Consider the following 57,127-nt stretch of genomic DNA (forward strand, 5'->3'; position numbering starts at 1 on the left):
ACGAGGTCGACTACAAGATCCCGGGCAACGACGACGCGATCCGCTCCGTCACCCTGCTCACCCGTGTGATCGCCGACGCCGTCGCCGAGGGCCTCATCGCCCGCTCCGGCGTCGCCACCGGCGAGAAGGGCGAGAAGGCCGCCGGCGAGCCGCTCGCCGAGTGGGAGCGCGACCTGCTCGAGGGTGAGAAGAAGGACGAGGCTCCGGCCGCCGAGGCTCCGACTGCCGAGGCCGCGCCCGCCGAGGCCGCGCCCGCCGAGGCCGCTCCGGCCGAGGAGAAGGCCGCCGAGGGCGAGCAGGCCTGACGCCGGTCCGTCAGCGTTCGACAGCGGGGGCGGTACTGCACCGGACAGCGCCTTCGGCGCGGTGAAGTCCACCCCCGCTGTTCACCCGTAGGTCGGCACGACGTACGCGCTCCACGGCTACATGTGGAGAGCAACCGTGCGGATCTCAAGATCTCCAGACTTCGAGAAAGACTCACAGACTCATGGCGAACTACACCGCCGCCGACGTCAAGAAGCTCCGTGAGCTCACCGGCGCCGGCATGATGGACTGCAAGAAGGCGCTGGACGAGGCCGAGGGCAACGTCGACAAGGCCGTCGAGGCGCTGCGCATCAAGGGCCAGAAGGGCGTCGCCAAGCGCGAGGGCCGCTCCGCCGAGAACGGCGCCGTGGTCTCCATCATCGCCGACGACAACTCCTCCGGCGTCCTGGTCGAGCTGAAGTGCGAGACCGACTTCGTCGCCAAGGGCGAGAAGTTCCAGGCCGTCGCCAAGAAGATCGCCGAGCACGTCGCCGCGACCTCCCCGGCCGACCTCGAGGCGCTGCTCGCCTCCGAGATCGAGCCCGGCAAGACCGTCCAGGCGTTCGTGGACGAGGCCAACGCCAACCTCGGCGAGAAGATCGTCCTGGACCGCTTCGCGCAGTTCTCCGACGGCTTCGTGCTCGCCTACATGCACCGCACCATGCCCGACCTGCCCCCTCAGATCGGTGTCCTGGTCGAGCTCGACAAGCCGAACGCCGAGGTCGCCAAGGGCGTCGCCCAGCACATCGCCGCCTTCGCGCCGAAGTACCTCTCCAAGGAGGAGGTGCCGGCCGACGTCGTCGAGTCCGAGCGCCGCATCGCCGAGGAGACCACCCGCGCCGAGGGCAAGCCCGAGGCCGCGATCGCCAAGATCGTCGAGGGTCGCCTCAACGGCTTCTTCAAGGACGCCACGCTGCTCGGCCAGCCGTACGCCCTCGACAACAAGAAGTCGGTCCAGAAGGTGCTGGACGAGGCCGGTGTCACCCTGAAGCGCTTCTCGCGCATCAAGGTCGGCATCTGAGCCCGTTCCGCGATCGACGCGCGACCCGCGGGAAATTCTCGATAGGGTCGACAGCAGTCGTCCGCGCACACCGCCACACCCCGGCGTGGGGCGGACGGCAGCAGATCTGACGAGGAGGCCATTGCCGCGCATGGGAGCGAAAAGCGACCCCACCGGCAATGGCCTTCTTCGTATGTGCAACACGTGAAAGAGGCGGGATCCCGATGACCACCAAGGCCCAGAAGAGCGACGACGGCAAAGTACGCGGCCGGTTTCTGCTGAAGCTGTCCGGAGAGGCGTTCTCCGGTGGCGGGGGCCTGGGCGTGGACCCGGACGTGGTGCACAAGATCGCCCGGGAGATCGCGGCCGTCGTCCGTGACGGCGCGCAGATCGCGGTCGTCATCGGCGGCGGCAACTTCTTCCGCGGCGCCGAACTTCAGCAGCGCGGCATGGACCGTGCCCGCTCCGACTACATGGGCATGCTCGGCACCGTGATGAACTGCCTCGCCCTCCAGGACTTCCTGGAGAAGGAGGGCATCGACAGCCGGGTGCAGACCGCCATCACCATGGGCCAGGTCGCCGAGCCGTACATCCCGCTGCGCGCCGTGCGCCACCTGGAGAAGGGCCGCGTGGTCATCTTCGGCGCCGGTATGGGCATGCCGTACTTCTCCACCGACACCACCGCCGCCCAGCGCGCCCTGGAGATCGACGCCGAGGCGCTGCTCATGGGCAAGAACGGTGTGGACGGGGTCTACGACTCCGACCCCAAGACCAACCCGGACGCCGTCAAGTTCGACGCCCTCGGCTACGGCGAGGTCATCACCCGCGACCTCAAGGTCGCCGACGCCACCGCCATCACGCTGTGCCGCGACAACAAGCTCCCGATCCTCGTCTTCGAACTCCTCGCGGAAGGCAATATCGCCCGTGCCGTCAAGGGTGAGAAGATCGGCACGCTGGTGGGTGACCAGGGCAGCCGGGACTGACCCGGCATCAACCCGGCCGGTGGCGCGCGGTCCGTAAGGGGGCCTGACCCTGGCCGGGGGATGGACAATGTCCTGCCGGTCGGGAACCGTGCAGGAAGAAGACGCGACGCAGCCGGCCGCCGCCCGCCAGAGGAACCGCAGCCGGGCCTTACTCAAGACACGCAGGAGCAAGTGGTGATCGAAGAGACCCTCCTCGAGGCCGAGGAGAAGATGGAGAAGGCCGTCGTGGTCGCCAAGGAGGACTTCGCCGCGATCCGCACCGGCCGTGCGCACCCGGCGATGTTCAACAAGATCGTGGCCGACTACTACGGTGCCCCGACGCCGATCAACCAGCTGGCCTCGTTCTCCGTGCCGGAGCCGCGCATGGCGGTCGTGACCCCGTTCGACAAGAGCGCGCTGCGCAACATCGAGCAGGCGATCCGCGACTCCGACCTGGGCGTCAACCCCAGCAACGACGGCAACATCATCCGGGTGGTGTTCCCCGAGCTGACCGAGGAGCGCCGCCGCGAGTACATCAAGGTCGCCAAGGGCAAGGGCGAGGACGCGAAGATCTCGATCCGCTCCGTGCGCCGCAAGGCCAAGGACGCCATCGACAAGCTGATCAAGGACGGCGAGATCGGCGAGGACGAGGGCCGCCGTGCGGAGAAGGACCTCGACGACACCACGGCGAAGTACGTTGCCCAGGTGGACGAGCTCCTGAAGCACAAGGAAGCGGAGCTGCTCGAAGTCTGATGAGCGACTCTTCCTGGGGGGCGCCGCCATCGGTGGGCCAGGCCGGGTACTGGGGGCCCGCCGAGGGCGGGCCTGCCCAGCCCGTCCCGGGGGCCGTACCGGCGGGTCCCGCGTACGATGCGCCTGAGGCGCACCAGACTCGCCCCATGCCCATCGTGCCCGACGAACCCGCGTACGGCTCGGGCCGGGACGGTGTCCGGGGGACCGGCCGGCGGGGCGGCCCCTTGTTCCAGGAATTCCAGGACGAGTTCCGCCCCGAGCACCCGCAGGTCCGCACCCTGCCGGCCGAGAACCAGAATCCGGAGCCCATGCCCGACGCCCACCAGCCGGCGCCAGCGCCGCAGAAGAAGAGCGCGGGCCGTGACCTGAGCGCGGCCATAGGCGTCGGGGTCGGGCTCGGTGTGGTGATCGTCGCCTCCCTGTTCATCAAGAAGGCCGTCTTCGTCGGCGTGATCGCGGTCGCCGTCGTCGTCGGCCTGTGGGAGCTGACCAGCAGGCTGCGGGAGCGCAAGGAGATCAAGGCGCCGCTGGTGCCGCTGGCGGTCGGCGGTGCGGCGATGGTGGTCGCGGGGTACGTGCGCGGCGCCGAGGGCGCGTGGGTCGCGATGGCGTTGACCGCGCTGGCGGTGCTGGTCTGGCGCATGACGGAGTCGCCGGAGGGCTATCTCAAGGACGTCACGGCGGGCGTCTTCGCGGCGTTCTACGTGCCGTTCCTGGCCACGTTCGTAGCGATGATGCTCACCGCGTCCGACGGCCCGTGGCGGGTCCTCACCTTCCTGCTCCTGACGGTCGTCAGCGACACCGGCGCCTACGCGGTCGGCTGGCGGTTCGGCAGGCACAAGCTGGCCCCGCGCATCAGCCCCGGCAAGACCCGCGAGGGCCTGGCGGGCGCGGTGCTGTTCGCGATGGTCGCCGGCGCGCTGTGCATGCAGTTCCTGATCGACGACGGCACCTGGTGGCAGGGCCTGCTGCTGGGCCTCGCGGTGGCGGCCAGCGCCACGCTGGGCGACCTCGGCGAATCCATGATCAAGCGCGACCTGGGCATCAAGGACATGGGCACCTTGCTCCCCGGCCACGGGGGCATCATGGACCGCCTCGACTCCTTGCTCCCTACGGCGCCGGTGGTGTGGTTGCTGCTGGTGGTGTTCGTCGGCTCCGCGTGAGGTCTGTGTCGCAGGGCTTGCTTCCCGCGGCGCCGGTGGTGTGCGCGTACGGCTTCCGGGCCCCCGTCCTGTCCGAGGACGGGGGCCTTCGGCATTGGTCGTACGGCCCTCGAGGTGGGACGATGCTGGATATAAGCCCCCTATCCGGAAAAGGAGGGCTTCATGTCCGCCTTCCATGAAGAGATCGACGTCGACCGGTCTTCCGGCGAGGTCTGGGCGTATCTCAGCGACCCGTCCCACCTGCCGGAGTGGCAGAAGAGCGCGGTGTCGGTCGAGCAGCTCGACGACAGCCCCTTCGGACTCGGGTCCCGGATCCGGATCACCCGCCACGTCGGCCGCCGCGACGTCCCGCTGACCATGCGGGTCACCGAGTTCGAGCCGCCGCGCTCATGGAGCATGCAGGGCACCGACGGTCCGGTCCGGGGAAGGGTCCACGGCGAGGTCACCCCGCTCCCCGACGGCCGTACCCGTGTGACCATGGACCTGGACTTCGAGGGCCATGGCCTCGGCAGGGTGCTGATCCCCCTCGTCGTACGCCCCCAGGTCCGCAGGGAGCTGCCGGAGAACGAGCGGCTGCTCAAGGAGCGGCTGGAGCACACCGCCGCCTAGCCGGACGGTCCTCAGGTGGCCCGGATGGCGGCGATGTCGAACTGGAGGCGGACCTTCTCGCTCACCATGGCCCCGCCCTGGGCCAGCCGGGCGTCGTAGGCCAGCCCCCAGTCGGAGCGGTTGATGGTGGTGGTGCCGTCGAAACCGACTCGCTCGTCACCGAACGCGTCGACGACATGACCGATGTAGGTGAGTTCCAGGTCGACGGGGCGGGTGGTGTCCTTGATCGTGAGATCGCCGGTCATCCGGTAGACGTCCTCGCCCACGAGCCGCACGGCCGTGCTGGTGAAGGTCATCCGCGGATGCGCCCCGGCGTCCAGGAACTGCCGGCCGATCAGGTGCGCGTCGCGCTGCTCGACACCCGTGTCGACGCTGGCCGTGTACAGCACGATGTCGGCCCGGGAGCGGGCCGGGTCGCGGCCGTCGAAGTGGAGGCGGCTCTCGTACTCGGTGAAGGCGCCCCGCACCGTCGTCACCATCGCATGCCGCACGGAGAACCCGATCCTGCTGTGCGCGGGATCGATCAGCCACTCGCCGGTGAGGCCCGCGAGCTCGGGGGCGGGCAGAACGGCGGTGGCACGGGCCACCGGCGCGGCGGTCGCCACGGGAGCGGCGGCGGAGGGCTGCGCGCGCCGGTGGGAGGAGTTGCGGCCGAAAAGGTTCATGGTTCATGTGGGTAACGCCAGGCCGAGGGGCGCGACAAGGTCCGACCAGGAAACCCGACCGTTCGTCAGCAGAACTTCACAGCCCGCCGGAGCTCTCACAGGAGTGACGACCCCCCTCACCGAAATGCCCCGATTCAGGGTGTTGACGATATGTCTGCGGCATATGACGATAGCCGGAACAGTGAGCGCCGAACTGTCGCCCTGTGAACCGCGCGGCGCTCCCGTCTCGGCCCGAAGGAGGGCGGCAATGAAGACATCCCGGAGGCGCATGCCGGGCAAGAAATCGGCGGTGGCGGTAATGATCCTTGGGGCGGCCCTCTTCGTCGCTCCGACCGCGACCGCCGCCACCGAGAACCCGAAGCCCCAGAGTCCCGGCTTCGACCTCTGCATCCACAGCGCTGGTCCGGCCGGGCGCTTCTATTACCCGGGTTTCGCCAACGTCCCCTGCATCTGATCGGCACATCGGACGAGGAGCGGCTCAGCCACGCCCGGCTGAGCCGTCCTCGGCGCTTTCGGCGCGGACAGGGGGCCTGGTGTGGATCACCGGGCCGTCTCTGGGCCGTCAGGCTCACATGGCCTTGGCGGAAGCACGCGATCCACGGCCTTCCTGGACCTGGGTAGCCCGGTGCGCGTGCGAGTCGTCATCTGGAGGGTCACTGGCGGCTGATCGCCCGAGAGATTCCGGCAGCGACGGTGGTGGCGAGGATCCAGCCGGCGGCGGTCAGACCGTAGGCCAGCCATTGACCGGTGCCGCGGGCCGCGAAGGCGGCTCCCTGACCGAAGCTGGCGATCGGGAGCAGCACGTCCACCGTGTAGAAGAGGGCGTTGAACGGTGGGGTCTTGCCCGCTTCGAGCGGTACCGGCGGGCGCTGCGTGAAGAAGAGGGTGCCGATGGCAAGCAGCGCCAGGAGCCACAGGGCCGCGCGGAGGGGCCGGTAGCCGTAGCCGACAGTCGCGTCCTGGATGTGGCCCCACAGGCGGCGGTGGAGCGGAAGGGCGGCGCGGCGGTGGCGTTGTTTGGCAAGGAGGACCGTGCGTGCTTCGTCCTCGTGGCCCAGGCGGCGGTATGAAGTTGCGAGTTGCTCATACGGCTGCGGGACATACCCGTCAGTGCCGCGTCGGAGCCAGTCGAGGCGCTCGGGGGCTGTGAGCGGGGTGGCGAGGCTGTCGTAGACGGTCTCGGCGAGTCGGAGATCAGCAGGCCAGGAGTCCGGGGCGTCGTACAAGGTGCCCAGGTGGGCGCTGCTCGCGTCAACAGTGCCGTCGATCGGCTGCCGAGTGCGCAGGTCGGATTCCCGGGCCTGGGCCAGGCGCAGGGACACGGCGGTGCCCCCGGATTTGCAACGATGGCGTCGCGGAAGCTGAGCCGGGTACCGATGCGGCTGCCGTCGAGTTTGATGCCGCCTTCCACGCTGAGCCCCTCACCGAGGTCGAAGTTGCGGTTCACGCTGACGTCGACGGCCTCCAGGGCGATATCGCCCGAGTTGCACAGCCGGGCCCCGCAAAAGCCGATCGCCGCGCCGACTGTGGCGCCGGAGAGGATGATCCGTCCCTCGGCGGTGAAGCCTGGATGGAAGGTGAAGTCCTCGGTGACCTGGACGTGGTAGGCATCCAGGGCGTGACCCCCCGGGTTGCTGAGGGTGGCGCCCTCGAGGTCGAGCTCACCGGAGACGGAGGCGCCGGACATGCGGAGCCCGCCCTCGACGTCCAGGTTCCTGCACAGCATGTCGCCACCGGCGCGCAGATGGACGGCGGATATCGCCTCGGTGTCCGGCGCCTTGATCACTGTCTGTCTCAGGTCGACATCACCGTGGATCTGGGCCCGGGTGAGCAGCAGCGGGCCGTTCAGGCGGCACCGTGACAGCACCAGCCTGCCGTCGATCTGGGCCATACCGGCATCGAGCCCCGGCAGCGCACATCCGGTGAGGACCACCTCGTGGATCCTGGCTCCGTGCAACAGTGGCACCGCGTCGAAGCTGCAGTCTGCCAGGACGACCGGCATCAGGACCTCCGCAAAGCGCACATCCAAGAGGCCTGTGATGCGGGCCCCGGTCAGACGCAGCGCCGGCCGGTCCCCTGGGGCGGACTCGTCGCCGGCGCCGAGCAGGAGCGCTGCGATGACCTCGGCCCTTACGGTCGGCTCCTCCGATGACGCCCCGCGGCGGACGTCGACGGCGCCCCCCTGCGCGAAGCGGTTCCACAACTGGCGCTCGCCAGGGTTCAGTTCGTCAAGACGCATGACCACAATGCTCGCTCAGCCAGTGGTCCGACGGCGTGCCGAACGCCGTAGCGCCGGCCGAGATCACGGCCATGCCGCACGGGATGAGCTCCCGGCCCTCGGGGCCTTCGTCAGGGGCGTCCGATGCCGATCAGTCACGACCAGCTACAACCAGCTACGACTACTACCGACACTCGTAGCGGCCCACGGCCCCCAGGTCACCCATGTGGATCTGCGACACTGGTACAGCCATGCCTAAGCCCGGAGAACTCACTTTCGTCGCCCCGCGCGGTGCTCAGAAGCCGCCGCGGCATCTTGCCGACCTCACACCCGCCGAGCGCAAGGACGCGGTGGCCGAGATCGGTGAGAAGCCGTTCCGTGCCAAGCAGCTCTCGCAGCACTACTTCGCGCGGTACGCGCACGACCCGGAGGAGTGGACCGACATCCCCGCCGGATCGCGGGCCAAGCTCCAGGACGCACTGTTCCCCGAGCTGATGACCGTCGTGCGGCATCTGTCGACCGACCAGGGAACCACCCGTAAGACGCTGTGGCGGCTGTTCGACGGGACGCTCGTGGAGTCGGTGCTGATGCGGTACCCGGACCGGGTCACCATGTGCATCAGCTCGCAGGCGGGGTGCGGGATGAACTGCCCGTTCTGTGCGACCGGGCAGGCGGGGCTCGACCGGAATCTGTCCACCGCCGAGATCGTCCACCAGATCGTGGACGGGATGCGGGCGCTGCGGGACGGTGAGGTGCCCGGCGGGCCTGCCCGGCTCTCCAACATCGTCTTCATGGGCATGGGCGAGCCGCTCGCCAACTACAAGCGGGTCGTGGGTGCCATTCGGGCGCTGACCGATCCGGCTCCGGACGGGCTGGGGCTGTCCCAGCGGGGCATCACCGTGTCCACCGTCGGGCTCGTGCCGGCCATCCACCGGTTCGCCGACGAGGGCTTCAAGTGCCGGCTCGCGATCTCCCTGCACGCCCCCGACGACGAGCTGCGTGACACCCTCGTCCCCGTCAACACCCGCTGGAAGGTGCGCGAGGTGCTCGACGCCGGGTTCGAGTACGTCGAGAAGAGCGGGCGCCGGCTGTCCATCGAGTACGCGCTCATCCGCGACATCAATGACCAGGCGTGGCGGGGGGACCGGCTCGGCCGGCTGCTCAAGGGCAAGCCCGTGCACGTCAATCTCATCCCGCTCAACCCGACGCCGGGCTCCAAGTGGACCGCCTCGCGGCCCGAGGACGAGAAGGCCTTCGTCGAGGCCATCGCCGCGCACGGTGTGCCCGTCACCATCCGGGACACCCGTGGCCAGGAGATCGACGGAGCCTGTGGTCAGCTCGCGGCCACCGAGCGGTAATCTGGGCCGGTCCACATATCTTCCTATCCAGACACCTTCATATTCCGACAGGGGAGCGCCACAGCGCTGAGAGTGCGGCGGACAGGGCCGCAGACCCTCTGAACCTCGCCCAGGTCATTCTGGGTAGGGAGTTCGGTCATCACTCAAGCTGTTGCGCCCTGCCCGGGTCCTTTCCCCGAAAGGCCCGGGCGGGGCCGCGTCTCTTCCTGGCCAACCCCAGGAGGACATCCAGTGCAGAACAAGACCTTCGTGGCCGTGGCGGTCGGGCTCGGCCTGATCGCGCTGTCCGCGTGCGGTTCCGGCGGCGACGCCAAGTCGTCGGCGGACTCCAGGAACGTGACGCTCGTCAGCCACGACTCGTGGGCCGTGTCCAAGAACGTGCTCCAGGACTTCGAGAAGAAGACCGGGTACAAGGTCCACGTCCTCAAGGACGGCGACGCCGGGCAGGCCGTCAACAAGGCGATCCTCACCAAGGACAACCCGCAGGGCGACGTCTTCTTCGGCGTCGACAACACCCTGCTGTCCCGCGCCCTCGACAACGGCCTCTTCCAGCCGTACACCGCCAAGGGCCTCGACAAGACCGGTGCCGCCTACCAGCTCGACAAGGACAAGCACCGGGTCACACCGGTCGACTACGGCGACATCTGCGTCAACTACGACAAGAAGTACTTCGCCGACCACCGTCTGACTCCGCCGCAGACCTTCGCCGACCTCGCCAAGCCCGCGTACAGGAACCTCCTCGTCACCGAGAACGCCGCCACCTCCTCGCCCGGCCTCGGCTTCCTGCTGGGCAGCGCCGCCCAGTTCGGGGACAACGGCTGGCAGGACTACTGGAAGAAGCTCAAGGCCAACGGCGTCAAGGTCGTCGACGGCTGGGAGCAGGCCTACTACCAGGAGTTCTCCGGTTCGTCGGAGGGCAGGAAGGCCGGCGGGGACCGGCCGCTCGTCGTGTCGTACGCCTCCTCCCCGCCCGCCGAGGTCATCTACGCCAAGAAGCGGCCCAGCACCGCCCCGACCGGAGTGTCGTACGGCACCTGCTTCCGGCAGATCGAGTTCGCCGGGCTGCTCGGCAACGCCCGGAACCCCAAGGGTGCCAAGGCGTTCATCGACTTCCTGGTCTCCAAGGAGTTCCAGGAGGACATGCCGCTGAACATGTACGTCTACCCAGTGGTCGACGGGGCGAAGGTGCCCGCCGAGTTCACCGAGTACGGCAAGGCCGCCGAGCACCCCGAGACCATGGCCCCCGGCAAGATCGCCGCCAACCGTGACCAGTGGGTCAAGTCGTGGACCTCGCTCGTACTGAAGTAGCGGACCGGAAGGCCCGTACGGGGAGCGCGGCGCGGCTCGGGCTGATGGCCCTGCCCGTCGCGTTCTTCGCGCTGTTCTTCGCCTGGCCCGTGGCCGCGATCGTCGCGCGCGGGCTGAAGGTCGACGGCGCCTGGCAGCTGGGGCGGATCGCGGACGTGGTCACGCAGCCGGACATCCGGCACGTGCTGTGGTTCACCACCTGGCAGGCACTCGCCTCCACCGCGCTCACCCTGCTGCTCGCGCTGCCCGCCGCGTACGTCTTCGCCCGTCTCGACTTCCCCGGCAAGCAGGTCCTGCGGGCCGTCGTCACCGTCCCGTTCGTGCTGCCGACCGTCGTCGCCGGCAGCGCGTTCCTCGCCCTGGTCGGGCACGGCGGGCTGCTGGACGAGCTGTGGGGCGTACGGCTGGACACCACGGTGTGGGCGATCCTGCTGGCCCACGTCTTCTTCAACTACGCGGTCGTCGTACGGACGGTGGGCGGGCTGTGGTCCCAGCTCGACCCCCGGCAGGAGGAGGCCGCCCGCATGCTGGGCGCGTCTCCGTTCGGTGCCTGGCGGAAGGTCACCCTCCCGGCCCTCGGGCCCGCCGTGGCCGCCGCCGCGCTGATGGTGTTCCTGTTCACCTTCACCTCCTTCGGTGTCGTCCAGATCCTCGGCGGCCCCACCTTCTCCACCCTCGAAGTGGAGATCTACCGGCAGACCTCCGAGGTCTTCGACCTCTCCACGGCCGCCGTCCTCACCCTCGTCCAGTTCGCCGCCGTCGGCGCGATCCTCGCCGTGCACGCCTGGACGGTACGGCGCCGGGAGACCGCGCTGCGGCTGGTCGACCCCGGGGCGACCGCCCGCCGCCCGCGGGGCACCGGGCAGTGGGCCCTGCTCGCCGGCGTCCTCGTCACCGTCGCCCTGCTGCTCGTCCTGCCCCTCGCCGTCCTCGTCCGCCGCTCCCTGGACGCCCCGGGCTTCGGCTACTACCGGGCCCTGACCAACGCCGACGGCGGTACGTTCCTGGTGGCGCCCGTGCACGCGGTGTGGACCTCGTTGCAGTACGCCGTCGCCGCCACCGCCATCGCCGTCGTGATCGGAGGTCTCGCCGCCGCCGCACTGGCCCGCCGGGACGCCGGACGGCTGGTCCGGGGTTTCGACGCGCTGCTGATGCTGCCGCTGGGCGTCTCCGCCGTGACCGTCGGCTTCGGGTTCCTGATCGCCCTCGACAAGCCGCCGCTGGACCTCAGACAGTCCTGGATCCTCGTCCCGCTCGCCCAGGCGCTGGTCGGCGCACCCTTCGTCGTACGGACCATGCTGCCCGTGCTGCGCGCGGTGGACGCACGCCTCCGGGAGGCCGCCGCCGTGCTCGGGGCCTCGCCCTGGCGGGTGTGGCGGGAGGTCGATCTGCCGATGGTGCGGCGGGCGCTGCTGGTCGCGGCCGGGTTCGCGTTCGCCGTCTCGCTCGGCGAGTTCGGGGCGACCGTGTTCATCGCCCGTCCCGACAACCCGACGCTTCCGGTCGCCGTGGCCCGGCTGCTCAGCCGCCCCGGAGACCTCAACTACGGCCAGGCGATGGCCCTTTCGACCATTCTGATGGTGGTGTGCGCCGCCGCGCTGCTCATCCTGGAGCGGCTGCGCACCGACCGGACGGGGGAGTTCTGATGCTGCTGACCGGACCGGGGAGTTCTCGATGCTGCTGAGCCTCGATGCCGCGACCGTGCGCTTCGGCGGGCGGGCCGTGCTCGACGCGGTCGGTCTCGACGTCGCCGAGCACGAGGTGGTGTGTGTGCTGGGCCCCAGCGGCAGCGGGAAGTCGACCCTGCTGCGGGCGGTCGCCGGACTCCAGCCCCTGTCCGACGGCCGGGTCCTGCTCGACGGCCGGGACCAGTCGGGCGTGCCCGCTCACAAGCGGGGCGTCGGCCTGATGTTCCAGGACCACCAGCTCTTCCCGCAGCGGGACGTCGGCGCGAACGTGGCGTTCGGGCTGCGCATGCACGGCGTCGCCAAGGGCCGACGGGACACCGAGGTCGGGCGGTTGCTGGACCTGGTCGGGCTGCCCGGGGCCGCCCGGCGGGCCGTGGCCTCCCTGTCCGGCGGCGAGCAGCAGCGCGTGGCCCTCGCCAGGGCGCTCGCCCCCCGGCCCCGGCTGCTCATGCTGGACGAGCCGCTCGGTCAGCTCGACCGCTCGCTGCGCGAACGCCTGGTGGCCGAACTCCGGGAGCTGTTCGGCCGGTTGGGCACCACCGTGCTCGCCGTGACCCACGACCAGGGCGAGGCGTTCGCGCTGGCCGACCGGGTGGTGGTGATGCGGGACGGGCGGATCGCGCAGTCCGGCACGCCGCTCCAGGTGTGGCAGCGGCCCGCCGACGCCTTCGTGGCCCGCTTCCTCGGCTTCGACAACGTGGTACCGGCGACCGTCGCCGGTACGGCCGCCGACAGCCCCTGGGGCAAGCTGCCGGTCCCCGACGGCTCCCCGCAGGGCAGCCGCACGCTGCTGGTCCGGCCGGCCGGGGTACGGCTCGTGCCGGCCGACGCCGGTCTGCCCTGCACGGTGACGGCGCGCACCTTCAAGGGCACCCATGTGGCCGTCCGCCTCCAGCCCGCGGACGGGCCGCTCCTTGAGGCGGCGTGCGCGCTGCGGGAGGCACCCGAGGCCGGGGACGCGGTGGGCGTGGAGTTCGACGCGGCCGAAATCGTCGTGCTCGATTGATCGCCGTGCCTCTAGGCTGAGCGGCATGACCTTGCTCGCGCATGACCGCTACTGTGATGAAATCGCCCGGCAGGTCGAGCAGTTGAGGGCCGTGGTGGCCTCCGGCGCCGATCTGTCCGCGACCGTGCCGACCTGCCCCGACTGGTCCTTGGAGGACCTCGTACGCCATATGGGCGGCGCCCTGCGGTGGGTCGAGACGATCGTGCGCACCAGGGCGCAGGAACGTGTCCCCCGCGACCAGGTGCCGCTCGGTTCCGGGCCCGAGGAGCGGGGCGACGCGGCGGCGCTCGACAAGTGGCTGGCGGAGGCCGGTGAGCTGGTCGTCGCGGCGTTGCGCGAGGCCGGCCCGGACACCGCGGTGTGGAGCTTCATCCCGGGGAGGGCCGTCTCCGGGTTCTGGGCGCGCCGGATGACCCACGAGATCACTGTCCACCGCGCCGACGCGACCCTCGCCGCCGGGCTCGACTACGAACTCGCGCCGGAGATCGCCGTCGACACGATGGACGAGTGGCTGGACTTCGGTGTCTTCCTCCAGCAGGTCCGCGGCCATGAGGAGGCTCTGCGCCTGGACGGCCCGGCCCGCTCCATCCATCTGCACGCCACCGACGCCGACCCGGCACTGAACGCCGAGTGGCTGCTGGAGTTCGGCCCGGACGGCGTCAGCTGGCGGCGCGGCCACGAGAAGGCCACGGTCGCGCTGCGCGGCCCGCTCACCTCGGTGCTGCTCGCCTTCTACCGCCGACTGCCGCTGGACAGCCCCGGCCTTGAGGTCCTGGGCGATCGGGGCACGCTCGACTTCTGGCTGGCGCGGGCCACCTTCGGCTGAGCGCGGGCGCCTGCGTACGACCGCGGCCCGTCCCCTGGGGATAGGGGGACGGGCCGCGGAGGTGTATCGGTACCGACGGGGGAGGCGTCAGCTGTCGCCGCGCGCCCCGCGACGGCGCATGCCGAGCCAGACCGCGCCACCGCCGACGACGACCAGCGCGCCGGCGATACCGGCGATCAGCGGGGTGTTGGAGTTCGCACCGGTCTCGGCGAGGTTCGAGCTGCCGGCCGCCGGGGACGGCGCGTTGCTCGCCGTGCCCGCCGGGGCGGAGCCGGACGAGGAGGCCGACGGGGTCGGGGTCGCCGACCCGGCCGGGGTGGACGGCGACGGCGACGGCTTCGGCGTCGGGGAGCCCGTCGGCGTCGGGCTGCCGGTCTTGCAGGCGGTGGACGGGGTGCTGAGGTCGGGCGTGATGTCCTCGTCGAGGATGTTGGCCGCCTTGATGTGGACGCGGTAGGTCGCGCTCGGCTTCCAGTCCTCCGCGAAGGTGACCGCGGTGCCGGCGGCCGAGCCCTTGACCTCCTTGTCGCCCACCTTCGTCTCGACGCCACTGCTGTCCTTGAGGAACACGCTGACGTGGGCCGGGGTGCCGAAGGAGTCGTTGTCGGTGACGACGATGACCCCCTTGTCGCCGTCGCACTTGGCTTCGGCCTTGAAGTCACCGATGACGCATGCGGACGCGGAGCTGGACAGGCCCAGCACCACGGCGGCAGAGGCGGCGGAAACACCCAGGATGCGCACGGAACGGCGTGCGCTGCGGCGAGTTATGGACACGTTTGTCCTTTACAGAGTGCACAACTGCGGGGGGCTGAGGGGGTGTTGGGGTGACGGACGAACTGACGCCCCAACACCCCCAAGAGGCTCACAGGTCTATAAGCGCTCCGTAAGCAGTGTCAATGCATATGCCGCCAGGGGGCGTTGGCTTTACCTGCTTATTAACTGCCGCGATGTTTGGTCGGAGTGTCAGCCCTGAACCGCCGCCGGGTCCATCCAGATGACCTCCCAGGTGTGGCCGTCGAGGTCGTCGAAGGCGCGGCCGTACATGAAGCCGAGGTCCTGGGTCCGGCCGCTCGGGGTGGCGCCCGACGCGAGGGCCCTGTCCACGAGTTCGTCCACCTTCTCGCGGCTCTCGGCGCTCAGCGCGACCAGCACCTCGCTGGTCTTCGTGGCGTCGGCGATCTCCTTCTCGGTGAACGTGGCGTAGAACGGCTTGGTGAGCAGCATCGCGACGATGGTGTCGCTGATCACCACGGACGCGGCCTTCTCGTCGCTGAACTGCGGGTTGATCGTGTAGCCGAGCTCCGTGAAGAACTTCTTCGAGGCGTCGAGGTCGTTCACGGGCAGGTTCACGAAGATCATCTGCTGGTACATGAGGTTCTCCCTGGTGGTCCGTACTGGGGTCGGCGTGTTCGGTGGGACAGACCAGGGGCCCCGGGAGAACTCATCGGTCGCCGGAGATCTTTTTTCGGCGGTGCGCTTTCAGCGGTTCACGGGGAGGGCCGCCAGGGTGGCGACGAGCAGGGTCAGCGGGCCGAACAGCGCCATCAGGACCGCCGCGCGCAGGACGGCGGCCGTGCGCAGCATCGAGGCCGGGGCGCCGAGGCGCAGCAGCGCGGCGGTCGTGTCGGCCCGGCACTGGCGGGTCTCCACGGCCGCGGTGAGGAGGGTGGCAACCGTGCAGCCGGTGACGAGCAGCGCGCCGAGGGTGGTCAGGGGCCCGAACGCCGGTGCCGAGCCGGCGTACAGCGTGGTCATGGCGTAGCCGGCGGACGCGACCGCGCAGACGACGCCCAGGGGGCGGCCGATGCGGATGGCCTCCGCCATGAGGACCCGGCCGGCCAGGAGACGCAGGGCGCCCGGGCGGGTGGACTGCAGAAGACGGCCGCACAGGTGGGTGAGGCCGGGGGCGGCCAGCACCAGGCCGGTCGCGGTGAGCAGCCAGCCGAGGAGTACGGCGGCGTTCGCGCGGTCGGCGTAGGACTGGACCGCCAGGCCGGTGGCCAGGAGGGCGATGCCCCAGGGCAGGCCGATGGGGGCGGCGTTCCGGGGGCCGGGGACGACGTCGGCCAGGTCGCCCTCCGGCATCGGGGGCTCGGGATCGGTCTCGCCGTCCGGCCTCGTGAGGGTGCCGCCTTGACCGGGGGCGGGAGCCGCCCCGTCGGTACGACCGCCCGCGGGACGCGGATGGGGCTGCGCGCCGTCGTCGCGTGCCCCCGCGGGCCGGCGACCGGGCTGCGCGCCGTCGTCCCCCTGTCCGTTCTCGCCTTGGTCGTGCTTGTCCTGCCCGTACTCGTCCTGTACGTGCTCGACCCGACCCTGCTCGTCCTGCCCGTGCTCATCCCCTGCGTGACTGTCCCGTGCGTGCCTGCCGCGAGGATCGCCGGCCCCCGGCCGCAACCGCGCCCCGAACCTCCCGTACGCCCCGAACGTCTCCCGCGCCGCCGAGGAGCCGTACGCCCCGAAGCGGCCGTACCTGCGCAGGAGCGGGGTGGCGGGGCGGGGGTCCGTCGGGCGCAGGGCCAGGGCCACCGTGGCCGAGGCGAGGGCCGGGACCACGCCCAGCAGGGTGAGGGTCGCCGGGACGGGCAGGTGCTGACCCGCCGCCAGGAAGTCCGCCGCCGCGCCGTGGAAGGGCACGCCCGTGAGGTCGCCGCGCAGGTGGAGGAAGACCAGCAGGGCCAGCAGCGAGCCCAGCGTGCAGGACAGGGCCGTGGTCAGCGCGGAGATCGCCATCAGACGCGCCGGACCGAGGCCCACGGCGGACAGGCCCGTGCGCGGCCGGGCGCCGGGGTCGGTGCGGGCGACGGCGCTCGCGAAGTACACCGTCGCCGCGAGCGGCACCGCGCACCAGGCCAGCCGCAGCACGGCGGCGTCCGCGGCCTCGGGGTGGTTCAGGGCGTAACCGAAGCAGGACAGCAGGAGGAAGCCGGTGCCCGCCGAGGCCGCGGCCACCAGCAGGCGGCGCAGCTGGACGGCGGGCCGGGCCGCCCGGGTCAGACGGAGAGCGACCACGCGGCGCGGCCTTCCGTCTCGGGGGCGTCGGGCAGGTGCACGGTGCTGACGCGCCGGCCGTCCAGCAGGGCGACGGTGCGGTCGGCGAGGGCGGCGGTGTCGGCGTCGTGCGTGGCGAGGACCACGGTGATGCCGTGCGAGCGGGCGGCCGTGGTCAGGGTGCGCAGCACGTGGGTGCGGTCGGCGCGGTGCAGCGGAGCCGTGGGCTCGTCGGCGAAGAGGACCGTGGGGGCCGGGGCCAGCGCCCGGGCGATGGCCACGCGCTGGCGCTCGGCCTGCTGGAGTTCGTGCGGGCGGGTGCGGGCCCGGTCGCCGACGTCGAGCCGTTCCAGCCACTCCAGCGCCGCGACCTTGGCCCTGCGGCGGCTGGCGCCGCGCAGCATCAGGGGCAGCGCGGCGTTCTCCCAGGCGTTCAGCTCGGGAACCAGGACCGGGGCCGTGTCGATCCAGCCGAAGCGGTCCCGGCGCACCCGCTCCCGGCGCATCGGGCCCAGGGTGTGCAGGGGCGCGCTGTTGAACCACACCTCGCCGCTGCGCACCGGTACCAGGCCGGACAGACAGCGCAGCAGGGTCGTCTTGCCGCTGCCGCGCGGTCCGGTGACGGCGAGGATCTCGCCCTCGCGCACGCCGAGCGAGACCCCGGCGAGCCCGGGGGAGCCGTCGGGGTGCCTGAAGTGCAGGGAGCGTGCCCAGAGCACGTCGTTGTCCGGCGGGGCCTCGGCCTCCATGGGTGCACACCTCGTTCTGATCCGTTTTCCCGTGCCTGTTCCCTCGTCCGGGGGAACGAAGGCTGGGCCGATCGGTCACTGGAACGCTAGGCAGCGGTCACCGGGAGGCCGGACAGCACACGGCCCCGGGCCGCCGTTCTCACTCGAACGGGCGGCACCGGGGCCGGTACACATCAGCTGATCGGACGAATCAGGCTCAGAGCCTGGTCCATGCCTCCGTCAGCGTCGCGCGCAGGATCTGCTCGATCTCGTCGAAGGTCTCCTGGTTGGAGATCAGCGGCGGGGCGAGCTGGACGACCGGGTCGCCGCGGTCGTCGGCACGGCAGTACAGGCCGTTGTCGAACAGCGCCTTGGAGAGGAAGCCGTACAGGACGCGCTCGGTCTCCTCCTCGTTGAAGGACTCCTTGGTGTTCTTGTCCTTCACCAGCTCGATGCCGTAGAAGAAGCCGTTGCCGCGGACGTCGCCGACGATCGGCAGGTCGTGCAGCTTCTGCAGGGTCTGCAGGAAGGCGCCCTCGTTGTCCAGCACGTGCTGGTTCAGGCCCTCGCGCTCGAACAGGTCGAGGTTGGCCAGACCCACCGCGGCGGACACCGGGTGGCCGCCGAAGGTGTAGCCGTGCAGGAAGGTGTTGTCGCCCTTGTAGAACGGCTCGGCGAGCTTGTCGGAGATGATGCAGGCGCCGATCGGGGAGTATCCCGAGGTCATGCCCTTGGCGCAGGTGATCATGTCCGGGACGTAGCCGAACTTGTCACAGGCGAACATCGTGCCGAGGCGGCCGAAGGCGCAGATGACCTCGTCCGACACGAGCAGCACGTCGTACTTGTCGCAGATCTCGCGCACGCGCTGGAAGTACCCGGGCGGCGGCGGGAAGCAGCCGCCGGCGTTCTGCACCGGCTCCAGGAAGACCGCGGCGACGGTGTCCGGGCCCTCGAAGAGGATCTGCTGCTCGATCTGGTCGGCGGCCCAGCGGCCGAAGGCCTCCGGGTCGTCGCCGAAGATCGGGGCGCGGTAGATGTTGGTGTTCGGCACCTTGTGCGCGCCCGGGACGAGCGGCTCGAACGGCGCCTTCAGACCGGGCAGACCCGTGATGGACAGGGCGCCCTGCGGGGTGCCGTGATAGGCGACCGCACGCGAGATGACCTTGTACTTGGTGGGCTTGCCGGTCAGCTTGAAGTACTGCTTGGCGAGCTTCCAGGCGGTTTCCACGGCCTCGCCGCCGCCGGTGGTGAAGAAGACCTTGTTCAGATCGCCCGGGGCGTAGTCGGCGAGGCGCTCGGCCAGCTCGACGGCCTTCGGGTGGGCGTAGGACCACACCGGGAAGAAGGCCAGCTCCTGCGCCTGCTTGAACGCGGTCTCGGCGAGTTCCGTACGGCCGTGACCGGCCTGGACCACGAACAGACCCGCGAGACCGTCGAGGTAGCGCTTGCCCTTGTCGTCGTAGATGTAGGTGCCCTCACCCCGGACGATGGTCGGGACGGGGGACTTCTCGTACGAGGACATGCGGGTGAAGTGCATCCACAGGTGGTCGTACGCGGTGCGGCTGAGGTCCTTGGTGCTCACGGTTATCGGGTCCTCACGGTTATCGGGTTCCCCACATGTAGGTCTGCTTCTTCAGCTTCAGGTAGACGAAGCTTTCGGTGGAGCGCACGCCGGGCAGGGACCGGATGCGTTTGTTGATGACGTCCAGCAGGTGGTCGTCGTCCTCGCAGACGATCTCGGCGAGGATGTCGAACGAGCCCGCGGTCATCACCACGTACTCGACTTCCGACATGCCGGTCAGCGCGTCCGCGATCGACTCGACATCGCCCTCGACGTTGATCCCGACCATCGCCTGCCGGCGGAAGCCCACGGTGAGCGGGTCCGTGACGGCGACGATCTGCATCACGCCCTGGTCCAGGAGCTTCTGCACGCGCTGGCGCACGGCCGCCTCCGACAGGCCGACGGCCTTGCCGATCGCGGCGTACGGCCTGCGGCCGTCCTCCTGGAGCTGCTGGATGATGGCGAGGGAGACGGCATCCAGCTGGGGGGTGCCGCCGTTCCTGGACTCGCGGGTGGAGTCCCTCTGGTCTGCGCTTCGACTGGCCACGACCTCACTGTGCACGAGGTCTCGACAGTTTCGCAAGCCCCGATCGATGAAATCCGTTGTTTGGACCCTGCGGTCGTGCGGATTTCGCAGAAGTCGCGGCTGTGGGGGTGTTGAAAACGTGGGCCCGACGGCTAGGGTGGGTGTCTCAGTGAGTGGACGGAAAGAACCAGATCAGGAGGCCGGCAGTGAGCACCGAGCTGCGTCGTCTGCGCAACTACATCGACGGTGAGTTCCGGGACGCCGCCGACGGACGGACCACCGAGGTGGTCAACCCCGCGACGGGCGAGGCGTACGCGACCGCGCCGCTGTCCGGCGAGGCGGACGTGGACGCCGCGATGGAGGCCGCCGCCCGCGCCTTCCCGGCCTGGCGCGACACCACCCCCGCCGAGCGCCAGAAGGCCCTGCTCAAGATCGCGGACGCGTTCGAGGAGCGCGCCGAGGACCTGATCGCGGCCGAGGTGGAGAACACGGGCAAGCCGATCGGGCTCACCCGCTCCGAGGAGATCCCGCCGATGGTCGACCAGATCCGCTTCTTCGCGGGTGCGGCGCGGATGCTGGAGGGCCGCTCGGCCGGCGAGTACATGGAGGGCATGACCTCGATCATCCGCCGTGAGCCGGTCGGCGTCTGCGCGCAGGTCGCGCCCTGGAACTACCCGATGATGATGGCCGTATGGAAGTTCGCCCCCGCGATCGCGGCCGGCAACACCGTGGTCCTCAAGCCGTCGGACACCACCCCGGCCTCCACCGTCCTGATCGCCGACATCATCGGTTCGATCCTGCCCAAGGGCGTCTTCAACGTCGTCTGCGGCGACCGCGAGACCGGCCGGCTGATGGTCGAGCACGACACCCCGGCGATGGCCTCCATCACCGGCTCGGTCCGGGCCGGCATGTCGGTGGCCGAGTCGGCGTCGAAGGACCTCAAGCGGGTCCACCTGGAGCTGGGCGGCAAGGCCCCGGTCGTCGTCTTCGAGGACACCGACATCGCCAAGGCCGTCGAGGACATCTCCGTCGCGGGCTTCTTCAACGCCGGCCAGGACTGTACGGCCGCCTGCCGCGTCCTCGTCCACGAGTCGATCCACGACGAGTTCGTGGCCGCGCTGGCCAAGGCCGCCGAGGACACCAAGACCGGCCGGCCCGACGACGAGGACGTGCTCTTCGGCCCGCTGAACAACCCCAACCAGCTCAAGCAGGTCGAGGGCTTCATCGAGCGGCTGCCCGCCCACGCGCGCGTGGAGGCCGGCGGCAAGCGCGTCGGCGACAAGGGCTACTTCTTCGCGCCCACGGTCGTCTCCGGCGTCAAGCAGGACGACGAGATCATCCAGAAGGAGGTCTTCGGCCCGGTCATCACCGTCCAGACCTTCTCCGACGAGGACCAGGCCGTCGCGTACGCCAACGGCGTGGAGTACGCCCTCGCCTCCTCGGTGTGGACCAAGGACCACGCCCGCGCGATGCGCATGTCCAAGAAGCTCGACTTCGGCTGCGTGTGGATCAACACCCACATCCCGCTGGTCGCGGAGATGCCGCACGGCGGCTTCAAGAAGTCCGGCTACGGCAAGGACCTGTCGGCGTACGGCTTCGAGGACTACACGCGGATCAAGCACGTCATGACGTCGCTGGGCGAGTAGGCACGGACGACAGCAGTGCGCGGCCCCGGACGGGTTCACGTTCCCGTTCCCGTCCGGGGCCGCGCTGTGTCACTGCGCCGCCACGAACTCCAGTTCCTGCTCAGTGAGTCGCGGCCACCTCACCCAGGTGCCGGCGTGGAACGCGCTCACCACGGTGGCCTTCGGCGACTTCGGCGAAGTGCCCGAGGACCGGCGGACGTTCGCGCACCTCAACGAAGGCGGCAGCCACCGTGGCGTTCCTGCGGGTGAGCGTGGGCCGCTGTCCCGACGTTCCGGCGCCCGCCTCCCTCGTCGGCACGCTCGCCATGAAGAGCGAGGAGTCCGCGGCGCTGTGGGCCCACCAGGACGCGGCGGACAAGGGCCCCGGCCAGGTGCTGGTCAGCTGTCTTCCGGCCCTGGAGACGGAGGCGTCCCAGGCCCCGGAACCGATCGGCAGCCGGGGACCGGCGGCCGGTGCGTGAACGGCACTGATCGACAAGGTGTCGGGCAGACCGGGGCTTGCTCGACGCGGCGTCGATTGTGACTCCGACGCGGGGAACGGCATCCTTCCGGGATGCCCCAGACTTCTTCGCGTACGTCGCCGATGTCCCGCCGCTCCCTCCTGCGCGCACTCGGCGGCACCGCCGCGCTCGGCGCCCTGGCCGGCTGCGGGGTGCCCGCCGCCTATGTCGCGCCCGGTGACCGGGCCGTCGCCGACGAGTCCGCGGGCGACAAGAGACTGACCTGGGCGAACTGGCCGTTGTACATCGACACCGATGACAAGAACCCCAACAAGCGGCCCACCGTGGACGCCTTCGAGAAGCGCACCGGGATCTCCGTGGACTACGTCGAGGAGATCAACGACAACGACGAGTTCTTCGGCAAGATCAGCCCCGCGCTGATGAACCATCAGTCGACCGGCCGCGACCTGATCGTCATCAGCGACTGGATGTGCGCCCGGTTCGTCCGGCTCGGCTGGGTCCAGGAGATGGACCGGGCCCACCAGCCGAACGTGGCCAAGCACCTTGACCCGCTGCTGCGTTCGCCCGCCTTCGACAAGGGCCGCAGGTTCACGGTGCCGTGGCAGTCGGGCATCACCGGCATCGCCTACAACCGCAAGAAGCTGGGCCGCGAGATCCGGCACGTCAAGGACCTCTGGGCGAGTGACCTCAAGGGCCGCGTGACCCTCCTGTCCGGCCTGGACGAGTCCTTCGCGCTGCTGATGCAGGGCAACGGCGTGGACATCTCCCGGTGGACGGCGAACGACTTCCACAACGTCTGCGACGTGGTGGAGCGCGAGATCCACCGCGGCCAGATCCGCCGCTTCACCGGCAACGACTACACCAAGGACCTGGTCAGCGGGGACGTCCTCGCCTGCCAGGCCTACTCCGGCGACGTCATCCAGCTCCAGGCCGACAACCCCGACATCCGCTTCGTCGTCCCCGAGGAGGGCGCCGAGCTGTGGTCGGACTCCCTGATGATCCCCAACCGGGCCCGCCACAAGGCCAACGCCGAGCGCCTGATCGACTACTACTACGCCCCCGAGACCGCCGCGGAGCTCGCCGCCTGGGTCAACTACGTCTGCCCGGTGCCCGCCGCCCAGGACGTCCTGGCCTCCTCGAAGGACAAGGACACCGCATCGCTCGCCGACAACCCCCTGATCTTCCCGGACTCCCCCATGCGCAAGCGCCTGGTGATCGCCCGGGACATCACCTCCGCGGAGCGGGTGGACTTCGCGAAGCGGTGGAACAGGATCGTGGGGTTGTAGCCTTCCGATTTCATGATCTGTGACGAGGATTGTTTCGGCCATTTCACCGTCGCGCACCGATGAACCCCCGTTCGCAGCCCGCGGCTTTCGACCTACGGTGCCACAATGATCCCAGTGAACAGTCTCGTTGCAGCGAGGCGCGAAATCCCCGCTCTCGTCGAGGCGGCGGACCCGGATCCCCTGAGGGAGGCCGACGCCCTGCAAGAAGCCCAGTTGGTCGACTCCCGTGTGTGCCAGCTGACGTCGACGGCTGCACTTCTCTTCGAACTGCGCACCTCGCTGCAATTCGATGCCGGAAACGCGGCACTGCTTGTCGTGCGCGGACTGAGCTCTTTCGGCTGGGAGGCGTCGCCGATCCACGTGCCTGTCGCGGCTCTGACAGTAGTGTCCAGCCTGCCCAACCGTACTGCTGATGCGTTTCGCTTGAGATGCGAGGTCTTCCCTGACGCGCAACTCGTCGTCGCGGGCACACGGGCAGAATTCCATGTCCTGGAAGTGGAGGGGATCAGTGACGCTCCGCCCGACTACTCCGCCCTGAGCCGGGAGCGCATCGAACGGGAAGTGCCCTCGTGGTCCTCCCTGTGCAATCCGATTCAGACGTCGAGCGTGTCATGCTGACCGTGGTGTGTTCGGCCATCCTTGGCCGGGTCAGGAAACCTGCACGGGGCGGAGAGCATGACGATATGGGGGCTGGTCGTCGAGACGACCAGGAGTGCCGGCGACCGTAAGCACATCGAGGCCGACGTGATCGCGCATGTCCGCGGGTCTCGTGCCGACGCGCTCGCGGAGTTGGAGCGGCGGGCTCGCAGCTACTCGCCCGAGCACCCCAGAAGTCCCAGGCGCCGCCGGCTCCTTCGGGTCGGGGACGGGTTTCTGCTCGTCGTCGACGGGGCGTGGCAGTCCTTCGCCACGCGGTTCACGGTGGCGGAGCTGCTGGAGGACTCCGCCGCGCCCGTCGTACCGGAACCGGTGGACGCGCCGAGTGAGCCCGATGCCGAGCCGGAGGAGCAGGCCGACAACGTCGACCAGGTCGAGCGGTACCCGGACGGAGTGCCGGTCAAGCCGGCCTGGCTGGGGCGCGACGACCTTTCCTGAGAGGCGGCCGGCGCCGGCCGGCGCCGCCTTGACAGCCGTAGCCACCGGTGGCAGAAGTGGTGGATCATTCCTGAGGCGACGGGGGTCACGATGTCTCAGCGGCGGCCACTGCGGTGGGCCTGGCGCACCGCGATGTCCTTGATGGTCGTGTGGGCGGCGGCAGGATGTTCACCGGCGGCGCCTGTCAGTACCCGCGCGGCCATCGACGTGGACGCGCCGGTAGCCCTGGCCGATCAAGCCGTACACATCACGATCAAGGACCTGGCACCGCACGACCAGGTCGTCGTCGGCTCCTCGGCGACCGACTACCACGGCAAGGTCTGGCGAGCACGGGCAACCTTCACGGCGGACGACCACGGCACCGTCGACCTCACCACGACGCGGCCGCGTTCGGGGACTTACGACCAGGCCGACGGCATGGGGCTGTTCTGGTCGATGAGGCCGCCTTCCGGCGATCCCGATCAGGCGATCTTCCTCCGTCCCTACCCCGAGACCGCTCCCTCGTACACGGTGCGGATCAGTGTCACCGCGCACGGACGCGCGCTGGCGGGCCGGACCCTCACCCGCGCATGGGAGACGCCGGGCGTGCGGAGCAGGGACTTGACCCTGGCCCACGACAAGGTGGCCGGGAAGCTGTTTCTGCCCCCACCGGGCACCCCGCGCCATCCGGCCGTCCTGGCCTTCGGCGGATCGGAGGGCGGAGTCGGCATGCCGTTCGAGGCCGCTCTGCTGGCGTCCCACGGCTATCCGGCACTGGCGCTCGGTTACTTCCGCATGCCGGGCCTGCCCGCGGCCCTGCGCGACATCCCGCTGGAGTACTTCGCGGCGGCCGCCCGTCTGCTGGCGGCCCAGCCCGCCACGGATCCCGCCCACCTCGTCGCGATGGGCTACTCCCGCGGCAGCGAGGCCGCCCTGCTCCTGGCCGAGGACTACTCCCGGCTGGTCCATGGAGTGGTCGTGTACTCGCCCTCCTCCCTCGTCGGCCCGGGCTTCCCCGCGGGCGGTGACGCCTGGACCTACCGAGGCCGGCCGATCTCACAGGGCCCGATACCGCTGGACCACCTCAGTGGACCGCTGCTCGCCATCGCCGGCGCCGACGACGCCCTGTGGCCTTCCCCTTCCTTCACCGGACAGATCGCCGCCCAACTGAAGGACGACCACGACCGTCACCCCCACCAGACCCTCATCTACCCAGGGGCAGGGCACGGCGTCGGGACCTTCCCCTACCTTGCCGAGGGCATCAGCTTCGTCAACCCCACCAGTGGTGCGACGACCCCTTTGGGCGGCAGCCGGCCCGCCGACGCCGCGGCGAGAGAGCGGGGCTGGCCCAAGGTTCTCGCGCTCCTCGCCGACGCCCGGCACTGACGACAGTACGCCTCAGGGTGCCGGGCGCCGGATGGCCGACATCCGCTCGTCCCGGCGGTCGCGGCGCGCACGCTCTCGGGCGCCGAAGTCGCCCTCGCGCACGAGCGGGCCCGGCGCACCACCGCACCACCACCCGCCGGGTGTTCAAGGGCGGCACCGGCACCTGCCTGCGCGCGGTTCCGCAGCACCTTCGGTCCCGGCCCCGGGGGACGCCGAGTGGACGCGTCGAAGGGCTCGACCACCAGGAACATGCCGGGCACCATCACCGGCAGCCGTCGCGGGACGAGCGACAGCCAGAGGCGGGGTGCTTTTGAACGCGTTCAAAAGCAGGCGTACGCTCATGCCATGAGCGACAGAGCCGCCCTGCTCAAGGGCATTCGCGTCTGGCTGGTCTTCTTCGTGGTGTGCCTGGTCCTCAGCGGCGCCACCGCCTTCCCCCTGGTGCACGAACTGCGCTGGACGGAGAGCGCGTTGCGGGCGCTGTCGGTGCGGGAGTATCTGCCGGGGCTCATGGCCTGGATCGCAAGGGTGCGCGACGGCCTCGACTCCGTGGACACCAAGTACCCCTTCGTCCTCTATGGCACCGACTGGCTCGCCTTCGCCCACCTCGTCATCGCGGTCGCCTTCTACGGCCCCTACCGCGACCCGGTGCGCAACATCTGGGTGGTCGAGTTCGGGATGATCGCCTGCGCCGGGATCATCCCGCTCGCCCTGATCTGCGGGCCGATCCGCGGGATCCCCTTCTGGTGGAGCCTGGTCGACATGTCGTTCGGGGTTTTCGGCGTGATCCCGCTGTATGCCGTGCGGAAGAAGATCAAGCGCCTGGAAGCACTGCCCGCCTGAAAAACTGTTATCGCTCCGGCCCGCGCTCCGTCTCCAGCACGTCCCGCATCCTCACGCACGGAGCGACCCCCCATGCCCACCCCCGCCCACAAGCGCGCCGCCCATCCCACCACCAAGCACCGCCTCAGCCGTCGGGGCCTGTTCACCCTCGGTGGCGGGCTCGCGGTGGCCGGAGCCCTCGGCGGTGGGATCGCCGCGTTCTCCGGTGCCGGGGCCGACGCGGCCCAGACCACGGCGGCGAAGAAGCCGACGTTCGCCCACCCCGGCATGCTCCACAACGCCGGCGACCTGCACCGGGCCAAGGTGCGGGTCGCCGCGGGCCGGGACCCCTGGCTGGCCGGCTGGCAGCGGCTCACCGCCAACCCGCACTCGCAGAGCACCTGGCAGGCCCGCCCGCAGGCCACCGTCGTGCGGGGAGCGGGTTCCGGGCAGAACTACCGCACCCTCTACAACGACATCCACGCCGCCTACCAGAACGCCCTGCGCTGGCGGATCGGCGGCACGAAGGCCAACGGCGACACCGCCGTCGCCATCCTCAACGCCTGGTCGGCCACCCTCACCACGCTCACCGGCAACGCCGACCGCTTCCTCGCCGCCGGTCTCTACGGCTACCAGTTCGCCGACGCCGCCGAACTCGTCCGCGACCACCCCGGCTTCCGCTTCGCCCGCTTCAAGAAGATGCTGCACACGGTGTTCCACCCGATGAACACCGACTTCCTCACCCGCCACAACGGCGCCGTCATCTCCAACTACTGGGCCAACTGGGACCTGTGCAACCTCGCCTCGGTGATGGCGATCGGCATCCTGCTCGACGACCACGCGACGTTCCGCAGCGCCGTGAGCTACCTCGAGCACGGCGCGGGCAACGGGGCGATCAAGAACGCCGTTCCCCTCCGCTACGACACCCAGGGCCTCGCCCAGTGGCAGGAGAGCGGCCGGGACCAGGGCCACACCCAGATGGGCATCGGACTCATGGGCGCGATCTGCGAGATGGCCTGGAACCAGGGCGTCGACCTCTACGGCTACGACGACAACCGCTTCCTGCAGGCCGCCGAGTACGTGGCCCGCTACAACCTCGGCGACGACGTGCCGTTCACCGCCTACGGCTGGCGGTCCGGCACCGGACACGGCCAGTGGCGGCAGCAGACCGTGATCTCCGCCACGGCCCGCGGCGAGATCCGCCCGGTCTGGGAGATTCTGCACAACCACTACGCACGCCGCCGCAGGCTCTCCACGCCGTACGTCACGGCGATGGCCGAGAAGGTGCGCGCGGAGGGCGGGGGCGGCGACTACGGGCCGAACAGCGGCGGCTACGACCAGCTCGGCTTCGGGACGCTGCTCTACAGCAAGTGACGTCTACGCAAGTGACACACGTCGTAGCACACGTCGTGGCACACGTACAGGAGACCGGATCGGTGGACGGGCGGCAGTGGCGCGGCACCATCGTGGCCGCGCAGGCCGGTGACCGGCAGGCGCTGGACGAGCTGGTCGCGGGCCGGCTGCCGCTCGTCTACAACATCGTCGGCCGCGCGCTGAACGGCCACGCGGACGTCGACGACGTCCTCCAGGAGACCATGCTGCGCGCCGTGGGCAACCTCGGCTCGCTGCGCGACCCGGACAGCTTCCGGTCCTGGCTCGTGGCGATCGCCATGCGGCAGGTCCGGGAGCGGGCGCGCCGCCCGTCCGCGCCCATGGACGACGCTCTCGGCACCGACCCCGCCGTCACCGGCATGGGCAACCCGGCCGTCGGCTACGCCGTCCCGCCGGCCGGCACCCAGCAGATGTGGCAGAACGAGTACTTCCACCTCGACGGCAGCGTCACCCTCACCCAGAACGAACGCGGCGCCGACTACGGCCTCAGCGTCTTCCCGACCACCTGGGCCGCGGCCGAGAAGGACATCACCACCGGCCCCGCGCAGGGGGCCAGGCGCTACGGCCTGGTCCGCGACACCGGACGCGATGACACCCCGGTCCCGCAGTACCTCACCCGCGCCACCCCGGCCGACCCGGCGACGGTCCCTCAGCGGTCCCGGGTGTAGCGCTCCCGCGGGGCCATGTCAGCGGAGCGCGCCGTTGCGCAGGGTGTGCAGGACGTCGACCCGGTTCGTGGTGATCGAGTCGACGCCCAGGGCCAGCAGGCGGCCCATCGAGCGGCGGGTGTCCGGGGTCCAGACGGACAGCAGGTAACCGTCGTGGTGGACGCGGGCCGCCAGCTCCCGGCTCACCAGGGAGAAGCGGTAGTTGAGCCAGCGCGGGCGGACCACGTCCAGCAGCGCGGGCCGGGGCGGGGCGAGGCTCGTCCAGGTCAGCGCGATCTCGGCGGCCGGGTCGGCGGCGCGGACGGCGAGCATCGCCTCGGCGCCCGCGCAGTAGTAGACGCGCTCCTGGGCCCCGCTCTGCCGGACCACGTCCATGACCCGGTCCACCATCCGCCGCTCGACCCGCCCGCACAGGTCCACCATCACCCGGCTGTCGCCGGTCGCGGCCAGCGTGTCCGCCAGTGTCGGCACACGGCCCGCCGTGAGCCCGCGCAGCTCCTCGGCGGACAGCGCGCCGAGCGGGCGGCCGATTTCCCACAGCCGCTGCAGCGTGTCGTCGTGCAGCAGCACGGGGACGCCGTCGCGGGTGAGCCGTACGTCGATCTCGACCGCGTCCGCGCCCCGGCCGAGCGCGGAACGCAGCGAGTCGATGGTGTTCTCACGGACACGGTAGGGGTCGCCGCGATGGGCCACGGCGGTCACGGTCTGCATGCCCCCCATTGTGGGGGTGCCCCCTTGTGGGCCGCGTCAGGAGGCGAGCCAGGTACGGGTGTACGTGTCGATCTCCGCCGCGATCCGGGCCTTGCCGTCGGCGTCCAGGAAGGAGGCCTCCACGGCGTTCTTCGCGAGACCGGCGAGGCCCCGCTCGTCCAGGTCGAGCAGCCGGGCGGCCACCGCGTACTCGTTGTTGAGGTCGGTGCCGAACATCGGCGGGTCGTCGGAGTTGATCGTGACCAGCACCCCGGCCCGCGCGAACTCCTTGATCGGGTGCTCGTCCAGGGTGCGGACCGCGCGGGTGGCGATGTTCGAGGTCGGGCACACCTCCAGCGGGATGCGCCGCTCGGCGAGGTGGGCGAGCAGCTTCGGGTCCTGCGCGGAGCTGGTGCCGTGCCCGATCCGCTCGGCGCGCAGATGGGTCAGCGCGTCCCACACCGTCTCCGGGCCGGTGGTCTCCCCGGCGTGCGGGACCGAGCGCAGGCCCGCGGCGATGGCCCGGTCGAAGTACGGCTTGAACTGCGGCCGGGGCACGCCGATCTCGGGGCCGCCGAGCCCGAACGACACCAGGCCCTCCGGGCGGATCCGGTCGTCGGTGGCGAGCCGGGCCGTCTCCTCGGCGGACTCCAGGCCGGCCTCACCCGGGATGTCGAAGCACCAGCGCAGTACGGTCCCGAACTCGGCCTCGGCCGCCTTGCGGGCGTCCTCGATCGCCGCCATGAAGCCCAGCTCGTCGATGCCGCGCCGGGTGGAGGAGAAGGGGGTGATGGTCAGCTCGGCGTAGCGCACCTGCTGCCGGGCCAGGTCGCGGGCGACCTCGTAGGTCAGCAGCCGGACGTCCTCCGGGGTGCGGATGAGATCGACGACCGACAGATACACGTCGATGAAGTGCGCGAAGTCGGTGAACGTGAAGTAGTCGGCGAGGGCCTCGGGGTCCGTCGGCACCTTGGAGTCGGGGTGGCGGGCGGCCAGCTCGGAGACGATGCGCGGGGAGGCGGAGCCGACGTGGTGGACGTGCAGTTCGGCCTTGGGCAGCCCGGCGATGAAGGTCCGCAGATCGCGGTCGGCCGTGCCGGCGGCGGGTACGGAGCTGTCGGTCATGGGGTCCTCCCCGGGAAGGGCGCCCGCGCGGCGGGGCCGGTGGTGCCGGGTCCCGGGTGCGGGCGCGGTGATCGGCTGATCGGTTGCGCGGGATCATCGTAGGCCCCGGCCCGAGCCGTTCCGGCCTGCCCGTAGCATGGCGGGACGTCCAGCAGAGGGGTCCTTCACCATGTCCGACGAGGTGCCGCAGTCCACGCCGCAGCAGCATCAGCCTGCCGGCGAGGGACCGACGGGCCCCCGGCTGTCTCTGGACAAACGAACGGACGACGACCGTGCACCTCGGCGGGCTGCGGGGCAGAGTGCTGCTTCGGGTACGGGGCAGGGTGCCGTTTCGGGGCCGGTGTGGGACGCCCCCTCCGCTCCGGCCGAGGGCGCGATACCCGAGTCGCGCCCGGAGTCCGCTCCTGGTGACGGCTCCGTCCACTACCAGCAGACGCTGACCTCGCTGCCCTCGTCGCCGGACCAGCCCGCCGACGCCGTGCCGAGGGCCTGGGCTCCGCCGACCGCCGCTGCCGCACCCCCACCGGCGAACCCGTTCGCGCCCCCGGCGGCCACGCCACCGGCGAACCCGTACGCCCCGCCGGCCGCCCCCGCGTACCCCTACGCCCCGCCCGCCGCGCAGCACGCGGGACCGGAACCCGTACCCCCGCCGCCCATCGCCCCCGACGGCCCGGGCCAGGTGCCGTACGGCTACCCAGGCATGCCGTCCGCCTACGGCTACCCCGGCCGGCCCCAGCAGCCGTACCCCGGCCCCTACGGCTGGCCCGGCATGCAGCCGCTGCCGAGCAACGGCATGGGCACGGCCTCGCTGGTGCTGGGCATCCTGGCGTCGATCTGCTTCCTGCTCTGGCCGGTGGCCCTGATCCTGGGCGTGCTGGCCATCGTCTTCGGTGCGCTCGGCCGCGGGAAGGCCGGCCGGGGCGAGGCCACCAATCCCGGCATGGCCCTGGCCGGACTCATCTGCGGTGCGTCCGGCATTGTCCTGGCCCTGGGCTTCATCGCCTTCGTGATCGCGTTCCACACCTGAGACACCGGTCAGCGGGGCCCACTCACGGGGCGCGCGGCGGTGTCGATACGCGGCTCCGCCGCGTGGGCGCGATCGACCACGGCCGCACCGGCACCCGGCAACGCTCCGCGCCCCCCGGCGGCGTCAGTCCGCTCTCAGCCGCTCCCGTGCCTCCATCAGCGCGAAGCCCAGAAGGTTGGGCCCCTTCCACCGCTCCGGATCCGACGCCCCCTCGTCGTCCGCCGCCAACCCGATCCCCCACACCCGGTCCACGGGACTCGCCTCCACCAGCACCCGGTCACCCGTGTCCAGCAGAAAGTCCCGGAGCGCACCGTCGGCCGCGAACTTGTGCACGCTCCCCTCGACCACGATCCGGAACCGCTCCCGCTCCCATATCGCCTCGTCGAAACCGCGGACCAGCCGGCCGGCCTTCTTGGCCTGGGAGGGATGGCCGGAGGCCAGCACCCTGCGCTCGGCCTCCGCGTCCCCGAACAGCCGTGCCTTGCCGGCCATCATCCAGTGCTCGGCCGTCGCGTACTCCACTCCGTCCACCGTGAACGGCGACGGCCACCACTGGCTCAGACAGCTCGCGCCGATCCTGCCGTCCGGCCTCGGCCGGTGCCCCCAGAAGTGGAGGTACTTGATCCGGCTGCCCGCCCGGATCTCCCTGATCAGGGCTTCCACCCCGTCGATCTTCCCCATGCACGCGAGTCTGGCACGCACCACTGACACTCCGTCCGCCCTTTTCCGCCTCGACTCGACACCTGGTCGACAGATTCCGTCGCGTAACCAAAAGGCAACAACGGAATCACTTGTTGGAGTCCTATTGCTCTGTCAGGATCGGCACTCAAATCGAGCTGGAGCTACGCCACCCACCCCCCGGGACGGGGCGCACGGCGGAGGAGAGCGACATGCACAACCCGGGCACCGCCACCCCGGAACGATTCCCCGCCGAGGAGCGATTCGCCGACGGCGCGCAGTTCATCGCGGGCCGGCTGACGAAGGGCACCTCGGGCCGCACCCACGCCGTGGTCGACCCTGCCACCGGCGAGGAGGTCTACCGCTACGATCTGGCCGGCACCGACGACGTCGACGCGGCCGTCGCCGCCGCCCGCGAGGCCTTCCCCGGCTGGGCCTCGGCCACCCCGGGCGAGCGCTCCGACGCCCTGCACCGGTTCGCGGCCGTGCTCGCCGACCGCGCGGAGGACTTCGCCCGCGCCGAGTCCCTGCAGTGCGGCAAGCCGCTGAAGCTGACCCGCGAGTTCGACGTGCCGGGGACCATCGACAACACCGCCTTCTTCGCGGGCGCCGCCCGGCACCTGGCGGGGCAGTCCGCCGGTGAGTACTCCGGGGACCACACCTCGTACATCCGGCGCGAGCCGATCGGTGTCGTCGGGTCGATCGCGCCCTGGAACTACCCCCTGCAGATGGCCGCCTGGAAGATCCTCCCGGCGATCGCCGCGGGCAACACGATCGTGCTGAAGCCGGCCGAGCTGACCCCGCTCACCTCGCTGCTCTTCGCCCGGGCCGCCACCGACGCCGGCATCCCCGACGGTGTGATCAACATCGTGACCGGGACCGGGAAGGAGGCGGGGGAGCACCTCGTCGGCCACCCGGACGTCGCCATGACCTCCTTCACCGGGTCCACCGCCGTCGGCAGGCGCGTCGCCGAGGTCGCCACCGCCACGGTCAAGCGGCTGCACCTGGAACTCGGCGGCAAGGCGCCCTTCGTCGTCTTCGACGACGCCGATCTGGAGGCCGCCGTCCACGGCGCCGTCGCCGGTGCGCTCATCAACACCGGGCAGGACTGCACGGCCGCCACGCGCGCGTACGTGCAGCGGCCGCTGTACGAGGCCTTCGTGGAGCGGACCGCCGCCCTGATGGCGAGCGTGCGGCTCGGTGATCCCTTCGCCCCCGGCACCGACCTCGGGCCGCTCATCTCGCACGTCCAGCGGGACCGGGTCGCCGCCTTCGTGGACCGCGCGCGTGCCTACGCGCGCGTGGTGACCGGCGGCGAGGCACCCGGGGGCGACCTGAAGAAGGGCGCCTACTACCGGCCGACCCTGATCGCCGACGCCGCCCAGGACAGCGAGATCGTCCAGTCCGAGATCTTCGGACCGGTACTGGTCGTCCTGCCCTTCGACAGTGATGACGACGGCATCCGCCTGGCCAACGACACCCCGTACGGCCTCGCCGCCTCCGCGTGGAGCGGCAACGTCTACCGCGCGAACCGCGCCACCCGCGAGATCAGGGCGGGCTGCGTATGGATCAACGACCACATCCCGATCATCAGCGAGATGCCGCACGGCGGCTACAAGGCGTCCGGCTTCGGCAAGGACATGTCGGCGTACTCCTTCGAGGAGTACACGCAGGTCAAGCACGTAATGTTCGACAATACGGCGGTCGCCCGCAAGGACTGGCACCGCACGATCTTCGGGGACCGGTAGCAGCCGTTTGTCCGGCTGCCGCCGGGTGTGACGCTCCGGCCCTCGACCAGGCCGATCACTCAACCCTCCCGAAAGGGCACCACGCGCATGGAGCAGTACGAGCCCGACCGCCTCACCCCGGTCGAAGTCGCCGCCATACGGCGCAGTCTGCGCAGCGGCCGGGCCGCGATGACCCGCCGTTCGCTGCTGCGCGCCTCCGCGGGGGGCGCGTTCGCGGTCGGCGGTCTCGGGGCGCTGAGCGCCTGCGGGATCCCCGCGGCGTCCAAGACGCAGGGCGGCGTGTCCGCCGACGACCACTCGGCCAAGGAGAAGGTCGTCAACTTCTCCAACTGGCCCGAGTACATCGACGTGGACGACAAGACGAAGCGGCACCCCACGCTCGACGCGTTCGCCAAGGGGTCCGGCATCCAGGTGAAGTACACCGAGGACATCAACGACAACGACGAGTTCTTCGGCAAGATCCAGCCGCAGCTCGCCGCGGGCCAGGACACCGGCCGTGACCTCGTCGTGCTCACCGACTGGCTGGCCGCCCGCATGATCCGCCTCGGGTACGTCCAGAAACTGGACCCGTCCAACCTGCCGCACGCCTTCGCCAACCTGTCGGACCAGTTCCGCGCCCCCGACTGGGACCCGGGCCGGGCCTACTCGTACCCCTGGCAGGGCATCTCCACCGTCATCGCCTACAACAAGAAGGCGCTCGACGGCATCGAGGTGAAGTCGGTCTCCGACCTGCTCGACAACCCCAAGCTCAAGGGCCGCGTCGGCTTCCTGACGGAGATGCGCGACAGCATCGGCATGACCATGCTGGACATGGGCAAGGACCCGGCGAAGTTCACCGGCGACGACTTCGACGCGGTGATCGCCCGCCTGCAGAAGGCCGTCGACAAGGGCCAGATCCGCCGCTTCACCGGCAACGACTACACCTCGGACCTCACCAAGGGCGACTTCGCCGCGTGCGTGGCCTGGGGCGGCGACATCGTGCAGCTCCAGGCGGACAACCCCGACGTCGGCTACGTCATCCCCGACAGCGGCTACATGACGTCGACCGACAACATGCTGATCCCCAACAAGGCGCGCCACAAGACGAACGCCGAGCGGCTCATCGACTTCTTCTACGAGCCCGAATCGGCCGCCGAACTCGCCGCCTACATCAACTACGTGAGCCCGGTCGCGGGGGTGAAGCCGTACCTTGCCAAGATCGACAAGAGCGCGGCGGACAACCCGCTGATCCTCCCCGACAAGGCCATGCAGGCCCGGTCCCACGCCTTCCGCTCGCTGACGCAGAAGGAAGAGACCGCCTACCAGCAGAAGTTCTCGAAGCTCACAGGGGCGTGACGACGATGACGACACCAGACAACAGCGGCGACGTCCGCCTCTCCGGTATCAGCAAGACGTACGACAACGGCTTCACCGCCGTACAGCCGCTGGACCTGACCGTGCCGCAGGGCTCCTTCTTCGCCCTGCTCGGCGCCTCCGGCTGCGGCAAGACCACCACCCTGCGCATGATCGCCGGCCTGGAGGAGCCCACGACGGGCGCCGTCCACCTCGGCGACCAGGAAGTGACCCACCTGCCGCCGTACAAGCGGCCGGTGAACACGGTCTTCCAGTCCTACGCCCTCTTCCCGCACCTCGACATCTTCGAGAACGTCGCCTTCGGTCTGCGCCGGCGCGGCATCAAGAGCGTGAAGAAGCAGGTCGAGGACATGCTGGAGCTGGTCCAGCTCGGCGAGCAGGCGGGCAAGAAGCCGCACCAGCTCTCCGGCGGCCAGCAGCAGCGCGTCGCCGTCGCCCGCGCCCTCATCAACCACCCCAAGGTGCTGCTGCTCGACGAGCCGCTCGGCGCCCTCGACCTCAAGCTGCGCCGCCAGATGCAGCTGGAGCTCAAGCGCATCCAGACCGAGGTCGGCATCACCTTCGTCCATGTCACGCACGACCAGGAGGAGGCCATGACCATGGCCGACACGGTCGCCGTGATGAACGCGGGCCGCGTCGAGCAGCTGGGCTCCCCGACCGACCTGTACGAGAACCCGAACACGACCTTCGTCGCGAACTTCCTCGGCACCTCCAACCTCATCGAGGCCGAGGTGGACACGAAGAACGGCGACGACATCGTGCTCAAGGCGGGCGGCGGCAAGCTGGTGCTGCCGAAGGCGCGATGTGCGGCCCCGACGACGGCCGGCGGCAAGGTGCTGGTCGGCATCCGCCCCGAGAAGATATCGCTCACGCACGTCGACGACGCGGGGGACATCCCGGAGGGCCGCAACCGCCTCACCGGCAGGATCGCCGACGCCAGCTTCATCGGTGTCTCCACCCAGTACGTGATCGACAGCCCCGTCTGCGACGAGCTCGCGGTGTACGTCCAGAACGTCGAGCGCGACGGCCGGCTCGTGCCCGGCGCCGACGTCGTCCTGCACTGGAGCCCGGCGCACACCTTCGGTCTCGACGCCGCACAGGACATCGACGCGGGCACCGAGGAAGAGGTGGCCGCCTGATGTCGACGCTCACCGAAGCCGAGGCGCCCCCGCCTCTCGCGCCCACCGCACCGGAGCAGAAGCCCCCGCGGAGGCGCGGCCGGTTCACGCCGTACTGGCTGCTGCTGCCCGGCATCCTCTGGCTGGTCGTCTTCTTCGCGCTGCCGATGATCTACCAGGCCTCCACCTCCGTGCAGCAGGGCTCCCTGGAGGAGGGCTACAAGGTCACCTGGCACTTCGCCACCTACTGGGACGCGTTCAGCGAGTACTGGCCGCAGTTCCTGCGGTCCGTCCTCTACGCGGCCGGGGCCACGGCCCTGTGCCTGCTGCTCGGCTACCCGCTGGCCTATCTGATCGCCTTCCGCGCGGGCCGCTGGCGCAACCTGATCATGATCCTGGTGATCGCGCCGTTCTTCACCAGCTTCCTGATCCGCACCCTGGCCTGGAAGACGATCCTCGCCGACAACGGCCCGGTGGTGCACGTCCTGAACTCGCTGCACGTCCTGGACCTCACCAACTGGCTCGGCTGGACGGCCGGCGACCGCGTCCTCGCCACACCGCTGGCGGTGGTGTGCGGACTGACGTACAACTTCCTGCCGTTCATGATCCTGCCGCTGTACACCTCGCTGGAGCGGATCGACGGACGGCTGCACGAGGCGGCGGGCGACCTGTACGCCAAGCCCTGGACGACCTTCCGCAAGGTGACCTTCCCGCTGTCGATGCCGGGCGTGGTCTCCGGCACGCTGCTGACCTTCATCCCGGCGGCCGGCGACTACGTCAACTCCGAACTGCTCGGCTCCACCGACACCCGCATGATCGGAAACGTCATCCAGACGCAGTTCCTGCGGATCCTGGACTACCCGACCGCCGCGGCCCTGTCCTTCATCCTCATGGCCGCCATCCTGGCCATGGTCACGATCTACATCCGCCGGTCCGGGACGGAGGACCTGGTCTAAATGCCCTTCGTCAACTGGCTCAAGCGCCATCTCGTCGTCATCGCGGGAACCCTGACGCTCGCGTACCTGCTGCTGCCCAACGTCATCGTGACGGTGTTCTCCTTCAACAAGCCGAAGGGACGCTTCAACTACGAGTGGCAGCAGTTCTCCCTGGACGCCTGGAAGCAGCCGTGCGGCGTCGCCGACATGTGCGGCTCGCTGTCCCTCAGCCTCCAGATCGCGGTGTGGGCGACGGTCGGCGCCACCCTGCTCGGCACGATGATCGCCTTCGCGCTGGTCCGCTACCGCTTCCGCGCCCGCGGCGCCGTCAACTCGCTGATCTTCCTGCCGATGGCGATGCCCGAGGTCGTCATGGCAGCCTCGCTGCTCACCCTGTTCCTCAACATGGGTGCTCAGTTGGGATTCTGGACGATCCTCATCGCCCACATCATGTTCTGCCTCAGCTTCGTCGTCACCGCGGTCAAGGCGCGCGTGATGTCGATGGACCCGCGCCTGGAGGAGGCCGCCCGGGACCTGTACGCCGGCCCCGTGCAGACCTTCCTGCGGGTCACCCTGCCCATCGCGGCACCGGGCATCGCGGCGGGCGCGCTGTTGTCGTTCGCGCTGTCCTTCGACGACTTCATCATCACGAACTTCAACGCCGGCTCGACCGTCACCTTCCCGATGTTCGTGTGGGGTTCGGCGCAGCGCGGCACGCCCGTCCAGATCAACGTGATCGGTACGGCCATGTTCCTCGTCGCCGTCCTCATCACGCTGTTCTCGATGCTGGTCGGCAACAGCCGCAACAAACAAAGGGCATAAGCCTTTTCAGGAATTCCCCTGTCGGGAACGTCCACTGTAGGGAGTTGAAATCATGGCCCCAAGCGCCATGAGTCGTGGCAAAGACAACTGGATCGCTTCTCTCTCCGAAGCCCAGCCGGTGCCGTACTGGCTGGAAGACCCCGGCAAGCCCCACCCCGAGCCCGCCCTCACCGGCACCGACACCTGCGACCTGCTGGTCGTCGGCGGTGGCTACAGCGGACTGTGGACCGCGCTCAACGCCAAAGAGCGCGACCCGCAGCGGGACGTGGTCCTGCTGGAAGGCCGCGAGGTGGGCTGGGCCGCCTCCGGCCGCAACGGCGGCTTCTGCGCCGCCTCCCTCACCCACGGCCTGCCCAACGGCCTCACCCGCTGGCCCGACGAGATCCAGAAGCTCGAGGAGCTGGGCCGGCGCAACCTCGACGAGATCGAGGCCGCGATCACCCGGCACGGCATCGACTGCGACTTCGAGCGCACCGGCGAGATCGACGTGGCCACCGAGACCTACCAGGCCTGGGAACTGCGCGACTGGCACAAGGAGTTGGCGGAGCAGGGTCTCGCGGACGGCATCGAGTTCCTGGACGCCGACGCGGTGCGCGAGCAGGTGAACTCGCCCACCTTCGAGGCCGGCCTGTGGGACCGCCGGGGCGTGGCCATGCTGCACCCGGCGAAGCTGGCCTGGGGCCTGAAGAGGGCCTGTCTGAAGCTCGGGGTGCGGGTGTACGAGCACACGCCCGCGCTGACGTTGAAGAGTTACGGCGCCGGGATGGCCGTACGCACGCCGTACGGAGCGGTCCGCGCCCGCAGGGTCGCGCTCGGCACCAACATCTTCCCCAGCCTGCTGCGCCGCGTGCGCTCCTACACCGTCCCGGTCTACGACTACGCGCTGATGACCGAGCCGCTGAGTGAGGCGCAACTGGAGTCGGTCGGCTGGAAGAACAGACAGGGACTCGGCGACTCGGCCAACCAGTTCCACTACTTCCGGCTCTCCGCCGACAACCGCATCCTGTGGGGCGGCTACGACGCGATCCACCACTACGGCGGCCGGGTGCGCGCCGAGTACGACGACCGGCCGGAGACGTACGCCAAGCTCGCCGGCCACTTCTTCACCTGCTTCCCGCAGTTGGAGGGCGTCCGCTTCACGCATGTCTGGGGCGGCGCGATCGACACCTGCTCGCGCTTCTCGGCGTTCTTCGGCACGGCGCACCAGGGGAAGGTCGCCTACGCGGCCGGGTACACCGGCCTGGGCGTCGGCGCGACCCGCTTCGGCGCGGACGTGATGCTCGACCTGCTGGCGGGGGAGCGCACCGAGCGGACGGAGCTGGAGATGGTCCGCAAGAAGCCGCTGCCGTTCCCGCCCGAGCCGTTCGCCTGGACCGGGATCGCCCTCACCAAGTGGTCCCTGGCCCGCGCGGACGCGCACGGCGGCCGCCGCAATCTGTGGCTGCGGACGATGGACCGGCTGGGGCTGGGCTTCGACAGCTGAGCCCTTTCGCCGGCCTGTGGGCTTCTACCCGGCCCCTGTGGCTGCGTCAAGCCCCGAGTTTCCGGAGCATGACTCCGCTGCCGCGTTCGGGCGTACTTGAAGCACGGGCCTCACCGGGAGGCACCGACTTCCACCCCGGATCGGCAGGAGAAGATCATGACCCTCATCGACCGCTTCAACCGCTTCAGCCGCAAGCACGACGCCACTCGTCCCCAGCGCCGCCTGGGCCTGGCGACGGCGGTGGCCTCCGCCGTCGTCGTCGCCGGGGGTGTCATGCTGCCGGCGGCGGCCGCCACGGCGGCGCCGATGCACCAGACGTCCGTGGTGACCATGGCTCCCCGCCACGACCACCACGACGGGGACTACTGGAACCACGACGGCCATGACGACTGGGACCACCATCACCACCACTGCGACGACTGGTACTGGTACTACGACTAGCCGTCGCCCCCGGCCGGCGCCGAAGTGTGACCCAGATCACCTCGATGGGGGTGCGGAACCCGCGTAATGCCCCCCGGAAGGCCTCCCTCTCTCCTCCTGACGCGACCGCTCCGGACGGTCGGGCGAGAGAGGGAGGCCTTGACGATGACTGGGGCGAAGACGGCGGCCGAATGGCTGGCATCCGTCGCACCGGACCCCGAAGCCTGCCGCTGGGAATGGGAGCGCAGTCCCCTCGGGGTCGCGCTGCTGCCCGCCGGCCGGGCCTGGGACGTACTGATCCTGCCGGGTGACCTCGGTTACCCGACCCTGGACGTGCTCATCCGCGTGCTCGACCGGCCCGGCCCGGTACTCGTCGACTTCGGCGACGACCGGGTCGGGTTCTTCGTGCCACCGGGCACCGCGGCCCGCTGGGTCGGCACCGGCGTCCGCACCGCCGGATACGGCACCTGGATCGTCGTGCCGTATCCGGGCCGGGCGACCCGGGGCGTGCGCTGGCTGGTGCCGCCGGACGGCTCGGGCACGCTGACCGACCCCGCGCTGCTGGAGCTGGCGATGCACGAGGCGGCGGCGCGGCTGGCCGGGGGAGGGGACGGGGAACGATAGCCCCCGCAGGAGACTCAGACGGAGCCCCGCGCCCCTTCCTTCCTCAAGGTGCCCGGCTTCTTCGAGAGGCCTGGCTTCGTCGAGCCGCCCGGGTGCTTCAGGACGCCCGGCACCAGGGACAGGGCGGTCAGCAGCACGGTGCACAGGCACCAGCTGGCCACCACGTCCAGCGGCCAGTGCCAGCCGTACCGGACCAGGCCGTACGACACTCCGAGCACCAGGGCCGCGCACACGGCGACCAGGCTCCGGCGGGCGGCCGTGGAGCGCAGCCAGGGCAGCAGAAGCAGCGTCGCGGAGCCGTAGGCGATGGCCGCGGTGGCCGTGTGCCCGGAGGGGAAATAGCCGACGGCCGGAGGCGCCACGGGGGTCCCCGGCCGTGCGGTCCAGTCCTTGAGCGGTACGACGATCGCCGGGACCAGCGCCATGAGTACGGCCGCGGCGGCGGGGGGCAGCCACCACCGTTTCGTACCGCTGGACCGTCCCCGCCAGAGGACGTGGAGCAGGGCCGCGGCGAGCACCGGGACGGCGACCTGGATGTTGCCGAGATCGGAGAGGTACGCGCCGAATCCGTCCCGATGGACCAGGTCCCGGCTGAGGCGGGAGTCCAGGCGCAGCAGCGGGCCGTGGGTCACGACCTGCCAGGTGATCACGGCGAAGAGTCCGGCCGGGAGACCGAGGAGCACACAGTGGCGGGCTGAGGTCGACACGGTGCCCAGCTTCGCAGGTCCGTTCGGCCCGGAACGAATCGTCGGGCCATGTCCGGGAAACCCGCGAGGTGAGGAGAAGGAGGTCGGCCGCCCCGGAACAGGGGGGGTAGTTCCGAGGCGGCCGATCGGATCGGAACGTCGCGCGCCCCGGGGGGTTTGGGGCGGCGACCGTCCGATCGGTGAGGAGATCCCGGAGCCGTCAGGCGCCGGTTGTTGTGTGCGCGAGGGCACGACCAGGTCGAAGCTGGGGAGGCCCCGGCCTGAAATCGCCCACAGTCCCCTGTGGGCGGGGTGTATCTCTCATCTGGGTAGAACCTACGGCAGGCCGGGCCGCTTGGGCAGACGGAATCGGCTCCCGCCATCCACCTCGCACACCTTCTTCACACGGCCTGCCGCAGGCACCGTTCACAGGTGCGGAGCAGTCGCTCAGATGCGCGCGAAGGCCTGCTCGATGATGTCGAGGCCCTCGTTCAGCAGGTCCTCGCCGATCACCAGCGGGGGCAGGAAGCGCAGCACGTTGCCGTAGGTGCCGCAGGTCAGGACCAGCAGGCCCTCGGCGTGGCAGGCCTTGGCGAGCGCGGCGGTGGCCTCCGGGTTCGGCTGCTTGGTGGTGCGGTCCTTCACGAGCTCGATCGCGATCATCGCGCCGCGCCCACGCACGTCACCGATGATGTCGAACTTCTCGGCCATGGCGGTGAGGCGACCCTTCATGATCTCCTCGATGCGCTTGGCCTTGCCGTTGAGGTCGAGCTCCTTCATGGTCTCGATGGCACCGAGGGCACCCGCACAGGCGACGGGGTTGCCGCCGTACGTACCACCCAGCCCACCGGCGTGCGCGGCGTCCATGATCTCCGCACGCCCGGTGACGGCGGCGAGCGGAAGCCCACCGGCGATGCCCTTGGCGGTGGTGATGAGATCCGGGACGATCCCCTCGTCCTCGCACGCGAACCACTGCCCGGTCCGGCAGAAGCCGCTCTGGATCTCGTCGGCGACGAAGACGATCCCGTTGTCGGAGGCGAACTGCCGAATGGCCGGCAGGAAGCCCTTCGCGGGCTCGATGAAGCCGCCCTCGCCGAGCACGGGCTCGATGATGATCGCGGCCACGTTGTCCGGGCCGACCTGCTTGGTGATCTGGTCGATGGCCTGCGCGGCGGCCTCGGGACCGGCGTTCTCCGGCCCGGTCGGCCAGCGGTAGGCGTACGCCACCGGCACCCGGTACACCTCGGGGGCGAACGGCCCGAACCCGTGCTTGTACGGCATGTTCTTCGCCGTCAGCGCCATGGTCAGGTTGGTCCGCCCGTGGTACCCGTGGTCGAACACCACGACGGCCTGCCGCTTGGTGTACGCACGCGCGATCTTGACGGCGTTCTCGACGGCCTCGGCGCCCGAGTTGAACAGCGCGGACTTCTTGGCGTGGTCACCGGGCGTCAGCTCGGCGAGCGCCTCCGCGACCTCCACATAGCCCTCGTACGGGGTGACCATGAAACAGGTGTGGGTGAAGTCGGCGAGCTGGGCGCTCGCGCGCCGTACGACGGCCTCGGCGGAGGCACCGACGGAGGTCACGGCGATACCGGACCCGAAGTCGATGAGCCGGTTGCCGTCGACGTCCTCGATGATCCCGCCACCGGCGCGCGTGGTGAAGACCGGCAGCACGGAGCCCACGCCCTGCGCGACCGCGGCGGTACGGCGGGCCTGCAGCTCCTGCGACTTCGGGCCGGGGATGGCGGTGACGACGCGGCGCTCCTGCGGAAGTGCGGTCATGGGGGCTCCTGATGATCTTGCGTACCGGGCGGTCTGATCTGGCGTCCCGGACGATTCCGGGCGGTGCGTTTTCGGCCGCATACCTATCTTTCTTCGCAGGCTAGGGCCGGGGGTGGGGGGTGGGCATGCTCCATGTGGGCGTTGTCGGTCACCCCGGTTGTCCGTCATGGACATAGCCGAGTGGCCGGGGTACGCCCAGAAGGCGGGCGCTCTCGGCCGCGTATGCGGTGAACTCCCCCTGCCGGGGCGTTAGATTGCTCGCTGACGGTGGACGGAACGGCTGGTCAGGGGGCAAGGGCGATGGACGGCGACGGCACGCGCGACGCACGCGGCACGCATGCGAATCCTGTACCTCGCCCAGCGGTACCACGCGAGCAAGCAGCCGTACCACCCATGCCGGCAGTACCTCCCAGTGTGCCGCCGGCACCGGACGGCTCCGCTTTCCTGACCTGGCTTCGCACACCCCGCCCGGAGGCGGCACCCGGCGTGTGGCGCCTCGGACACCGGCCCCGGCCCGAGCAGGAGCCGGAGCAGACCCCGGCCCGGCAGCTGATCAGCGGCGCTCTCATCGCCTTTCTCGTCGGCTGGCTGGTCTGGTCGCTGCTGTGGAACGGCTATCTCGGCAGCTGGTGGGTGCTGCCGCTCGAACTGCTCGTCCCCGACTCCTGGCGCAACAGCGACAGCAATGTGTCGCGGGCCTTCCTCTGGTACGGCTACTACACCGTCATCGTGCTTGCCATTCTGCTCATCGTCGGCCGTATCGGCCGCTGGGGCGAGGTCTGGCGCCGCTACGGCCCGCCGGCCTGGCGTCCGGCCCTGCCGGTGGCCGAGCGCCCGCCCGCGCCCGAGCAGGACCCGGCCGAATGGCCCCACCTGCGCCGCGCCGGTGCCCACGAGGCCGCCGATCGGCTCGCCGCCGAGGCGAAGGCCGGGCTCATGCGGGACGTCGATCACGCGCGGATCAGCCGGGCCTGGCAGGGGGTGCGGTCGGGACGGCACACGCTGGCCACCTTCACCGGCGCCGTGCTCACGGACGGCTCCGCCGCCTGCCTGCACCCCTCCGGCGAACGCGACCTGCCCGTGCGGCACGCGCGCCACGACCTGATCACCGGCCAGGTCCGGCTCGGCACCACCGTCGACGACCCCCGCAACCCCTACCACTACCGCGGCGCGGGCCTCGGCCTCGACCCCGGCCTGCTCGGTACCTCGCTGCTCGTCGTAGGCCCGTCCGGCTCGGGGAAGACCGGCGCGGTGGTACGGCCACTCGCCGAGTCCCTGTGCCTGCACGCCCTCGCCGGGCGCGCCTCCGTCGTGGTCGTCGGCGCGGCGGGCGCCGGCCTCGGCCCGGCCGAGGCCTACGACGTCGTCGTACGCGTCGGTCACCCGGAGTCCGTCTACGACCTCGACCTGTACGGCGGCACCACCGACCCCGACGAGGCGGCTGCCATACTCGCTGAGGCCCTCGCAGGCGACCTCGCCGATGCGCACCCGGGCAGCGACAGCCGCCGCTCGACCACGGTTCTCGCCCAGCTGCTCGGTCCCTTCCGTGCCGTCCACGACCGCTTCCCGTCCGTGCCCGAGCTGCGCCAGCTCCTCGACGGTGTTCCCGGCCCGCTCGCGGCGCTGCGCAAGGCGTTGACGGACACCGGACAGGACGGGCTGCTGCGGGAACTCGACGCCCGCGAACGCCAGATGACCCACCCGGGCGATGTCGGCACCGTGCTCGCCGACCGGATCGCGCTGCTCGACCGGCCTGCCTTCGCCGGCTTCTTCAACACCTCCGACCAGGCCCGGCCGTTCTCGCTCAAGGCCCTCGACCATCCGGTGCGCGTCCGCATCGACCTGCCCCAGCGCGGGCACGCCGACGCCTCCCGGATCCTGGCCCGGCTGGTGCTTGCCCAGTTCACGGCAGCCGTGACCGTACGGGAGGACCGGTCGCTCTTCGCCTGCCTGATCCTCGACGACGCCTCCGGCGTCATCACCCCGGAGGCGGTTCGCGGCATCCAGCGCCTCCGCTCGGCGGGAGCCGGCGCGGTGCTCACCCTGCGCACCCTGGACGACGTACCCCGGCCGCTGCGCAGTCCGCTGCTCGGCACCACCGGCTGCCGGATGGCACTGTCCGGGGTCACCCCCTGGGACGGGCAGGACTTCGCCGAAGTGTGGGGCAAGGAGTGGATCGAGACCCGGGACGTCACCGATCGCCAGATCATCGCCGAGACCCCGGCCGGCAAGGCCGTGCACATCCTGCGCCGGGTCATCACAGGACAGGCCCCCACCGCCCGTGCCGTCACCGTCCGTCAGGTGGAGCGTGAGCGGTGGTCTGCGTCCGAGTTGGCTCATGGGGTGCCGGCGGGGCATGCGGTGTTGTCGTTGACGAGTGTGCGGGGGGAGCACGCGCCGCCGTTGCTGGTGGATCTGCGGGGGTGAGAAGGCGGCGGGGGACCGTACGGTGAGGCAGAATCGGTGTAGGCCGTTCGTACGGTTCGGCCAAAGGATGTGTCCAGAGGGTCCGTCCAAAGGATCCGTGCGATGGATCTGTCCGAAGGATCTGTCCAAAGGACCCGTCCGGAGGGTTCGTTCAACAGGTCCATTCGGAAGATCCATCATCTGAACGTTCGATCTGCCGTCGACTGAAGGCCTCATGCCCCCGACCCTCGCCTCGCTCGTCCACCACTCCGCGCTGAAGCTGACCGTGCGCGCGGGCGAGGACCGCCTCGACGTGCCCGTCCGCTGGGCCCACGTCAGTGAGCTGGCCGACCCCGTGCCGTACATGGAGGGTGGTGAGCTGCTGCTGATCACCGCGCTCAAGCTGGACGCCGAGGACCCCGAGGCCATGCGGCGGTATGTGAAGCGGCTGGCCGGCGCCGGCGTCGTCGGGCTCGGGTTCGCCGTGGGGGTCAACTACGAACACATCCCGGCGGCCCTCGTCGACGCCTGCCGGCAGGAGGGGCTGCCGCTGCTGGAGGTGCCCCGCCGCACCCCCTTCCTCGCCATCAGCAAGGCCGTGTCCGCCGCCATCGCCGCCGACCAGTACCGGGCCGTCACCGCGGGGTTCGCCGCCCAGCGCGAGCTGACCAAGCAGGCGCTGAACGCCGGGCCCGAGGGGCTGCTCGGCGCGCTCGCCGGACAGGTCGACGGGTGGGCCGCGCTCTACGACGCCTCCGGCGCCGTCGTCGCCGCCGCTCCCGAGTGGGCCGGCCGGCGTGCCGCCCGGCTGACCGCCGAGATCGAGCGGCTGCGGGGGCGGCCCGCGCCGGCCTCGTCCGTCGTCGGCGGGCCCGAGCACGAGGACCGGGTCGAGCTGCACTCCCTGGGGACCGGGCGGCGGCCGCGCGCCGCACTCGCCGTCGGCACCGCCGCCGCCCTCGGCACCGCCGAGCGGTACGCCGTGCACTCCGCCATCGCCCTGCTCACCCTCACCACCGAACGCTCCCGTTCCCTGCAGGCGGCCGAACAGCGCGTCGGCACGGCCGTGCTGCGCATGCTCCTCGCCGGTGAGCCCGACCACGCCCGGGCCGTCGCCGGGGACCTGTACGGCGGGCTGCTCGACGCGCCGTTCCGGATGATCGTCGCCGAGTCGGCGTCCGGATCCGCTGCTCGGGCGCACGCGGACGCCCACGGTCACGTGCGTGGGCCGGGTGCCGGTGGCGCCGTGCCTGCCACCGGCGAGGTGAGCGGTGATCCGCTGGGCGGCCTGGCGGAGAGCCTCGAGTCGGCCGCCGCCCGCTCCGGGGAGGCCGTGCTGGTCGTGCCCGAGGGGGAGCGCCTGGTGGTGCTCGCCGCCGACGGGGGCGCGGCGGTGGCCGCCTGCACGAGTCACGCGGCGGCGCTGGAGGCGGCGCGGGCGGTGCCGGAGCGGACCGGGGGTGACGAGGAGGAGCTGGTCGTCGGGCTGTCCGCGCCGGCCGGGCCGATCGCCGCCGCGGCGGCCTACAAGCAGGCCGAGCAGGCGCTGTCGGTGGCACGGCGACGGGGGCGGGTGCTGGTGGAGCACGAGCAGCTGGCCGCGGGGTCCGTGCTGCCGCTGCTGGCCGACGACGCGGTGAAGGCGTTCGCGGACGGGTTGCTGCGGGCGCTGCACGAGCACGACGCGACGGGGCGGGGGGATCTGGTCGCCTCGCTGCGGGCGTGGCTGTCGCGGCACGGGCAGTGGGACGCGGCCGCGGCGGACCTGGGCGTGCACCGGCACACGCTGCGGTACCGGATGCGGCGGGTCGAGGAGATCCTCGGGCGGTCCCTGGACGATCCCGACGTCCGGATGGAGCTGTGGCTCGCCCTGAAGGCCACCAGCGCCGAGTAGTCCAAGTAGTCCAAACAGTAGTGCCGGGGCTGCCTACTGCTACGACTCGGACAAGCGACCCCCGGCCACCCCCGCCCTACCGTTGACCACGAAAGCCAAGCACACCCCCAACGCGGAAGGGCCGGGACTCGCACATGACTTCCATCCACGCCTTCTGGCTCGCCGGCCGCCAGGTCACCGGCGAGGACACCTTCGACGTCACCTCGCCGTGGGACGGCCGGCTCGTCGGCAGGGTCGGCGTGCCGACCGACGCCCAGGTCGAGGAGGCCGTGGCCGCCGCGTACGCCGTGCGGGACGAGTTCGCCGCCACCCCGGCGCACGTGCGCGCCGCCGCCCTCGACCACGTCAGCAAGCGGCTGGTCGAGCGCACCGAGGAGATCGCCCAGCTGATCTCCGCCGAGAACGGCAAGCCCATCAAGTGGGCCCGGGGCGAGGTCGGCCGTGCCGTCTCCGTGTTCCGGTTCGCCGCCGAGGAGGCCCGCCGGTTCAACGGCGGCGAGGCCCAGCGGCTCGACACCGACGCCGGCGGCCAGGGCCGGCTGGCGCTCACCCGCCGCTTCCCGAAGGGTGTCGTGCTCGGCATCGCGCCGTTCAACTTCCCGCTGAACCTGTGCGCCCACAAGGTCGCCCCCGCGATCGCCGTCGGTGCGCCCATCGTCCTCAAGCCGGCCCCCGCCACCCCGCTGTCCGGTCTGATCCTCGGCGAGCTGCTGGCCGAGACCGACCTGCCGGCCGGCTCCTGGTCGGTCCTGCCGGTCCCGAACGACCGCATGCCCGCCCTGGTCCAGGACGAGCGCCTGCCGGTGATCTCCTTCACCGGTTCCGACAAGGTCGGTTACGCGATCATGGACTCGGTGCCGCGCAAGCACTGCACGCTGGAGCTGGGCGGCAACGGCGCGGCCGTGGTCCTCGCCGACTACGCGAGCGACGCCGACCTGGACTGGGCCGCGACCCGCATCGCGACCTTCTCCAACTACCAGGGCGGCCAGTCCTGCATCTCCGTGCAGCGCGTGATCGTGGACGCCTCCGTCCACGACCGCCTGCTGCCGCGCATCGTCGCCGCCGTGGAGGCCCAGGTCACCGGTGACCCGTCCGACGCCAAGACGGACGTCGGCCCGCTGGTCAGCGAGGACGCCGCCAAGCGCGTGGAGTCCTGGGTGAAGGAGGCGGTCGAGGCCGGCGCCACGCTGCTCACCGGCGGCGACCGCGACGGCGCCTCCTACGCGCCGACCGTCCTCACCGACGTACCGGCGGACGTCACCCTCGCCTGCGAGGAGGTCTTCGGACCGGTCCTCACCGTGCAGAAGGTGGACGGCGAGGCGGAAGCCTTCGCGGCGGTCAACAACTCCAAGTACGGCCTCCAGGCAGGCGTGTTCACCCACGACCTGCAGGTCGCCTTCCGCGCCCACCGCGCCCTCGAGGTCGGCGGCGTGGTGATCGGCGACGTCCCGTCCTACCGCGCCGACCAGATGCCGTACGGCGGCGCCAAGCAGTCCGGTGTGGGCCGCGAAGGCGTGCGGTTCGCGATGGAGGACTACACCTACGAGCGCGTGCTGGTCCTGACCGGTCTCGCGCTCTGACCTGCCACGGACAGGTCGGAAACGGCAGCGGCCGGTGCCCACTGTGCGGGGGCACCGGCCGCTGTCGTTTCCTGCCTCTGAGTAAAGGATTCGGCATCGGCTGTTCAAGAGTCCTGCTGTGTGTCTTGTTCTGTCCATGACTCTCCCGATGGGATGCGCCTGACCAGTTCGTCCGACTCAGGACGTCTCAGGGATTTGTCAGGGGAACACATGCGCATAGCCCGTACCGGGCGCGGCCTCGCGGCTTCCGCCGCCACTGCCGCACTCGTCGCCGCAGGACTGGCGACCATCTCCTCGGCCGGCGCCACCAGCGCCGCGCCCGCCGGCGTACCGCACACCTTCGCGCAGCCGGCCATCGCGGGGCACAACCTGGTCCACGGCGTGGCCAGCCCCCTTCCCACCGCCCAGTGCCAGGCCAAATGGCACATCAACTGCTACAACCCGCTGCAGTACCGCACCGCGTACAACCTGAACCCGCTGTACAAGAAGGGCATCACGGGCAAGGGCCGTACGATCGTCATCGTCGACTCCTTCGGGTCCCCGACCGTCCAGCACGATCTGGACGTCTACAGCAAGCAGTTCGGGCTGCCCAGCACCAAGGTCAACGTCGTCAAGTGGGGTCACGTCCCGAAGTTCGACCCCAAGAACCCCGACATGACCGGCTGGGCCGGCGAGACCTCGCTGGACGTCGAGATGGCCCACGCCGTCGCGCCCGACGCCAAGATCGTCCTCGTGGAGACGGCGGTCGCCGAGACCGAGGGCACCACCGGTCTGCCGGAGATGATGTCCGCCGAGAAGTACATGATCGACCACGGGGTCGGCGACGTCATCAGCCAGAGCTTCGGCGCCACCGAGAACACCTTCCCGGGCTTCGACAAGGGCGATTTCTCCAGCATCAAGAAGCTGCGGTACGCCTACGAGGACGCGCAGCGCAAGCACGTGACCGTGCTCGGCTCCTCCGGTGACGGCGGCGCCACCGACGCCATGGCGGACGGCAAGACGTTCTACAAGTACCGCGTCAACTCCTGGCCGTCCTCCGACCCGTTGGTCACCTCCATCGGCGGCACCCAGCTCCACCTGAACGACAAGGGCCGGCGCGTCAAGCCGGACAGCGTCTACAACGACAACGGCGCGGGCGGCGGCGGCCAGTCCCACGTGTTCAACCGCCCGTCCTTCCAGGACGGTGTGAAGAACGTCGTCGGCACCCGCCGTGGCACCCCGGACATCTCGATGGCCGCCGCGGTCAACGGCGGTGCCTGGGTGTACTCCAGCTACGACCCGACCGCCACCGGCTGGGACGTCTCCGGCGGCACCAGCGAGGCCAGCCCGCTGTTCTCGGGCATCGTCGCCCTCGCCGACCAGGCGGCCGGCCACCGCCTGGGCGACCTCAACCCGGCGCTCTACACCCTGCTGAAGCAGAAGAACCCGGGCATCGTCGACGTCAACGACGGCACCGACAACAGCTACCAGGGCGTCACGGGCTACAAGGCCGTCAACGGCTACGACATGGCCACCGGCGTGGGCACGCTCGACGCCCTGCGGTTCGTGTCCGCCCTGGCCAGGAACCACTGACGGTCACCGCTTTCAGGCTCTGCAGGGCGCTGCCCGTCCTGCAGAAGGGGCCCGGCACCGCTGCCTTTCGGTGTCGGGCCCCTTCCCGTCGTCGGCTGATCCGGACCCTCAACCGGAGAAGCCGACGTGCGCGAGCCGCAGCGGGCCGCGCAGCCTGAGGCGGACGTCGTGCACGCCGTCGACGACCAGCGCGACGGCCAGGGTCGTGTAGGCGTAGCAGTCGGCCGTGGGGGTGTCCAGGGTCAGCACGGCCCGCACCGGGCCGCCGTCCAGGGACACCTCCAGTGCGCCCTCGCCCGCCACCTGTGCCGTCACCTCGCGCACCCCCGTACCGAAGTCGCAGGCACGGAAGAGGAGTTCGGCCGTGCCGCCGTGCGCCGGTGTCACCGCGTCGCCCGCCGTCCTCGTCCGGTCCACGACGGCCGCGCCGCACTGCTCGTCGAAGTCGGCCGCCGGCAGGCCGCGTTGCCGGGCGGCGCGCGGGGCCGGGGGCGTGCCGTCGAGGTGCACGGTCGTGCGCAGGCGGATGTCCTCGCTGGACGCGCCGAGCAACAGGTCGTACGGCCCTCTCTCCAGCCGTCGGCGGCCCTGTGCCGCGTCCCAGAACTCCAGGGCGGTCAGCGGGACTTCGAAGGAGAGGGGGGCCGTCTCGCCGGGGGCGAGGGTGACACGGCGGTGGGCCAGGAGCTCGCGGCGCGGGCGGGCCACCGACGGGTCCACGGCCCGGCCGTAGAGCTGCACCACCTCGTCCGCCACCCGGTCCCCGGTGTTCGTCACCGCGCACGAGACACGCACCGAGCCGTCCTCGGCACGGGCCGCCAGGCCGGCGTAGGCGAAGGACGCGTACGACAGGCCGTGGCCGAAGGGGAAGAGCGGGGTGCCCTCGAAGTAGAGGTAGGTCTGCCGGCTGCCGATGATGTCGTAGTCGAGCAGGCCGGGCAGGTCGGCGTCGGAGGCGTACCAGGTCTGGGGGAGACGGCCGGCCGGGGAGACGTCACCGGCCAGGGTGCGGGCGAGGGCCGTGCCCGCCGCCTGGCCGCCGTGCGCGCTCCACAGCACCGCCGGCAGCCGTGCCACGTCCACCGCGTACGGATAGGCCGAGGTCAGCACCAGTACGGTGTGCGGGTTCGCGGCCCGGGCCGCGCCCAGCAGCTGCTGCTGGTGCGCGGGCAGCCGGAGGGTCGTACGGTCCTCGGTCTCACGGCCGCCTATGTGCGGGTCGTTGCCCGCGACCACCACGACCACGTCCGCCTGCCCGGCCGCCCGGGCCACGGCCTCCTCGCCCCGTTCGACCGTGATCACCTCGAAGACGTCGCCGGAATCCTCGGCCCCGGCAACCTTCACGCCGTCGGCGGCGACCCGCACCTGACGACCCGTGCCCAGGTGCGTGAGGAGGTGACCGCTGCGGTGCGGTGCGAGGCGGAAGGTCTCCTGGACCACCCAGCCGCCCGGCTGGTCGGCGGCGGCGCGCAGGAAGCCGTCCTCGGCGACCGAGAGATACCGGCCGTCGGGCGCGCGCAGCGTCAGCACGCCCTCGCCCCAGTCCACCAGCGCGAACTCGGTGCCGACGGGGTCCACGGTGAGCGGCGGCAGATCGGTACGGCCACGCAGCAGGGCCGGGTCCAGGGCGCCCTCGGCGCCGCGCACCTCCTCCGGCGCGTCCGCGGCCGGCACGTGCAGGAAGGCACCGGCGGCGGTGCGCAGCCGGACGCGGTCCACGCCCTCCGCGAACTCCACCCGGTCCGCACCGAACCGCTCGTACAGGCCCTCCAGGGGAGTGGAGCGGTGCAGCAGGCTGCCGCTGTACCAGTCGAGCTTGCACTCGTCGGCGAGCAGGCCGACCACCGCGATCCGGGTGCCGGGCGCGAGCGGGAGCAGGTCGTCGTCGTTCTTCAGCAGCACGATCGCCTGCTCGGCGGCCTCCCGGGCGAGCGCCCGGTGTGCCGGGGTGTCGAACTCGCCGGTGCCGGCGTGCGGGTCGTAGTGCGGGTCGAACTCGCCGAGCCGGAACCGGACGGAGAGCTGGCGGCGTACCGCGGTGTCGATGTCGGCCTCCGTCAACAAGCCCTGCGCGTAAGCCTTTCCGACCCGTCCGACGATCTGCGAGCTGTCCGTCCCGTGGTCGGTGAAGCTGTCCACGCCGGCCAGCAGGGCGGCGGCGGTGGCCTCCTCGTGGGTGTCGAAGTAGTGCTCGGCGTCCACCAGGTTGGAGGGCGCGCCCGCGTCCGAGCAGACCAGCAGGTCGTCGTCGGTCCAGGTGCGCAGCTCGGAGCGCAGGTAGGGGGAGAGGTGGTTGGGGCGGCCGTTGACCAGGTTGTAGGCCGGCATCACCCCGGCCACCGCACCGGCCTCCACGGTCTCCCGGAAGGCGCGCAGATCGTACTCGTGCAGCACGCGCGGCCGGACGGAGGCGTTCGACGTGGCCCGGTCGGTCTCGTTGTTGTGGGCCAGCCAGTGCTTGAGGACGGGGGCCGTGCGCCAGTACACCGGATGGTCACCGCGCAGGCCGCGCGTGTACGCCGTGGCGATCGCCGAGGTCAGCTCGGGATCCTCCGAGTAGCCCTCCTCGTTACGGCCCCACAGCGGATGCCGGAGCAGGTTGACCGTCGGCGACCAGACGTTGAGGCCGACCCGGTCGTCCCGGGCCCGCATCGCGCGCACCTCCTTGGACACCGCCTCGCCGACCCGCCGCACCAGCTCCGGGTTCCAGGTCGCGCCCAGCCCCACGGCCTGCGGGAACACCGTGGCCGGCCCCATCCAGGCGACGCCGTGCAGCGCCTCCTGGCCGGTGCGGAAGGCGGCGATGCCCAGGCGCTCCACGGCGGGCGCGAACTGGTGCAGGAAGGCGGTCTTCTCGTCCAGCGTGAGCCGTGCCAGCAGGTCGTCGATGCGCTTCGCGAACGGCAGCTGTGGATCGCGGAAGGGCGGCATGGACGGCACGTCAACGGTCACGAGCGGTTCCCCTTGCGAACGGAGCGACGAGGATCTTTCGAAGCGCTTCGATGCTCGATCGGCGGAGGCTCGGATGTCAAGTTCCCGTGCGGAATCTTGGAAGCGACCCTTGTGTGCCCCAGGGTGTTCACTTAATCTCGCAGCAACATCGAAGCGCTTCGACGCCTTCGCCACCTCATGTCGACCGGCTTCCGCCTTCGTCGAAGCGCGCTTCCGCTCAGCCAGATCCACTCGAGACACCGCAGCCGACGGCCACCGCCGGGTGTCCTGGTGTGCCATGAAGGGTTGACGCAATGACGCCGAACGCCGCCTCCGCATCCTCCGCGCCCAGCCGGAGAAGCTCCCCCAGCCGGAGGAGCTTCCTCGCCTCCACCGCGGTCGCCGCCGCGGCGGTCGCCGGGGGGATGCCGATGCTCACCGCCTGCGGAGGTTCGGACAGCGGGTCGAGCGGAGGCTCCTCCGCCGGCAAGGGCGAGAAGAGCCTGCTGCCGTCCTACGTGGCGAACAACGTGGTGACCCCGGACATCCCCGCGAAGAACGGCTCGGCGATCGGCTTCACCGGCAAGCTCGACCTCGCGACCCTGAAGACCTCGGTGCCCGAGAAGCTCGGCAAGGGCGGCAAGGTCACCGTCATGTCGCCGTTCTGGGGCACCCCGCCCAAGGGCGACAACGCCTACTACAGGGCGATGAACGACCTCATCGGCGTCGACGTCGTCTGGCAGAACCAGGACGGCAACACCTACGACCAGAAGCTCGGCGCGGTCCTCGCCTCCAGCGACGTACCGGACGTCGTGGTCGTCCCGAGCTGGAACATGGGCGGCAGGATCCCCACCGCCATCATCAGCAAGTTCGCCGACCTCGGGCCGTATCTGTCGGGAGACAAGGTCAAGGACTACCCGAACCTCGCCGCCATCCCGACCGACGCCTGGCAGCGCTGCATCATCGGCGGCAAGCTGCGCGGACTGCCGCAGCCCTCCCCGTACGTCACCGGCATCGTGCCCCTCTACCGCAAGGACGTCTTCGACAAGGAGGGCTACCAGGTCCCGCGCTCCGCGGACGAGTTCATGTCCCTGGCCAAGGAGATCACCAACGCCAAGGCCAGGCGCTGGGCCTGCATGGACATGAAGTGGACCGCCTTCCAGGCCTTCGGCGTGCTCTCCGGCAGCGAGAAACCGCTCGGCTGGAACCTCGTCGACGGCAAGCTGATCAACCGCATCGAGACCGAGGAGTACCTCGAAGCGCTGGAGTGGACCCGCAAGCTGTTCGCCGCCGGATACGTCCACCCCGACGCCATGATGGGCAAGAACGCCCCCGACCCGGGCCCCAAGTTCGCCGCCGGCGAGTTCCTGATCTACCCCAACAACATCAGCCAGTGGTGGAGCCGCACCGCCGAACAGGCCACCCAGAACCCGCAGTTCAAGATCTGGGGCATGGACGTCTTCGGCCACGACGGGGGCAGCCCGCGGCTGTGGGCCGAACAGCCGGCCGGCATCTTCGCCTTCGTCAACAAGAAGGCCTCCGAGTCCGTGATCCGTGACGTTCTGGCCGTCGCCGACGTCACCGCCGCGCCGTACGGCACCAAGGAGTACATGCTCACCAACTACGGCGTCCAGGGCGCCGACTACACGGTCAGGAACGGCGTGCCCGTCAAGACCACCCAGGGCAACAACGAGGTCCTCAACGCCTACGTCATGGTCGCGAGCCCCGCCGCCACCATCGCCCACCCCGACTTCCCCGACGTCGCGAGGGCCCAGGTCGAGTGGCAGCAGCGGATGGGCGCCTTCACCAGGAAGTCCAGCTTCTACGGCCAGATGATCACCGAACCCTCCCGCTACACCAACCTCGGCAACGACTTCGAGCAGCTCGAGGACGACATCACCCGCGGCCGCAAGAAGATCAGCGACATGCAGCAGGCCGTCTCCGACTGGAAGAGCAAGGGCGGCGACGAACTGCGCGACTGGTACAAGAAGCTCCTCGACGAGAACGGCCCCGCGGCCGGCTGAGGCGAGACACCGAGGCAAGGAGAAGGCCGTGTCCCACAGCACGGTGCCTCGCAGCAGGGCCGAGGCAGACGACAGGCCGGGGAAGACCCCGGTGACCTCCGGCGACGCCACCGGATCACGGAAGAACCGCAGGAGGGCGAGGACCGGAAGGCTCGGCCTGCGCCTCAGATTCAGACGCGACCGCGTCCTGATCCTGATGACGCTGCCGGCCGTCCTGCTGCTCCTGCTCTTCAACTACCTGCCGATCCTCGGCAACATCGTCGCCTTCCAGGACTACGACCCCTACATCAGCGACAACGGCATCGTCTCGATGCTGCACAGCCCCTGGGTCGGCTTCGAGAACTTCCAGCGGATCTTCGCCGACTCGGCCTTCTGGAACGCGGTGCAGAATACGGTGGTCCTGTTCGTCCTGCAGCTCGTGCTGTTCTTCCCCGTCCCGATCCTGCTCGCGCTGCTCATCAACAGCGTGGTACGGCCGAGGGTGCGTGCGTTCGCCCAGGCGGTCCTCTACCTCCCGCACTTCTTCTCCTGGGTACTGGTCATCTCCGTCTTCCAGCAACTCTTCGGCGGGGCGGGCGTCTTGTCGCAACTCCTGCGCCAACACGGGTACAACGGGCTGGACATCATGACCGACCCGTCCACCTTCAAGTTCCTCGTCACGGCGGAGGGCATCTGGAAGGACGCGGGCTGGGGAATCATCATCTTCCTGGCCGCGCTGGCCTCGGTGAGCCCCGACCTGTACGAGGCCGCCGCGATGGACGGCGCCGGCCGCTGGCGCCGCATGTGGCACGTCACGCTGCCCGCGCTGCGCCCGGTGATCGCGCTGCTGCTGGTCCTCCGGGTGGGCGACGCCCTGACCGTCGGCTTCGAGCAGATCCTGCTCCAGCGCGACGCCGTCGGGCCGGGCGCGGCGGAGGTCCTCGACACCTTCGTCTGGTGGAACGGCGTCCGCAACCAGGACTTCGGCTACGCGGCCGCCGCCGGCCTGATCAAGGGCGTGGTCAGCCTCGGACTGGTCCTCGCCGCGAACAAGGTGGCCCATCTCATGGGCGAGCAGGGGGTGTACAGGAAATGACGGCCGTTCTCGACGAGCCGAGGAGCAGACCCCCGCGAGGGGCGGCGCCGCCGCGCCCGGTGTGGGAGGAGGAGCCGAGCAGGGCGGGGGTGGCCAGCAAGGGCCTGGTCCTCACCCTGGCCTGCCTCGGCATCCTCTTCCCGCTCTGGATCGTGGTCGTCACCAGCCTGTCCTCGCGGAGGACGATCGACCGGGCGGGCGGCCTGGTCATGATCCCCAAGGGCATCACCTTCGTCGCGTACAGGGAGCTGCTGAGCGGCGGCCAGGTCACCCGTGCGGCGGTCATCAGCATCCTGGTGACCCTGGTCGGCACGCTGTTCTCGATGACGGTGTCCGTCCTGTGTGCCTACGGCCTCTCGCGCATCGGCTCCCTGGGTCACCGCTGGTTCCTGATGCTGCTGCTGGCGACGATGTTCTTCAGCGCGGGTCTGATCCCGACGTACCTGCTGGTGCAGTCCCTGGGCCTGATGGACAGCTACCTGGCCCTGATCCTGCCGAGCGCGGTGAGCGTCTTCAACATCCTCGTCCTGCGGGGCTTCTTCATGGGCATCTCGCAGGAACTCGTCGACAGCGCGCGCATCGACGGCGCGGGGGACTTCCGGATCCTGTGGCAGATCGTGATGCCGCTGTCGAGGGCGGTACTGGCGGTCATCACGCTGTTCTACGCGGTCGGGTACTGGAGTGCGTGGTTCAACGCGTCCCTGTACTTGAACGACCAGAACAAGATGCCGCTGCAGAACGTCATGATCCAGCT

Annotated in this window: 50 protein-coding genes and 2 pseudogenes (2 of these 52 running past the window's edge); 38 read left to right on the forward strand and 14 right to left on the reverse strand. The window is 70.5% G+C overall.

Going from position 1 to position 57,127, the window contains the following annotated elements; genetic code table 11:
* The 6 genes from rpsB to ABT288_RS10065 all read left to right on the forward strand — a co-directional run.
* Window positions 1–305 carry the 3' portion of a 30S ribosomal protein S2 gene (gene rpsB / locus ABT288_RS10040; RefSeq protein WP_351604646.1) on the forward strand. 583 nt of this gene lie to the left of the window's left edge, so 305 of the gene's 888 nt are visible here — the last part of the coding sequence; its start codon lies beyond the left edge, outside the window; its stop codon occupies window positions 303–305.
* Window positions 306–487: 182 nt separating this feature from the next.
* Entirely contained in the window at window positions 488–1,324 is an 837-nt protein-coding gene (gene tsf, locus ABT288_RS10045; protein ID WP_351604648.1) for a translation elongation factor Ts, read from the forward strand.
* A 203-nt stretch (window positions 1,325–1,527) separates the two neighbouring features.
* Window positions 1,528–2,286, forward strand: a complete 759-nt coding sequence (pyrH, locus tag ABT288_RS10050) for a UMP kinase (RefSeq protein WP_351024516.1) — start codon at window positions 1,528–1,530, stop codon at window positions 2,284–2,286.
* A gap of 174 nt (window positions 2,287–2,460) precedes the next feature.
* Window positions 2,461–3,018, forward strand: a complete 558-nt coding sequence (gene frr, locus ABT288_RS10055; protein WP_351604650.1) for a ribosome recycling factor — start codon at window positions 2,461–2,463, stop codon at window positions 3,016–3,018.
* Window positions 3,018–4,181, forward strand: coding sequence for a phosphatidate cytidylyltransferase (locus ABT288_RS10060; RefSeq protein ID WP_351604652.1), 1,164 nt, complete (start codon window positions 3,018–3,020; stop codon window positions 4,179–4,181). The genes frr and ABT288_RS10060 overlap by 1 nt, the downstream gene beginning before the upstream one ends.
* 162 nt (window positions 4,182–4,343) lie before the next feature.
* Entirely contained in the window at window positions 4,344–4,790 is a 447-nt protein-coding gene (locus tag ABT288_RS10065; RefSeq protein ID WP_351604654.1) for an SRPBCC family protein, read from the forward strand.
* An 11-nt stretch (window positions 4,791–4,801) separates the two neighbouring features.
* On the opposite strand, the gene ABT288_RS10070 is transcribed toward ABT288_RS10065, so the two are convergent.
* The gene (locus ABT288_RS10070) at window positions 4,802–5,455 is read right to left on the reverse strand and encodes a YceI family protein (protein WP_351604656.1); all 654 of its coding nucleotides are present in this window, start codon (window positions 5,453–5,455) and stop codon (window positions 4,802–4,804) included.
* Between the two features lie 247 nt (window positions 5,456–5,702).
* Between ABT288_RS10070 and ABT288_RS10075 the strand changes: the two genes are divergently transcribed.
* Window positions 5,703–5,909, forward strand: a complete 207-nt coding sequence (locus ABT288_RS10075) for a hypothetical protein (protein WP_351604657.1) — start codon at window positions 5,703–5,705, stop codon at window positions 5,907–5,909.
* Window positions 5,910–6,108: 199 nt separating this feature from the next.
* Here the strand turns inward: ABT288_RS10075 and ABT288_RS10080 are convergent, their stop codons facing one another.
* Window positions 6,109–6,777: a hypothetical protein gene (locus ABT288_RS10080; RefSeq protein ID WP_351604659.1), complete on the reverse strand. Its 669-nt coding sequence runs from the start codon at window positions 6,775–6,777 to the stop codon at window positions 6,109–6,111.
* A gap of 248 nt (window positions 6,778–7,025) precedes the next feature.
* On the opposite strand from ABT288_RS10080, the gene ABT288_RS10085 reads away from it, so the two are divergent.
* The 6 genes from ABT288_RS10085 (at window position 7,026) to ABT288_RS10110 (ending at window position 13,859) form a co-directional block, all read left to right on the forward strand.
* Window positions 7,026–7,316: a hypothetical protein gene (locus ABT288_RS10085; RefSeq protein WP_351604661.1), complete on the forward strand. Its 291-nt coding sequence runs from the start codon at window positions 7,026–7,028 to the stop codon at window positions 7,314–7,316.
* Window positions 7,317–7,924: 608 nt separating this feature from the next.
* Window positions 7,925–9,031 carry a dual-specificity RNA methyltransferase RlmN gene (rlmN, locus tag ABT288_RS10090; protein ID WP_351604663.1) on the forward strand — a complete coding sequence of 369 codons (1,107 nt, stop codon included), beginning with the start codon at window positions 7,925–7,927 and terminating at the stop codon, window positions 9,029–9,031.
* Between the two features lie 231 nt (window positions 9,032–9,262).
* A complete protein-coding gene (locus tag ABT288_RS10095; protein WP_351604665.1) occupies window positions 9,263–10,339 on the forward strand; it encodes a thiamine ABC transporter substrate-binding protein in 1,077 nt (358 codons plus the stop codon).
* A gap of 44 nt (window positions 10,340–10,383) precedes the next feature.
* Window positions 10,384–11,985 carry an ABC transporter permease gene (locus ABT288_RS10100; protein ID WP_351604738.1) on the forward strand — a complete coding sequence of 534 codons (1,602 nt, stop codon included), beginning with the start codon at window positions 10,384–10,386 and terminating at the stop codon, window positions 11,983–11,985.
* 28 nt (window positions 11,986–12,013) lie between these two features.
* Window positions 12,014–13,033: an ABC transporter ATP-binding protein gene (locus ABT288_RS10105; protein WP_351604666.1), complete on the forward strand. Its 1,020-nt coding sequence runs from the start codon at window positions 12,014–12,016 to the stop codon at window positions 13,031–13,033.
* A gap of 25 nt (window positions 13,034–13,058) precedes the next feature.
* On the forward strand, window positions 13,059–13,859 hold the full coding sequence (locus tag ABT288_RS10110; RefSeq protein ID WP_351604667.1) for a maleylpyruvate isomerase family mycothiol-dependent enzyme: 801 nt from the start codon (window positions 13,059–13,061) through the stop codon (window positions 13,857–13,859).
* 87 nt (window positions 13,860–13,946) lie between these two features.
* Here ABT288_RS10110 and ABT288_RS10115 read toward each other — a convergent pair whose 3' ends face one another.
* The 6 genes from ABT288_RS10115 to ABT288_RS10140 all read right to left on the reverse strand — a co-directional run bounded on the left by ABT288_RS10115 (window position 13,947) and on the right by ABT288_RS10140 (window position 19,701).
* Window positions 13,947–14,633, reverse strand: coding sequence for an LAETG motif-containing sortase-dependent surface protein (locus tag ABT288_RS10115; protein WP_351604668.1), 687 nt, complete (start codon window positions 14,631–14,633; stop codon window positions 13,947–13,949).
* Window positions 14,634–14,822: 189 nt separating this feature from the next.
* Window positions 14,823–15,230 (reverse strand): VOC family protein, encoded by a 408-nt coding sequence (locus ABT288_RS10120; RefSeq protein ID WP_351604670.1) that lies wholly within the window; start codon window positions 15,228–15,230, stop codon window positions 14,823–14,825.
* Window positions 15,231–15,338: 108 nt separating this feature from the next.
* The gene (locus ABT288_RS10125) at window positions 15,339–16,871 is read right to left on the reverse strand and encodes a hypothetical protein (RefSeq protein ID WP_351604672.1); all 1,533 of its coding nucleotides are present in this window, start codon (window positions 16,869–16,871) and stop codon (window positions 15,339–15,341) included.
* Window positions 16,853–17,599 (reverse strand): ABC transporter ATP-binding protein, encoded by a 747-nt coding sequence (locus ABT288_RS10130; RefSeq protein ID WP_351604673.1) that lies wholly within the window; start codon window positions 17,597–17,599, stop codon window positions 16,853–16,855. Before ABT288_RS10130 ends, ABT288_RS10125 begins: the two co-directional genes overlap by 19 nt.
* Before the next feature lie 196 nt (window positions 17,600–17,795).
* Entirely contained in the window at window positions 17,796–19,160 is a 1,365-nt protein-coding gene (locus ABT288_RS10135) for an aspartate aminotransferase family protein (RefSeq protein WP_351604675.1), read from the reverse strand.
* 19 nt (window positions 19,161–19,179) lie between these two features.
* Entirely contained in the window at window positions 19,180–19,701 is a 522-nt protein-coding gene (locus ABT288_RS10140; RefSeq protein ID WP_351604677.1) for an Lrp/AsnC family transcriptional regulator, read from the reverse strand.
* Window positions 19,702–19,871: 170 nt separating this feature from the next.
* On the opposite strand from ABT288_RS10140, the gene ABT288_RS10145 reads away from it, so the two are divergent.
* The 9 genes and pseudogenes from ABT288_RS10145 (at window position 19,872) to ABT288_RS10185 (ending at window position 28,400) form a co-directional block, all read left to right on the forward strand.
* The gene (locus ABT288_RS10145; protein WP_351604679.1) at window positions 19,872–21,311 is read left to right on the forward strand and encodes a gamma-aminobutyraldehyde dehydrogenase; all 1,440 of its coding nucleotides are present in this window, start codon (window positions 19,872–19,874) and stop codon (window positions 21,309–21,311) included.
* 221 nt (window positions 21,312–21,532) lie between these two features.
* Window positions 21,533–21,772, forward strand: a pseudogene (locus tag ABT288_RS10150) (MmyB family transcriptional regulator); the annotation flags it as partial.
* Window positions 21,773–21,864: 92 nt separating this feature from the next.
* Window positions 21,865–23,058, forward strand: coding sequence for an extracellular solute-binding protein (locus ABT288_RS10155; protein ID WP_351604681.1), 1,194 nt, complete (start codon window positions 21,865–21,867; stop codon window positions 23,056–23,058).
* A gap of 114 nt (window positions 23,059–23,172) precedes the next feature.
* Entirely contained in the window at window positions 23,173–23,676 is a 504-nt protein-coding gene (locus tag ABT288_RS10160; RefSeq protein ID WP_351604683.1) for a hypothetical protein, read from the forward strand.
* A 57-nt stretch (window positions 23,677–23,733) separates the two neighbouring features.
* A complete protein-coding gene (locus ABT288_RS10165) occupies window positions 23,734–24,153 on the forward strand; it encodes a hypothetical protein (protein ID WP_351604685.1) in 420 nt (139 codons plus the stop codon).
* Window positions 24,154–24,360: 207 nt separating this feature from the next.
* Complete coding sequence (locus tag ABT288_RS10170; protein WP_351604687.1) at window positions 24,361–25,518, forward strand: acyl-CoA thioesterase/BAAT N-terminal domain-containing protein; 1,158 nt, start codon at window positions 24,361–24,363, stop codon at window positions 25,516–25,518.
* A 345-nt stretch (window positions 25,519–25,863) separates the two neighbouring features.
* On the forward strand, window positions 25,864–26,361 hold the full coding sequence (locus ABT288_RS10175) for a hypothetical protein (RefSeq protein WP_351604689.1): 498 nt from the start codon (window positions 25,864–25,866) through the stop codon (window positions 26,359–26,361).
* A gap of 72 nt (window positions 26,362–26,433) precedes the next feature.
* Window positions 26,434–27,714 (forward strand): alginate lyase family protein, encoded by a 1,281-nt coding sequence (locus tag ABT288_RS10180; RefSeq protein WP_351604691.1) that lies wholly within the window; start codon window positions 26,434–26,436, stop codon window positions 27,712–27,714.
* Between the two features lie 62 nt (window positions 27,715–27,776).
* Complete coding sequence (locus tag ABT288_RS10185; RefSeq protein ID WP_351604740.1) at window positions 27,777–28,400, forward strand: RNA polymerase sigma factor; 624 nt, start codon at window positions 27,777–27,779, stop codon at window positions 28,398–28,400.
* Between the two features lie 18 nt (window positions 28,401–28,418).
* On the opposite strand, the gene ABT288_RS10190 is transcribed toward ABT288_RS10185, so the two are convergent.
* Together ABT288_RS10190 and ABT288_RS10195 are read right to left on the reverse strand one after the other, a co-directional pair.
* The gene (locus ABT288_RS10190; protein ID WP_351604693.1) at window positions 28,419–29,111 is read right to left on the reverse strand and encodes a glycerophosphodiester phosphodiesterase; all 693 of its coding nucleotides are present in this window, start codon (window positions 29,109–29,111) and stop codon (window positions 28,419–28,421) included.
* A 36-nt stretch (window positions 29,112–29,147) separates the two neighbouring features.
* Window positions 29,148–30,367, reverse strand: a pseudogene (locus ABT288_RS10195) (adenosine deaminase).
* Window positions 30,368–30,555: 188 nt separating this feature from the next.
* Between ABT288_RS10195 and ABT288_RS10200 the strand changes: the two are divergent.
* Entirely contained in the window at window positions 30,556–31,242 is a 687-nt protein-coding gene (locus ABT288_RS10200; RefSeq protein WP_351604697.1) for a DUF4190 domain-containing protein, read from the forward strand.
* A gap of 123 nt (window positions 31,243–31,365) precedes the next feature.
* Here ABT288_RS10200 and ybiA read toward each other — a convergent pair whose 3' ends face one another.
* Entirely contained in the window at window positions 31,366–31,923 is a 558-nt protein-coding gene (gene ybiA / locus ABT288_RS10205; RefSeq protein WP_351604699.1) for a riboflavin biosynthesis intermediates N-glycosidase, read from the reverse strand.
* 209 nt (window positions 31,924–32,132) lie between these two features.
* On the opposite strand from ybiA, the gene ABT288_RS10210 reads away from it, so the two are divergent.
* The 8 genes from ABT288_RS10210 to ABT288_RS10245 all read left to right on the forward strand — a co-directional run bounded on the left by ABT288_RS10210 (window position 32,133) and on the right by ABT288_RS10245 (window position 40,423).
* Window positions 32,133–33,668, forward strand: a complete 1,536-nt coding sequence (locus tag ABT288_RS10210) for a gamma-aminobutyraldehyde dehydrogenase (protein ID WP_351604701.1) — start codon at window positions 32,133–32,135, stop codon at window positions 33,666–33,668.
* An 87-nt stretch (window positions 33,669–33,755) separates the two neighbouring features.
* Window positions 33,756–35,003, forward strand: coding sequence for an ABC transporter substrate-binding protein (locus ABT288_RS10215; protein ID WP_351604703.1), 1,248 nt, complete (start codon window positions 33,756–33,758; stop codon window positions 35,001–35,003).
* 5 nt (window positions 35,004–35,008) lie between these two features.
* Entirely contained in the window at window positions 35,009–36,160 is a 1,152-nt protein-coding gene (locus tag ABT288_RS10220; protein ID WP_502972739.1) for an ABC transporter ATP-binding protein, read from the forward strand.
* Window positions 36,160–37,095, forward strand: a complete 936-nt coding sequence (locus ABT288_RS10225) for an ABC transporter permease (RefSeq protein ID WP_351604707.1) — start codon at window positions 36,160–36,162, stop codon at window positions 37,093–37,095. The genes ABT288_RS10220 and ABT288_RS10225 overlap by 1 nt, the downstream gene beginning before the upstream one ends.
* On the forward strand, window positions 37,096–37,896 hold the full coding sequence (locus tag ABT288_RS10230; protein ID WP_351604709.1) for an ABC transporter permease: 801 nt from the start codon (window positions 37,096–37,098) through the stop codon (window positions 37,894–37,896). It begins immediately after the preceding gene.
* A 52-nt stretch (window positions 37,897–37,948) separates the two neighbouring features.
* Window positions 37,949–39,379, forward strand: coding sequence for an NAD(P)/FAD-dependent oxidoreductase (locus ABT288_RS10235; protein ID WP_351604711.1), 1,431 nt, complete (start codon window positions 37,949–37,951; stop codon window positions 39,377–39,379).
* A gap of 156 nt (window positions 39,380–39,535) precedes the next feature.
* Window positions 39,536–39,820, forward strand: a complete 285-nt coding sequence (locus ABT288_RS10240) for a hypothetical protein (protein WP_351604713.1) — start codon at window positions 39,536–39,538, stop codon at window positions 39,818–39,820.
* Between the two features lie 144 nt (window positions 39,821–39,964).
* Window positions 39,965–40,423 (forward strand): hypothetical protein, encoded by a 459-nt coding sequence (locus tag ABT288_RS10245; RefSeq protein ID WP_351604715.1) that lies wholly within the window; start codon window positions 39,965–39,967, stop codon window positions 40,421–40,423.
* A 14-nt stretch (window positions 40,424–40,437) separates the two neighbouring features.
* On the opposite strand, the gene ABT288_RS10250 is transcribed toward ABT288_RS10245, so the two are convergent.
* Together ABT288_RS10250 and gabT are read right to left on the reverse strand one after the other, a co-directional pair.
* Window positions 40,438–41,130 (reverse strand): phosphatase PAP2 family protein, encoded by a 693-nt coding sequence (locus ABT288_RS10250; RefSeq protein ID WP_351604717.1) that lies wholly within the window; start codon window positions 41,128–41,130, stop codon window positions 40,438–40,440.
* A 426-nt stretch (window positions 41,131–41,556) separates the two neighbouring features.
* On the reverse strand, window positions 41,557–42,891 hold the full coding sequence (gene gabT / locus ABT288_RS10255; protein WP_351604719.1) for a 4-aminobutyrate--2-oxoglutarate transaminase: 1,335 nt from the start codon (window positions 42,889–42,891) through the stop codon (window positions 41,557–41,559).
* Between the two features lie 300 nt (window positions 42,892–43,191).
* Here gabT and ABT288_RS10260 point away from each other — a divergent pair, with 300 nt between their 5' ends.
* The 4 genes from ABT288_RS10260 to ABT288_RS10275 all read left to right on the forward strand — a co-directional run bounded on the left by ABT288_RS10260 (window position 43,192) and on the right by ABT288_RS10275 (window position 50,343).
* A complete protein-coding gene (locus ABT288_RS10260) occupies window positions 43,192–45,318 on the forward strand; it encodes an ATP-binding protein (protein ID WP_351604721.1) in 2,127 nt (708 codons plus the stop codon).
* Window positions 45,319–45,532: 214 nt separating this feature from the next.
* Entirely contained in the window at window positions 45,533–47,191 is a 1,659-nt protein-coding gene (locus tag ABT288_RS10265; RefSeq protein WP_351604723.1) for a PucR family transcriptional regulator, read from the forward strand.
* Between the two features lie 134 nt (window positions 47,192–47,325).
* A complete protein-coding gene (locus ABT288_RS10270; RefSeq protein ID WP_351604725.1) occupies window positions 47,326–48,771 on the forward strand; it encodes an aldehyde dehydrogenase family protein in 1,446 nt (481 codons plus the stop codon).
* Between the two features lie 210 nt (window positions 48,772–48,981).
* Window positions 48,982–50,343, forward strand: coding sequence for a S53 family peptidase (locus tag ABT288_RS10275; protein WP_351604727.1), 1,362 nt, complete (start codon window positions 48,982–48,984; stop codon window positions 50,341–50,343).
* Window positions 50,344–50,451: 108 nt separating this feature from the next.
* Here the strand turns inward: ABT288_RS10275 and ABT288_RS10280 are convergent, their stop codons facing one another.
* On the reverse strand, window positions 50,452–53,274 hold the full coding sequence (locus ABT288_RS10280; protein ID WP_351604742.1) for a glycoside hydrolase family 3 C-terminal domain-containing protein: 2,823 nt from the start codon (window positions 53,272–53,274) through the stop codon (window positions 50,452–50,454).
* 314 nt (window positions 53,275–53,588) lie between these two features.
* Between ABT288_RS10280 and ABT288_RS10285 the strand changes: the two genes are divergently transcribed.
* The 3 genes in view from ABT288_RS10285 to ABT288_RS10295 are tightly spaced (at most 28 nt apart) and all read left to right on the forward strand, a layout consistent with a single transcriptional unit that may run on beyond the window.
* Window positions 53,589–55,298, forward strand: a complete 1,710-nt coding sequence (locus tag ABT288_RS10285; RefSeq protein ID WP_351604729.1) for an extracellular solute-binding protein — start codon at window positions 53,589–53,591, stop codon at window positions 55,296–55,298.
* A 28-nt stretch (window positions 55,299–55,326) separates the two neighbouring features.
* Window positions 55,327–56,373, forward strand: coding sequence for an ABC transporter permease (locus ABT288_RS10290; RefSeq protein ID WP_351604731.1), 1,047 nt, complete (start codon window positions 55,327–55,329; stop codon window positions 56,371–56,373).
* Window positions 56,370–57,127, forward strand: partial view of a carbohydrate ABC transporter permease gene (locus ABT288_RS10295; protein WP_351604733.1) — the 5' portion only. The gene runs 178 nt beyond the window's last position; only the first 758 of its 936 coding nucleotides appear in the window; it begins with the start codon at window positions 56,370–56,372; its stop codon lies off the right edge, out of view. The genes ABT288_RS10290 and ABT288_RS10295 overlap by 4 nt, the downstream gene beginning before the upstream one ends.

The organism is Streptomyces sp. NPDC001093, assembly GCF_040298985.1.
In the GTDB taxonomy this organism is placed as follows: domain Bacteria; phylum Actinomycetota; class Actinomycetes; order Streptomycetales; family Streptomycetaceae; genus Streptomyces.

What these genes read in the sequence shown, in the direction of transcription:
- ABT288_RS10230 (WP_351604709.1), top strand. Translation starts at nt 37,096, where the DNA reads ATGCCCTTCGTCAACTGGCTCAAGCGCCATCTCGTCGTCATCGCGGGA.
- ABT288_RS10225 (WP_351604707.1), top strand. Translation starts at nt 36,160, where the DNA reads ATGTCGACGCTCACCGAAGCCGAGGCGCCCCCGCCTCTCGCGCCCACC.
- ABT288_RS10075 (WP_351604657.1), top strand. Translation starts at nt 5,703, where the DNA reads ATGAAGACATCCCGGAGGCGCATGCCGGGCAAGAAATCGGCGGTGGCG.
- ABT288_RS10105 (WP_351604666.1), top strand. Translation starts at nt 12,014, where the DNA reads ATGCTGCTGAGCCTCGATGCCGCGACCGTGCGCTTCGGCGGGCGGGCC.
- ABT288_RS10165 (WP_351604685.1), top strand. Translation starts at nt 23,734, where the DNA reads ATGACGATATGGGGGCTGGTCGTCGAGACGACCAGGAGTGCCGGCGAC.
- ABT288_RS10285 (WP_351604729.1), top strand. Translation starts at nt 53,589, where the DNA reads ATGACGCCGAACGCCGCCTCCGCATCCTCCGCGCCCAGCCGGAGAAGC.
- ABT288_RS10270 (WP_351604725.1), top strand. Translation starts at nt 47,326, where the DNA reads ATGACTTCCATCCACGCCTTCTGGCTCGCCGGCCGCCAGGTCACCGGC.
- ABT288_RS10245 (WP_351604715.1), top strand. Translation starts at nt 39,965, where the DNA reads ATGACTGGGGCGAAGACGGCGGCCGAATGGCTGGCATCCGTCGCACCG.
- ABT288_RS10155 (WP_351604681.1), top strand. Translation starts at nt 21,865, where the DNA reads ATGCCCCAGACTTCTTCGCGTACGTCGCCGATGTCCCGCCGCTCCCTC.
- ABT288_RS10120 (WP_351604670.1), bottom strand. Translation starts at nt 15,230, where the DNA reads ATGTACCAGCAGATGATCTTCGTGAACCTGCCCGTGAACGACCTCGAC.
- ABT288_RS10175 (WP_351604689.1), top strand. Translation starts at nt 25,864, where the DNA reads ATGAGCGACAGAGCCGCCCTGCTCAAGGGCATTCGCGTCTGGCTGGTC.
- ABT288_RS10260 (WP_351604721.1), top strand. Translation starts at nt 43,192, where the DNA reads ATGGACGGCGACGGCACGCGCGACGCACGCGGCACGCATGCGAATCCT.
- ABT288_RS10180 (WP_351604691.1), top strand. Translation starts at nt 26,434, where the DNA reads ATGCCCACCCCCGCCCACAAGCGCGCCGCCCATCCCACCACCAAGCAC.
- pyrH (WP_351024516.1), top strand. Translation starts at nt 1,528, where the DNA reads ATGACCACCAAGGCCCAGAAGAGCGACGACGGCAAAGTACGCGGCCGG.
- ABT288_RS10110 (WP_351604667.1), top strand. Translation starts at nt 13,059, where the DNA reads ATGACCTTGCTCGCGCATGACCGCTACTGTGATGAAATCGCCCGGCAG.
- ABT288_RS10065 (WP_351604654.1), top strand. Translation starts at nt 4,344, where the DNA reads ATGTCCGCCTTCCATGAAGAGATCGACGTCGACCGGTCTTCCGGCGAG.
- ABT288_RS10240 (WP_351604713.1), top strand. Translation starts at nt 39,536, where the DNA reads ATGACCCTCATCGACCGCTTCAACCGCTTCAGCCGCAAGCACGACGCC.
- ABT288_RS10215 (WP_351604703.1), top strand. Translation starts at nt 33,756, where the DNA reads ATGGAGCAGTACGAGCCCGACCGCCTCACCCCGGTCGAAGTCGCCGCC.
- ABT288_RS10220 (WP_502972739.1), top strand. Translation starts at nt 35,009, where the DNA reads ATGACGACACCAGACAACAGCGGCGACGTCCGCCTCTCCGGTATCAGC.
- ABT288_RS10130 (WP_351604673.1), bottom strand. Translation starts at nt 17,599, where the DNA reads ATGGAGGCCGAGGCCCCGCCGGACAACGACGTGCTCTGGGCACGCTCC.
- ybiA (WP_351604699.1), bottom strand. Translation starts at nt 31,923, where the DNA reads ATGGGGAAGATCGACGGGGTGGAAGCCCTGATCAGGGAGATCCGGGCG.
- tsf (WP_351604648.1), top strand. Translation starts at nt 488, where the DNA reads ATGGCGAACTACACCGCCGCCGACGTCAAGAAGCTCCGTGAGCTCACC.
- ABT288_RS10060 (WP_351604652.1), top strand. Translation starts at nt 3,018, where the DNA reads ATGAGCGACTCTTCCTGGGGGGCGCCGCCATCGGTGGGCCAGGCCGGG.
- ABT288_RS10085 (WP_351604661.1), top strand. Translation starts at nt 7,026, where the DNA reads ATGGAAGGTGAAGTCCTCGGTGACCTGGACGTGGTAGGCATCCAGGGC.
- ABT288_RS10275 (WP_351604727.1), top strand. Translation starts at nt 48,982, where the DNA reads ATGCGCATAGCCCGTACCGGGCGCGGCCTCGCGGCTTCCGCCGCCACT.
- ABT288_RS10235 (WP_351604711.1), top strand. Translation starts at nt 37,949, where the DNA reads ATGGCCCCAAGCGCCATGAGTCGTGGCAAAGACAACTGGATCGCTTCT.
- ABT288_RS10100 (WP_351604738.1), top strand. Translation starts at nt 10,384, where the DNA reads ATGGCCCTGCCCGTCGCGTTCTTCGCGCTGTTCTTCGCCTGGCCCGTG.
- rlmN (WP_351604663.1), top strand. Translation starts at nt 7,925, where the DNA reads ATGCCTAAGCCCGGAGAACTCACTTTCGTCGCCCCGCGCGGTGCTCAG.
- ABT288_RS10210 (WP_351604701.1), top strand. Translation starts at nt 32,133, where the DNA reads ATGCACAACCCGGGCACCGCCACCCCGGAACGATTCCCCGCCGAGGAG.
- ABT288_RS10280 (WP_351604742.1), bottom strand. Translation starts at nt 53,274, where the DNA reads ATGCCGCCCTTCCGCGATCCACAGCTGCCGTTCGCGAAGCGCATCGAC.
- ABT288_RS10265 (WP_351604723.1), top strand. Translation starts at nt 45,533, where the DNA reads ATGCCCCCGACCCTCGCCTCGCTCGTCCACCACTCCGCGCTGAAGCTG.
- gabT (WP_351604719.1), bottom strand. Translation starts at nt 42,891, where the DNA reads ATGACCGCACTTCCGCAGGAGCGCCGCGTCGTCACCGCCATCCCCGGC.
- ABT288_RS10190 (WP_351604693.1), bottom strand. Translation starts at nt 29,111, where the DNA reads ATGCAGACCGTGACCGCCGTGGCCCATCGCGGCGACCCCTACCGTGTC.
- ABT288_RS10070 (WP_351604656.1), bottom strand. Translation starts at nt 5,455, where the DNA reads ATGAACCTTTTCGGCCGCAACTCCTCCCACCGGCGCGCGCAGCCCTCC.